Annotated in this window: 52 protein-coding genes (2 of these 52 cut by a window edge); 27 read left to right on the top strand and 25 right to left on the bottom strand. The window is 69.3% G+C overall.

Going from position 1 to position 55546, the window contains the following annotated elements; translation table 11 throughout:
* The 6 genes from V3391_RS00315 to V3391_RS00340 form a co-directional block, all read left to right on the top strand.
* Nucleotides 1-2052: the 3' portion of a S46 family peptidase gene (locus V3391_RS00315; protein ID WP_332077677.1), read on the top strand. The gene continues 36 nt to the left of window position 1, outside the view; 2052 of the gene's 2088 nt are visible here — the last part of the coding sequence; its start codon lies beyond the left edge, outside the window; the stop codon is at nucleotides 2050-2052.
* 138 nt (nucleotides 2053-2190) lie between these two features.
* A complete protein-coding gene (locus tag V3391_RS00320; protein ID WP_332076428.1) occupies nucleotides 2191-2835 on the top strand; it encodes a histidine phosphatase family protein in 645 nt (214 codons plus the stop codon).
* Nucleotides 2832-4106 (top strand): bifunctional tetrahydrofolate synthase/dihydrofolate synthase, encoded by a 1275-nt coding sequence (folC, locus tag V3391_RS00325; RefSeq protein WP_332076429.1) that lies wholly within the window; start codon nucleotides 2832-2834, stop codon nucleotides 4104-4106. The genes V3391_RS00320 and folC overlap by 4 nt, the downstream gene beginning before the upstream one ends.
* 55 nt (nucleotides 4107-4161) lie before the next feature.
* Nucleotides 4162-5196: an SPOR domain-containing protein gene (locus V3391_RS00330; RefSeq protein ID WP_332076430.1), complete on the top strand. Its 1035-nt coding sequence runs from the start codon at nucleotides 4162-4164 to the stop codon at nucleotides 5194-5196.
* Nucleotides 5197-5271: 75 nt separating this feature from the next.
* A complete protein-coding gene (gene purF / locus V3391_RS00335) occupies nucleotides 5272-6738 on the top strand; it encodes an amidophosphoribosyltransferase (protein WP_332076431.1) in 1467 nt (488 codons plus the stop codon).
* The gene (locus tag V3391_RS00340; RefSeq protein WP_332076432.1) at nucleotides 6735-7565 is read left to right on the top strand and encodes a ferritin-like domain-containing protein; all 831 of its coding nucleotides are present in this window, start codon (nucleotides 6735-6737) and stop codon (nucleotides 7563-7565) included. Before purF ends, V3391_RS00340 begins: the two co-directional genes overlap by 4 nt.
* A 93-nt stretch (nucleotides 7566-7658) precedes the next feature.
* On the opposite strand, the gene lpxH is transcribed toward V3391_RS00340, so the two are convergent.
* Nucleotides 7659-8405, bottom strand: coding sequence for a UDP-2,3-diacylglucosamine diphosphatase (lpxH, locus tag V3391_RS00345; protein ID WP_332076433.1), 747 nt, complete (start codon nucleotides 8403-8405; stop codon nucleotides 7659-7661).
* An 80-nt stretch (nucleotides 8406-8485) separates the two neighbouring features.
* On the opposite strand from lpxH, the gene gltX reads away from it, so the two are divergent.
* Complete coding sequence (gltX, locus tag V3391_RS00350) at nucleotides 8486-9898, top strand: glutamate--tRNA ligase (protein ID WP_332076434.1); 1413 nt, start codon at nucleotides 8486-8488, stop codon at nucleotides 9896-9898.
* Nucleotides 9899-10226: 328 nt separating this feature from the next.
* Here gltX and V3391_RS00355 read toward each other — a convergent pair whose 3' ends face one another.
* Nucleotides 10227-10430 carry a hypothetical protein gene (locus V3391_RS00355; RefSeq protein ID WP_332076435.1) on the bottom strand — a complete coding sequence of 68 codons (204 nt, stop codon included), beginning with the start codon at nucleotides 10428-10430 and terminating at the stop codon, nucleotides 10227-10229.
* Between the two features lie 207 nt (nucleotides 10431-10637).
* Between V3391_RS00355 and V3391_RS00360 the strand changes: the two genes are divergently transcribed.
* Entirely contained in the window at nucleotides 10638-11138 is a 501-nt protein-coding gene (locus tag V3391_RS00360) for a transcriptional repressor (protein WP_232134513.1), read from the top strand.
* Between the two features lie 24 nt (nucleotides 11139-11162).
* Here V3391_RS00360 and V3391_RS00365 read toward each other — a convergent pair whose 3' ends face one another.
* The 3 genes from V3391_RS00365 to V3391_RS00375 form a co-directional block, all read right to left on the bottom strand.
* On the bottom strand, nucleotides 11163-12398 hold the full coding sequence (locus V3391_RS00365; RefSeq protein WP_332076436.1) for an MFS transporter: 1236 nt from the start codon (nucleotides 12396-12398) through the stop codon (nucleotides 11163-11165).
* Complete coding sequence (locus tag V3391_RS00370) at nucleotides 12395-12844, bottom strand: MarR family winged helix-turn-helix transcriptional regulator (RefSeq protein ID WP_332076438.1); 450 nt, start codon at nucleotides 12842-12844, stop codon at nucleotides 12395-12397. The genes V3391_RS00365 and V3391_RS00370 overlap by 4 nt, the downstream gene beginning before the upstream one ends.
* Before the next feature lie 162 nt (nucleotides 12845-13006).
* Complete coding sequence (locus tag V3391_RS00375; protein ID WP_332076439.1) at nucleotides 13007-15208, bottom strand: TonB-dependent receptor; 2202 nt, start codon at nucleotides 15206-15208, stop codon at nucleotides 13007-13009.
* A 74-nt stretch (nucleotides 15209-15282) separates the two neighbouring features.
* On the opposite strand from V3391_RS00375, the gene V3391_RS00380 reads away from it, so the two are divergent.
* Nucleotides 15283-15678, top strand: a complete 396-nt coding sequence (locus tag V3391_RS00380; RefSeq protein ID WP_232134517.1) for a MerC domain-containing protein — start codon at nucleotides 15283-15285, stop codon at nucleotides 15676-15678.
* 107 nt (nucleotides 15679-15785) lie between these two features.
* Nucleotides 15786-15968 (top strand): 30S ribosomal protein THX, encoded by a 183-nt coding sequence (locus tag V3391_RS00385; protein ID WP_232134518.1) that lies wholly within the window; start codon nucleotides 15786-15788, stop codon nucleotides 15966-15968.
* 74 nt (nucleotides 15969-16042) lie between these two features.
* Here the strand turns inward: V3391_RS00385 and hutI are convergent, their stop codons facing one another.
* Together hutI and V3391_RS00395 are read right to left on the bottom strand one after the other, a co-directional pair.
* Nucleotides 16043-17263: an imidazolonepropionase gene (gene hutI / locus V3391_RS00390; protein ID WP_332076440.1), complete on the bottom strand. Its 1221-nt coding sequence runs from the start codon at nucleotides 17261-17263 to the stop codon at nucleotides 16043-16045.
* Complete coding sequence (locus V3391_RS00395; RefSeq protein WP_332076441.1) at nucleotides 17253-17471, bottom strand: hypothetical protein; 219 nt, start codon at nucleotides 17469-17471, stop codon at nucleotides 17253-17255. Before V3391_RS00395 ends, hutI begins: the two co-directional genes overlap by 11 nt.
* Nucleotides 17472-17532: 61 nt before the next feature.
* Between V3391_RS00395 and V3391_RS00400 the strand changes: the two genes are divergently transcribed.
* Nucleotides 17533-18780: a formimidoylglutamate deiminase gene (locus tag V3391_RS00400; protein WP_332076442.1), complete on the top strand. Its 1248-nt coding sequence runs from the start codon at nucleotides 17533-17535 to the stop codon at nucleotides 18778-18780.
* A 132-nt stretch (nucleotides 18781-18912) separates the two neighbouring features.
* Here the strand turns inward: V3391_RS00400 and V3391_RS00405 are convergent, their stop codons facing one another.
* The 3 genes from V3391_RS00405 to V3391_RS00415 all read right to left on the bottom strand — a co-directional run bounded on the left by V3391_RS00405 (nucleotide 18913) and on the right by V3391_RS00415 (nucleotide 22598).
* A complete protein-coding gene (locus V3391_RS00405) occupies nucleotides 18913-19455 on the bottom strand; it encodes a methylated-DNA--[protein]-cysteine S-methyltransferase (protein WP_332076443.1) in 543 nt (180 codons plus the stop codon).
* Nucleotides 19452-20993: a DNA-3-methyladenine glycosylase 2 family protein gene (locus tag V3391_RS00410; RefSeq protein ID WP_332076444.1), complete on the bottom strand. Its 1542-nt coding sequence runs from the start codon at nucleotides 20991-20993 to the stop codon at nucleotides 19452-19454. The genes V3391_RS00405 and V3391_RS00410 overlap by 4 nt, the downstream gene beginning before the upstream one ends.
* 327 nt (nucleotides 20994-21320) lie before the next feature.
* Entirely contained in the window at nucleotides 21321-22598 is a 1278-nt protein-coding gene (locus tag V3391_RS00415; protein WP_332076445.1) for an alkaline phosphatase family protein, read from the bottom strand.
* A 161-nt stretch (nucleotides 22599-22759) separates the two neighbouring features.
* Between V3391_RS00415 and V3391_RS00420 the strand changes: the two genes are divergently transcribed.
* The gene (locus V3391_RS00420; protein ID WP_332076446.1) at nucleotides 22760-23080 is read left to right on the top strand and encodes a hypothetical protein; all 321 of its coding nucleotides are present in this window, start codon (nucleotides 22760-22762) and stop codon (nucleotides 23078-23080) included.
* Between the two features lie 60 nt (nucleotides 23081-23140).
* On the opposite strand, the gene V3391_RS00425 is transcribed toward V3391_RS00420, so the two are convergent.
* Entirely contained in the window at nucleotides 23141-23905 is a 765-nt protein-coding gene (locus tag V3391_RS00425) for a ThuA domain-containing protein (RefSeq protein WP_332076447.1), read from the bottom strand.
* A gap of 106 nt (nucleotides 23906-24011) precedes the next feature.
* On the opposite strand from V3391_RS00425, the gene hutU reads away from it, so the two are divergent.
* Together hutU and V3391_RS00435 are read left to right on the top strand one after the other, a co-directional pair.
* Nucleotides 24012-25688, top strand: coding sequence for a urocanate hydratase (gene hutU / locus V3391_RS00430; protein WP_332076448.1), 1677 nt, complete (start codon nucleotides 24012-24014; stop codon nucleotides 25686-25688).
* A complete protein-coding gene (locus tag V3391_RS00435; RefSeq protein ID WP_332076449.1) occupies nucleotides 25685-26368 on the top strand; it encodes a DsbA family oxidoreductase in 684 nt (227 codons plus the stop codon). The genes hutU and V3391_RS00435 overlap by 4 nt, the downstream gene beginning before the upstream one ends.
* Before the next feature lie 145 nt (nucleotides 26369-26513).
* Here V3391_RS00435 and V3391_RS00440 read toward each other — a convergent pair whose 3' ends face one another.
* Together V3391_RS00440 and copM are read right to left on the bottom strand one after the other, a co-directional pair.
* Nucleotides 26514-27455 (bottom strand): alpha/beta hydrolase family protein, encoded by a 942-nt coding sequence (locus V3391_RS00440; RefSeq protein WP_332076450.1) that lies wholly within the window; start codon nucleotides 27453-27455, stop codon nucleotides 26514-26516.
* An 83-nt stretch (nucleotides 27456-27538) separates the two neighbouring features.
* A complete protein-coding gene (copM, locus tag V3391_RS00445) occupies nucleotides 27539-27991 on the bottom strand; it encodes a CopM family metallochaperone (RefSeq protein ID WP_332076451.1) in 453 nt (150 codons plus the stop codon).
* A gap of 281 nt (nucleotides 27992-28272) precedes the next feature.
* Between copM and V3391_RS00450 the strand changes: the two genes are divergently transcribed.
* From V3391_RS00450 to msrB, 3 genes are all read left to right on the top strand, one after another.
* Nucleotides 28273-31086, top strand: a complete 2814-nt coding sequence (locus V3391_RS00450) for a PAS domain-containing hybrid sensor histidine kinase/response regulator (protein WP_332076452.1) — start codon at nucleotides 28273-28275, stop codon at nucleotides 31084-31086.
* Between the two features lie 107 nt (nucleotides 31087-31193).
* A complete protein-coding gene (locus V3391_RS00455; RefSeq protein WP_332076453.1) occupies nucleotides 31194-31772 on the top strand; it encodes a hypothetical protein in 579 nt (192 codons plus the stop codon).
* Between the two features lie 69 nt (nucleotides 31773-31841).
* Nucleotides 31842-32306, top strand: coding sequence for a peptide-methionine (R)-S-oxide reductase MsrB (gene msrB / locus V3391_RS00460; protein ID WP_332076454.1), 465 nt, complete (start codon nucleotides 31842-31844; stop codon nucleotides 32304-32306).
* 75 nt (nucleotides 32307-32381) lie between these two features.
* On the opposite strand, the gene V3391_RS00465 is transcribed toward msrB, so the two are convergent.
* The 3 genes from V3391_RS00465 to V3391_RS00475 all read right to left on the bottom strand — a co-directional run bounded on the left by V3391_RS00465 (nucleotide 32382) and on the right by V3391_RS00475 (nucleotide 35105).
* A complete protein-coding gene (locus V3391_RS00465; protein ID WP_332076455.1) occupies nucleotides 32382-33545 on the bottom strand; it encodes a zinc-dependent alcohol dehydrogenase in 1164 nt (387 codons plus the stop codon).
* A gap of 383 nt (nucleotides 33546-33928) precedes the next feature.
* A complete protein-coding gene (locus V3391_RS00470) occupies nucleotides 33929-34585 on the bottom strand; it encodes a hypothetical protein (RefSeq protein ID WP_332076456.1) in 657 nt (218 codons plus the stop codon).
* A 10-nt stretch (nucleotides 34586-34595) separates the two neighbouring features.
* Nucleotides 34596-35105, bottom strand: coding sequence for an RNA polymerase sigma factor (locus V3391_RS00475; RefSeq protein WP_332076457.1), 510 nt, complete (start codon nucleotides 35103-35105; stop codon nucleotides 34596-34598).
* Nucleotides 35106-35321: 216 nt separating this feature from the next.
* Between V3391_RS00475 and V3391_RS00480 the strand changes: the two genes are divergently transcribed.
* Nucleotides 35322-36695, top strand: coding sequence for an MFS transporter (locus V3391_RS00480; RefSeq protein ID WP_332076458.1), 1374 nt, complete (start codon nucleotides 35322-35324; stop codon nucleotides 36693-36695).
* 94 nt (nucleotides 36696-36789) lie between these two features.
* On the opposite strand, the gene V3391_RS00485 is transcribed toward V3391_RS00480, so the two are convergent.
* Nucleotides 36790-37596, bottom strand: a complete 807-nt coding sequence (locus V3391_RS00485) for a dioxygenase family protein (RefSeq protein ID WP_332076459.1) — start codon at nucleotides 37594-37596, stop codon at nucleotides 36790-36792.
* A gap of 274 nt (nucleotides 37597-37870) precedes the next feature.
* Between V3391_RS00485 and V3391_RS00490 the strand changes: the two genes are divergently transcribed.
* The 4 genes from V3391_RS00490 to V3391_RS00505 all read left to right on the top strand — a co-directional run bounded on the left by V3391_RS00490 (nucleotide 37871) and on the right by V3391_RS00505 (nucleotide 41423).
* Complete coding sequence (locus V3391_RS00490) at nucleotides 37871-38449, top strand: sigma-70 family RNA polymerase sigma factor (RefSeq protein WP_332076460.1); 579 nt, start codon at nucleotides 37871-37873, stop codon at nucleotides 38447-38449.
* Nucleotides 38446-39108 (top strand): ChrR family anti-sigma-E factor, encoded by a 663-nt coding sequence (locus V3391_RS00495; protein WP_332076461.1) that lies wholly within the window; start codon nucleotides 38446-38448, stop codon nucleotides 39106-39108. Before V3391_RS00490 ends, V3391_RS00495 begins: the two co-directional genes overlap by 4 nt.
* An 82-nt stretch (nucleotides 39109-39190) precedes the next feature.
* The gene (locus V3391_RS00500; protein WP_332076462.1) at nucleotides 39191-40228 is read left to right on the top strand and encodes an SMP-30/gluconolactonase/LRE family protein; all 1038 of its coding nucleotides are present in this window, start codon (nucleotides 39191-39193) and stop codon (nucleotides 40226-40228) included.
* A gap of 34 nt (nucleotides 40229-40262) precedes the next feature.
* Entirely contained in the window at nucleotides 40263-41423 is a 1161-nt protein-coding gene (locus tag V3391_RS00505) for an AAA family ATPase (protein WP_332076463.1), read from the top strand.
* Between the two features lie 12 nt (nucleotides 41424-41435).
* On the opposite strand, the gene V3391_RS00510 is transcribed toward V3391_RS00505, so the two are convergent.
* The 4 genes from V3391_RS00510 to V3391_RS00525 form a co-directional block, all read right to left on the bottom strand.
* Nucleotides 41436-43487 carry a M13 family metallopeptidase gene (locus V3391_RS00510; RefSeq protein ID WP_332076464.1) on the bottom strand — a complete coding sequence of 684 codons (2052 nt, stop codon included), beginning with the start codon at nucleotides 43485-43487 and terminating at the stop codon, nucleotides 41436-41438.
* A gap of 170 nt (nucleotides 43488-43657) precedes the next feature.
* Nucleotides 43658-45469, bottom strand: coding sequence for a M56 family metallopeptidase (locus tag V3391_RS00515; RefSeq protein ID WP_332076465.1), 1812 nt, complete (start codon nucleotides 45467-45469; stop codon nucleotides 43658-43660).
* 1 nt (nucleotide 45470) lies between these two features.
* Nucleotides 45471-45860, bottom strand: coding sequence for a BlaI/MecI/CopY family transcriptional regulator (locus V3391_RS00520; RefSeq protein ID WP_232114558.1), 390 nt, complete (start codon nucleotides 45858-45860; stop codon nucleotides 45471-45473).
* Between the two features lie 390 nt (nucleotides 45861-46250).
* A complete protein-coding gene (locus tag V3391_RS00525) occupies nucleotides 46251-46874 on the bottom strand; it encodes a dihydrofolate reductase family protein (protein ID WP_332076466.1) in 624 nt (207 codons plus the stop codon).
* Between the two features lie 204 nt (nucleotides 46875-47078).
* Here V3391_RS00525 and V3391_RS00530 point away from each other — a divergent pair, with 204 nt between their 5' ends.
* Nucleotides 47079-47453, top strand: coding sequence for a hypothetical protein (locus V3391_RS00530; RefSeq protein WP_332076467.1), 375 nt, complete (start codon nucleotides 47079-47081; stop codon nucleotides 47451-47453).
* 107 nt (nucleotides 47454-47560) lie between these two features.
* Nucleotides 47561-47947 (top strand): hypothetical protein, encoded by a 387-nt coding sequence (locus tag V3391_RS00535; protein WP_332076468.1) that lies wholly within the window; start codon nucleotides 47561-47563, stop codon nucleotides 47945-47947.
* Between the two features lie 66 nt (nucleotides 47948-48013).
* Here V3391_RS00535 and V3391_RS00540 read toward each other — a convergent pair whose 3' ends face one another.
* Nucleotides 48014-49126 (bottom strand): alkene reductase, encoded by a 1113-nt coding sequence (locus tag V3391_RS00540; RefSeq protein ID WP_332076469.1) that lies wholly within the window; start codon nucleotides 49124-49126, stop codon nucleotides 48014-48016.
* Between the two features lie 219 nt (nucleotides 49127-49345).
* Here V3391_RS00540 and V3391_RS00545 point away from each other — a divergent pair, with 219 nt between their 5' ends.
* A complete protein-coding gene (locus V3391_RS00545; protein ID WP_332076470.1) occupies nucleotides 49346-49867 on the top strand; it encodes an MgtC/SapB family protein in 522 nt (173 codons plus the stop codon).
* Nucleotides 49868-49986: 119 nt separating this feature from the next.
* Nucleotides 49987-50808 carry a hypothetical protein gene (locus V3391_RS00550; protein WP_332076471.1) on the top strand — a complete coding sequence of 274 codons (822 nt, stop codon included), beginning with the start codon at nucleotides 49987-49989 and terminating at the stop codon, nucleotides 50806-50808.
* A gap of 359 nt (nucleotides 50809-51167) precedes the next feature.
* Here the strand turns inward: V3391_RS00550 and V3391_RS00555 are convergent, their stop codons facing one another.
* Entirely contained in the window at nucleotides 51168-51539 is a 372-nt protein-coding gene (locus V3391_RS00555; protein ID WP_332076472.1) for a DUF1428 domain-containing protein, read from the bottom strand.
* 139 nt (nucleotides 51540-51678) lie between these two features.
* The gene (locus V3391_RS00560; protein WP_332077678.1) at nucleotides 51679-52068 is read right to left on the bottom strand and encodes a MerR family transcriptional regulator; all 390 of its coding nucleotides are present in this window, start codon (nucleotides 52066-52068) and stop codon (nucleotides 51679-51681) included.
* Between the two features lie 88 nt (nucleotides 52069-52156).
* Between V3391_RS00560 and V3391_RS00565 the strand changes: the two genes are divergently transcribed.
* Entirely contained in the window at nucleotides 52157-52936 is a 780-nt protein-coding gene (locus V3391_RS00565; RefSeq protein WP_332076473.1) for a MauE/DoxX family redox-associated membrane protein, read from the top strand.
* A 21-nt stretch (nucleotides 52937-52957) separates the two neighbouring features.
* On the opposite strand, the gene V3391_RS00570 is transcribed toward V3391_RS00565, so the two are convergent.
* Nucleotides 52958-55546: the 3' portion of a VIT domain-containing protein gene (locus V3391_RS00570; protein ID WP_332076474.1), read on the bottom strand. The gene runs 315 nt beyond the window's last position; 2589 of the gene's 2904 nt are visible here — the last part of the coding sequence; the start codon falls outside the window, past its right edge — the gene reads right to left on this strand; the stop codon is at nucleotides 52958-52960.

Consider the following 55546-nt stretch of genomic DNA (forward strand, 5'->3'; position numbering starts at 1 on the left):
GCGCTGCGCAAGGCCGGGTTGAAGCTGGATCCGAACCGGCTGGCCGATCTGACCGGCGACCCGCTGGGCGCCGTGGTCTCGCTGGGTGGCTGTACCGCGAGCTTCGTCTCGCCGCAGGGTCTGGTGCTGACCAACCACCACTGCGCCTATGGCGCGATCCAGCTGAATTCGACCCCCGAGAACAATCTGATGCGCGACGGCTTCAACGCCGCGGCGATCGGCGACGAGATCTCGGCCGGCCCGAATGCGCGCATCTACGCGCTCGACAGCATCCAGGACGTCACCGCCGAGGTCCGCGCCGCGATAGACGCCGCGCCTGATGGCCTCGGGCGCACCACCGCGCTCGACACGATCGAGAAGACCCTCGTCGCGCGTTGCGAGGCCGATGCCGCGTATCGCTGCCGCCTGTACAGCTTCCTCGGCGGCAACAGCTATCGGCTGTTCCGCAACCTCGAAATCCGCGACGTGCGCCTGGTGTACGCGCCGGCGGGCGGCATCGGCAGCTTCGGCGGCGATGTCGACAACTGGATGTGGCCGCGCCACACCGGCGACTTCGCGTTCTACCGCGCCTATGTGGGCCGCGACGGACGCCCGGCCGACTACGCCGAGGACAACATCCCCTACACCCCGCAGCGTTTCCTGCGCCTGGCCGACAAGCCGCTGCGCGAGAACGATTTCGTCATGGTGGCTGGCTATCCGGGGCGCACCAGCCGCTACGCCTTCGCCGACGAATTCTCCGAAACCGTGGCCTGGCGCTACCCGCAGGTTGGCCGCCACTACCGTGCGCTGATCGATCTCGTCGAGGCGCGCGGCAAGGAAGATCCCGAGATCGACGTGCGTTACGCCAGCGCGGTGCGCGGCTGGCAGAACACGCTGAAGAACTACGAAGGCCAGTTGCAGGGCTTCGAGCGCATCGGCGCGCTGGCGCGCAAGCAGTCCGAGGAAACCGCGGTGCTCGAGTGGCTGCGCAGCCGCGGCAGCGATGGCGCGGCCGCGCTCGACGCGCACGCCAAGATCGTCGCCCTCGACGCCCAGGCCAAGGCCACGCGCGAACGCGACCTGGTGCTGTCGCTGCTCGACAACAGCGGCCTGCTGTCGACCGCCAATCGCCTGTACCGCCTGTCGATGGAGAAGGAAAAGCCCGACGCGATGCGCGAGCAGGGCTACCAGCAGCGCGACCTGCCGGCGATCGAGGGCGGCCTGAAGCAGATGGACCGCCGCTTCGTGCCGGCGATGGACCGCGAGCTCACGCGCTACGCGTTGCTGCAGTACATCCAGCTGCCGCCCGAGCAGCGCATCCAGGCGATCGACACCTGGCTGGGCGGCAACGACGCGGCCGCGATCGACCGCGCGCTGGACCGCCTGCAGCGCAGCACGCTGGCCAACAGCGACGAGCGCCTGAAGTGGTTCGCCGCCGATCGCCACGAGTTCCTGCGCAGCCGCGATCCGGCGCTGATGTACGCCGCGGCGGTGACACCGGAACTGCTGCAGATCGAACTCGCGTCCAAGGCCCGTGCCGGCGATCTGCTGCAGCTGCGTCCGACGTATCTGCAGGCCGTGGCCGATTACCGCGCCGGCCGCAAGGAAGCGGTGTATCCGGATGCGAATTCCTCGCTGCGCATCACCTTCGGCAACGTCGTGGGTTACACCAACCTCGCCGGCGCCCAGCAGACGCCGTTCACGCGTCTGGAGGAAATTCCGCCCAAGGCCACCGGTACCGAGCCCTTCGACGCGCCCAAGGCGCAGCTCGATGCGATCGCCGCGCGTCGCGATGGCGGGCTCGCGGATCGCCGCCTGCGTAGCGTGCCGGTCAACTTCCTGTCCGATCTCGACGTCACCGGCGGCAATTCCGGCTCGCCGGTACTCGACGCCGATGGCCGCCTGACCGGCCTGCTGTTCGACATGACCTGGGAAGCGGTGGTGTCGAACTGGGTGTTCGATCCGGCGATGACGCGCACGATTTCGGTCGACCAGCGCTACATCCGCTGGGTCATGCAGGAAGTCGATCCGGCGCCACGCCTGCTGCAGGAAATGGGCACGTCCGCGCGCTGAGTTTTCGTGCGCGCGCCGGGGCCTTATGCCCGGCGCGCGATGCATTCTGCGGCTGGGACCCCGGCCGCTTCGGCGGCGCCCCTCCCGTAAACTGTCGCGCCGGCATCGCCGGACGCCCCCCATTCGAGGAACCGCGCGATGAGAATCCTGCTCGCCCGCCACGGCGAAACGCCATGGAATGCCGAAGGCCGTTACCAGGGACAGGAAGACATCCCGCTGTCGGAAGTCGGTGAACGTCAGGCCACCCTGCTCGGCACGCGGCTGGCGGATGTCCGCATCGATCGCGCGGTCGCCTCGCCGTTGTCGCGCGCGGATCGCACCGCGCGGCTCGCGCTCGGCGCAACCCGTGCGTCGATGCTGTCGACCGATCCGGGCCTCGCGGAAATCGCGCACGGCACCTGGGAAGGCCTGCTGGCCAGCGAGATCCGCGAGCGCGATCCCGAGCGCCTGTCCGCCTGGCGCGACGCGCCCGACACTGTACAGATGCCCGGCGGTGAGTCGCTGCAGCAGGTATTCGACCGCGCCTGGCCCGCGTTCGCGCGCGCCGTCGATGGCCTCGGCCCGGACGACACCGCGCTGATCGTCGCCCACGACGCCGTCAACCGCGTGATCCTGTGCCGCGTGCTCGGCATTCCGCTCTCGCGCCTGTGGACGTTCCGCCAGGCACCGACGACCTTGAATCTGCTCGAAGGCCCCGACGTCGATCATCTCGACGTCGTGCGCCTCAACGACTGCGCGCACCACACCGCGTTCTTCGGCGAGGCGGTCCACCGCGCGCTATGAGTGAATCCCGTTCGCTGGCCGACTGGCTGTCGGCGATCGAAGCGCGCCACCCGACCGAGATCGAAATGGGCCTGGACCGCGTCGGTGCGGTCTACGCACGCATGGACTGTGGCCGTCCCGCGACGCAGGTGATCACGATCGCCGGCACCAACGGCAAGGGCTCGACGGTGGCCTTCGTCGAGTCGATCGCGCGCGCGGCGGGTTGGCGCGTCGGCGCGTACACCTCGCCGCATCTGCTGGCCTACAACGAGCGCGTGCGCATCGATGGCGCGGACGTCGACGACGCCGCGCTGGTCGAGGCGTTCGAGGCGGTCGAGGCCGCGCGTGGCGACACGCCGCTGACCTATTTCGAGACCGGCACGCTGGCCGCGCTGTGGCTGTTCGCGCGTGCCGAGCTGGATCTGGCCGTGCTCGAGGTCGGACTCGGTGGCCGGCTCGATGCGGTCAACATCGTCGAGCCCGATGTCGCGGTGATCACCACGGTCGGCCTCGATCACCAGGACTGGCTCGGCGACGACGTCGAGACGATCGGGCTGGAAAAGGCCGGCATCGCGCGCGCATGGAAGCCGTTGATCGTCGGCGATACCGATCCGCCGGCCAGCGTGTTGCGGCACGCCTACCGCATCGGCGCGGTCGCGGTCCGCGGCGGCAGCGATTTCCTGTACGCGCCGACCGATGCAGGCACCTGGATCTGGCGCGAGGTCGGCTTCGAAGTCGAGCTGCCGATGCCGACGCTGGCCGCGCCGGTGCAGTTGCGCAACGCGGCGGTCGCGATCGCCGCGATCCGTGCGCTGGATCGCGATCTCGACGATGCCGCGCTCGCGACCGGGATCGCCGGCGCCACGGTGGCCGGCCGTCTGCAGCGCTTCGAGCAGGACGGCGTGGAGATCGTCGTCGACGTCGCGCACAACCCGCAGGCGGCGCAGGCGCTGGCCGACTGGCTGATCGCGGGGCCGGCGGCTGGGCGCACGGTCGCGGTGTACGCCGCGCTCGCGGACAAGGACGCAGCCGGCGTGGCCCGGGCGCTGGCGCCGTCGATCGCGCACTGGCATCTGGCCGGATCGACGCTCGCCGGGGCACGCGGACAGGACGCCGCCACGCTGCGCGCGCGCCTGTCCGATGTACTGGGGGACGCGGTCACCACTCACGTCGACGTCGTCGCGGCGCTGGCACCCGCGCTCGACGAAGCCGCGCCCGGCGACCGCATACTGGTGTTCGGCACGTTCCACGCCGCGGCGGCCGCCCTGCAGGTGTTGCAGGGCAGGCGTTAAGAAGCAGGACGGGACGGCGCGTATAATTCGCGCGGCACCCGTGTCCGGATCCCGCATGTCGCCTGCATTGAAACAACGCCTGATCGGCGCCGCCGTGCTGATCGCGCTCGCGGTCATTTTCCTGCCGATGCTGATCAAGGGCCCCGCGCCCGCGAGCGGCCTGCCGGACATGTCGCTGGATGTGCCCGATGCGCCGACCGGCGACTACAAGACCGTCGACCTGCCGCTGATCGCGCCGCCCCCGGCGCGCGAGGGCGGCGCACTTGCCGGCGCGACCCCGGTGGCGGAAACCGCGCCCGCCGCGCCAGCAGCCACGCGCCCCGACGGCAGCGCGCTGCCGACCGTCGACACCTCCGAACAGGACAATCCGCTGCCCGCGACCGTCGCCGGCGGCGGTTACGCGGTGCACTACGCCGCGTTCGCCAGCGAGGCCGATGCCGAGGCGATCCTGCGCCAGCTCGGCGGGTCCGGCCTGCGCGGCTATCGCGAGGGTTTCACCCTCAACGGCAAGCCGGCCCAGCGCGTGCGCCTGGGGCCGTATGCCAACCGCGCCGATGCCGAGATCGTCCGCGTGCGCGCGGCGCAGGTCCGCGACGACGTGACCCCGCGCGTGGTCGCGCTCGATGCGGGCGCCCGCCCGGACGTGCCGCGCCCGGAAACGCCGGCAGCCGCACCGACGCCGGCGCCCGCCGCGTCGCGCCCGACCGCTGCGCAGACGCCTGCCGCGCCGACCACCGAACAGTTGCCCGAGGAGACGCCCGCCGCGCGGACGCCTGCACGCACGCCGCCGGCGCAGACACCGCCCGCCACGCCTGCGACGCCGCCGGCACCGCCCGCCGCGGCGCCGACGTCCGGCACCGGCTTCATCGTGCAGCTGGGCGCCTTCAGCAACGCGGCCGAAGCCAACCGTCTGCGTGATCGTCTGCGCGGTGCCGGCATCACCGCGTTCACCGATTCGGTCGACACCGACAAGGGCCGCCTGACCCGGGTCAAGGCCGGTCCGGTCGCGTCGCGCGGCGAAGCCGACCAGCTCAAGACGCGCGTCCGCAGCGCGGTGGGCGTCGACGGTCTGGTCCGATCGCACCCCTGACCGGCGCCGCAAGACACGTCGTCCGACACTCATACCGGCGCGTCCGCGCGCCTCAAGCAGAACTGGAAATCGAACATGTGCGGGATCGTCGGGATTGTCGGAACCTCTGAAGTCGCAGCCGCGTTGTACGACGGCCTGACGGTGCTGCAGCATCGCGGACAGGACGCGGCCGGCATCGCCGTCGCCAGCGGCACGGTGATGCGCGTGCACAAAGGCAACGGCCTGGTGCGCGACGTGTTCGACACCAAGGCGATGGATCTGCTGCAGGGCCGCGTGGGCATCGCGCATTGCCGCTATCCCACCGCAGGCAGCGAGGGTCACGACGAAGCGCAGCCGTTCTACGTCAACTCGCCCTACGGCATCGCGCTCGCGCACAACGGCAACCTGGTCAACACCGACCAGCTGCGCCAGCAGGTGTTCGAGACCGACCGCCGCAACGTCAACACCGAGTCGGATTCCGAAGTACTCCTCAACGTGTTCGCGCATGAGCTCGACCGCGAGAAGGCACTGACCCCCGAGGCCGCGTTCCGCGCCGTCGAAGGCGTGAACCGCCGCGCCAAGGGCGGCTACGCCGTGGTCGCGACGGTGCTGGGTCTGGGCCTGGTCGCGTTCCGCGATCCGCACGGCATCCGCCCGCTGGTGCTGGGCAAGCGCGAGACCGCCGAAGGCACCGAATACGCAGTGGCATCGGAATCGGTTGCGCTCGACATCCTCGGCTTCGAACACCTGCGCGATGTCGAGCCGGGCGAGGGCATCGTGATCACCCCGCGCGGCGAGCTGCATCACCGCCAGTGCGCGCCGCAGCAGCCGCACGCGCCGTGCATCTTCGAGTACGTGTACTTCGCGCGCCCGGACTCGATGATCGAGAACATCTCGGTGCACAAGGCGCGCATGCGCATGGGCGTGACCTTGGGCGAGAAGATCCTGCGCCTGCGGCCCGACCACGACATCGACACGGTGATCCCGATTCCGGACACCTCGCGCGACGCGGCGCTGGAAATCTCCAACACGCTCGGCGTGAAGTACCGCGAGGGCTTCATCAAGAACCGTTACGTCGGCCGTACCTTCATCATGCCGGGACAGGGCGAGCGCGCGAAGTCGGTCAAGCGCAAGCTCAATCCCATCCCGCTGGAATTCCGCAACCGCGTGGTGCTGCTGGTCGACGATTCGATCGTGCGCGGCACCACGTCCAAGCAGATCGTGCAGATGGCGCGCGACGCCGGCGCCAAGAAGGTGTATCTCGCTTCGGCCGCGCCGCCGGTGCGGCATCCGAACATCTACGGCATCGACATGCCGTCGGTCGACGAGCTGGTCGCGCACAACCGCACCGAGAAGGAGATCGAGGAGTTCCTCGGATGCGACTGGCTGATCTACCAGGATCTGGCCGATCTCGAAACCGCCGTCGCCGGCCCGAAATTTCCCGAGCGCCGCTTCGACAGTTCCTGCTTCAGCGGTGAGTACGTCACCGGCATCGAAGCAGGTTATTTCGAGCGCCTGCAGCAGCTGCGCAGCGACGACGCGAAGAAGAAGCGCCGCGCGTGAACACGGCGGTGGTCGCGGACGCGGCGGATCTGTTCGCGGCCGCGCGCCACTGCCTCGATGCGCGCGATCCCGATGACAAGATCGCGCTGACCGCGGAATATGCGCGCCGGTTCCGCGACGGCGCGCTGCCGCTCGATGCGAACGCGCCTGCGCCCGAGCCGATCGGCATGCCGGGCCGCCCCGAGCGCCCGAAACTCGTGCATCCGCGCGAATTGCCGCGGCGCGGTTTCGGCAGTGACGAAGGCCGTGCGGCCTTTATCCACGCGATCGCGCACATCGAACTCAACGCGATCGATCTCGGCTGGGACGCGGTCTACCGGTTTCGCGATCTGCCAGACGCGTATTACGCCGACTGGGTATCGGTCGCCGCCGACGAAGCGCGGCATTTCGTACTGCTGCGCGATCGTCTGCGCGACCTCGGGTTCGACTACGGCGATTTCGACGCGCACAACGGTCTGTGGGAAATGTGCGAGAAGACCGCGCACGACGGAATGGCGCGCATGGCACTGGTGCCGCGCGTGCTCGAGGCGCGTGGGCTGGACGTCACGCCCGGCATGATCGTGAAGCTGCGCGCGCTCGGCGATCTCGAGACCGTCGCCGTGCTTGAAGTGATCCTGCGCGAGGAAGTGGCGCATGTCGCCGCCGGCAGCCGCTGGTTCCGCTGGTTCTGCGAACGCCGCGGCGTGCAGCCCGAATCGACGTTCCGCGATCTGCTGTCCGATTACGCGCGCGCGGTATTGCACGGCCCGTTCAACATCGACGCGCGTGCCGCTGCAGGATTCAGCGAGGAAGAACTGGCCGCGTTGCAGGCGATCGCCGAACGCTGACCGCATCCCGCTTTTGTGGGAGCGCGCTTGCGCGCGATAGGCCGCACTGGGGCGCCTTCGAGCAAGCGCGTGCCCGCAGTGATGGTGAAGCGATCAGGCCGTGCCGGACAGCGCCGACAACTCCAGCCGCCCATCGGCATACGCACGCAGCACCGATCCCTGTTCGAACCAGTCGCCGAGCACGATGCGGCGGCAGTCGCGGCCGGCGACGTGCAGGTCGTGGATCGCAGGGCGGTGCGTGTGGCCGTGGATCATGGTGTCCACGCCATAGTGCGTGAACCAGTCCTCGACCGTCGCCGGTGCCACATCGGTGACGGTTTCCATCGTACCGTCGCCGCGCAAGCTCGCGGCACGCGCCTGGCTGGCATCGCGTGCGTGCTGGGCGAACGCGAGCCGCGCCGGTAGCGGCTGCGCGAGCATGTGCGCCTGCCACGCCGGATTGCGTACCTGGTTGCGCACCGCCTGGTATTCGACATCGCCGGTGCACAGCAGATCGCCGTGGGTCAGCAGCACCGGGCGGCCGTAGAGCGTGATCACCGCGGGGTCGGGCAGCAATGTCATGCCGGCGCGACGTGCGTATTCGTGGCCGACCAGGAAATCGCGGTTGCCGTGCATGAAGGCGACCGGCACGCCGGCGGACGACAAGGCGAACAGACGCGCCGCGACCTGCGCGCCGGCCTCCGACGGATCGTCATCGCCGACCCACGACTCGAACAGATCGCCGAGCACGTACAGCGCATCGGCGCTGCGCGCCTCGCCGTCGAGAAACGCGAGGAACAGCGCGGTGATCTCCGGACGCGCCGGATCCAGATGCAGGTCGGAGATGAAAAGCGTCGTCATGGCGCCATTGTAATCCGGCCGCCGGGGCCGGCTGGGCGCGCCGGTTAGAATGCGCGCTGTTCCCGCACCGGATTCCGCGCATGTCCTGCCGCACCCGTTTCGCCCCCAGTCCCACCGGCTACCTGCACATCGGCGGCGCGCGCACCGCGCTGTACTGCTGGCTGGAGGCGCGGCGTCGCGGCGGCGAGTTCGTGCTGCGCATCGAGGATACCGACCGCGAGCGCAGCACCCAGGCCGCGATCGACGCGATCCTCGAGGCGATGGAATGGCTGGGCCTGGGCTACGACGAAGGCCCGATCTACCAGACCCACCGCCTGGACCGCTACGCCGAAGTCGCCGAGCAGCTGGTCGCCGACGGCAAGGCCTACTACGCCTACGAGTCGAAGGCCGAGCTCGACGCGATGCGCGAAGCGGCGATGGCCGCGGGCGACAAGCCGCGCTACAACGGCGCCTACCGCGAGCGCAACGAACCGAAGCGCGACGATCCGAACCGCGTGATCCGCCTGAAGAATCCGCTCGAAGGCACGGTCGTCTGGGACGACAAGGTCAAGGGTCGCATCGAGATCGCCAACAGCGAACTCGACGATCTGGTGATCTTCCGCCCCGACGGCTACGCGACCTACAACTTCGCCGTCGTCGTCGACGATCTGGACATGGGCATCACCGATGTCGTGCGCGGCGACGACCACGTCAACAACACCCCGCGGCAGATCAACATCTACCGCGCGCTCGGCGCGGAAGTGCCCGCGTTCTCGCACCTGCCGATGATCCTCGACGAGCAGGGCGCCAAGCTGTCCAAGCGCACTGGTGCCGCCGACGTCATGCAGTACCGCGATGCCGGCTATCTGCCGCACGCGCTGCTGAACTATCTCGTGCGCCTGGGCTGGTCGCACGGCGACCAGGAGATCTTCTCGATCGCCGAGATGCAGCAGCTCTTCGACCTCAAGGACGTCAACGCCAAGGCCGCGCGCCTCGACATGGCCAAGCTCGGCTGGCTCAACCAGCAGTATCTGAAGTCCGACGACCCGGCTGCGGTCGCCGCGCATCTGGAGTGGCATCTGCGCAGCGACGGATACGACCTGTCGGCAGGTCCGGCGCCGGCCGATGTCGTCATCGCGTTGCGCGACCGCGTGCAGACGCTGAAGGAAATGTCCGAGCGCGCGGCGGTCTGGTATCGCCCGATCGCCGCCTACGAAGAGAAGGCGGTCGCCAAGCACCTGAAGGCGGAAGCGCGTGCACCGCTGGCCGATGTCCGCGCGCGTTTTGCCGCCTTGCCGGAGTGGAATGTCGAGGCGATCGACGCGGCGTTCCGCGAGACGGTCGAGACGTTGGGCCTCGGCATGGGCAAGGTCGCGCAGCCGTTGCGTGTCGCGATCACCGGCACGCAGGTGAGTCCGGATATCGGGCATACGGTGTATCTGGCGGGGCGCGAGGAGGCGCTGGCGCGGATCGATGTGGCGATCGGGATGATTCCGGAGGGGGATGCGGGCTGAGGCCGCGTCGCTCTGGATTTTGTTTCGCGCGTTGCTCTGCTTTTCAAGAGATTGAAGTGGCAGCGCTGCTTAGAGACCCGTAGGGCGCCGACCATGGATGGGCGGCGTTTTCCGACCGAGGCAGGATGCCGAGTCGGAAAATCCCAGTGCGCGTGACGCCGCGGGCTGTGGACGTGTCGGGGGGGCGTTTTCTTTGGTTCCGTTCCTTTGACTCGCATCTTCGATGCTCGCCCCTCCGGGGCCGGCTGCGCCGTTCGCGCTGCGCGCGTGGGCGTCAACCAAAAGAAATGAACTCGGCCGCGCCAGCGGACGAAAGCGTTTGACGTCGCTATTCCGCTTCGCGCTCACGGCGAGAAGCAACATCAAACGCTTCCACTCGCCTTGCGGCGAGCGGGTTCATTTCTTTTGCTGGCCCAAAAGAAACGGAACCAAAGAAAAGGGCCAGCCCCGACGAAGCAAATCCGGCCAGTCGTTCGTTCCGGGATTTTTCGACTCGCCATCCTGGCTCGGTCGAAAAACAGCGGGCATCCATGCCCGCTGCCCTACGGGTCCGCAGAGATCCGCTTCGCCGTCATGAAAAACGAGATCAACAGCAGGCGGCTCAGCCACACGTTGCAACGTCGCGATCGAGATGATCTGCCGAAGCGTTCGGCGAGCTGTCGACGATGGGGCGTGAAGCCCACTCAAGAAAAACTCGAGCACGCTTGAGTCAGTGCCCCCTCGCACCCATCATGGACGGATGGCCAAGCACGACCACACCTGCACGGATCCGCACCACCACGTCGATGACGCCGCGAGCTTCATCCGTGCGGTGGAGCACGCCTCCAGCGAACGCGGCCTGAGGCTGACGCCGATCCGCGCCTATGTGCTCGGGTTGATCGCCAAGGCCGGCAAGCCCCTCAAGGCCTACGACCTGCTCGACCAGGTGCGCGAGGGCGATGGCCCGGGTGCCGCGGCGCCGCCGACGGTGTACCGCGCGCTGGATTTCCTGCTGGCCAACGGCTTCATCCACAAGCTGCAGTCGGTCAATGCCTTCGTGGCCTGCCACCACCCCAGCACTGCGCAGCATTCGGTGCCGTTCCTGATCTGCGACCGCTGCCACAGCGCCGTGGAACTGGAAGACGAGGCGGTCGTCGCTTCGCTCGACGAGCGCGCCCGTGCACTCGGGTTCGTGCCGCAGGCGCAGACGCTGGAAGTGCACGGTCTCTGCGCGCAATGCGCGGACGCTGCCGCGGACTGACCGCAGCGGTCGGAATCGGGTCGCTCAGGCCGCGACAGGCGCGCGGGCAGGCAGACGGGCCTCGCGGATCGGCAGATTGGACGCGGCCGCCAGCAGGGCCAGCGCCATGTCGGCGTACCAGACCCACAGATAGGAGCCGGTCTTCGCGACCGCGACACCGCCCAGCCACGCGCCGAAGAACGCGCCGCTCTGGTGCGACAGCAGGGTCAGGCCGAACAGCGTTGCCAGGTAGCGCGGGCCGAACAGCTTGCCGACGAGCCCTGCTGTCGGCGGCACGGTCGCCAGCCAGCTCATGCCCAGGCCGATCGCGAACAGTATGAAGGTGGTCGGCGTCGGCGGCGACAGCACGTAGACGAGGATCATCACCGCGCGGCTGATGTAGATCGCGGTCAGCAGCCACTTCATGCGGTAGCGCTGGCCGAGCCAGCCGGCGCCGATGCTGCCGACGATGTTGAACAGGCCGATCAGCGACAGCGCCATCGCCGACACGCCGGCCGACAGGCCGCACATCGCGATCTCGGTCGGCAGATGCGTGACCAGGAACGCGATGTGGAAGCCGCAGGTGAAGAAGCCGAGGTGCAGCAACCAGTAGCTGCGGTCGCGCAGGGCGATGCGCAGTTGCGCGCGCAGGCCGATGTCGTCGTCCGCGATCGGCAGAACGGCTGCCCCTGGTGCTGCGGGCGGCAGTTTGCGCCGACGCAAAGGCCAAGCCAGCGGCAGCGTCGCCAGCGCGGTGGCCGCCATCGCCCACGCGGCGGCGGCCCAGCCGAACGCGCCGATCACCGTGGTCGCGAATGGCGCGTAGAGAAACTGGCCGAACGAGCCGCCGGCATTGACCACGCCCGAGGCCATCGAGCGCTTCTCCGCCGGAATCACGCGCGCAGTGCTGCCGATCAGGATCGAGAAACTGCCCGCGCCCGCGCCGGCGGCGCTGATCAGGCCGAGCGTCAGCAGCAGGCCCCATTCGGAGGCGAAGAACGGGGCCGCGGCCATGCCGGTGAACAGCAGCATGCCGCCGAAGACCAGCACGCGGCCACTGCCGCGCTGGTCGGCGATCGCGCCGAACACCGGCTGCACCGCGCCCCAGACGAACTGGCCGACCGCCAGCGCGAAACTGATCGCGGCGATGCCGAGCCCCGTATCCGCGGCGATCGGTTGCACGAACAGGCCCAGCGACTGTCGGATGCCCATCGTGATCATCATCATTGCGGTGGCGGCCAGCACCAGCGGCCACCAGCGCGAGGTGACAGGCGCGCTCATGCCGCGAGCTTCCGGGTGACGCGGTCGAGCACCGCGTGCAGGCCGCCGACCTCGTCGACACCCATCAGCGCCTCGACCTGCACCTGCGCCGCACGCCACAGCGGCTCGGCGCGCGCGACCACTGCGGCGCCGGCGGGCAGCACGTCGATCCGCCGCTGGCGCGCGTCATCCGGATCGCGCAACAGGCGCACCCAGCCGGCGGCGACCAGATGCTTGAGGTCGCGGCTGAGTGTGCTGCGCTCCATGCCGAGCGTCGTGGCGAGGACGCCGACGGTGCGCGGCTGGATCTGCGCGCGCCGCAGGATCGCGTACTGGTTGACGTTGAGCCCGGCCGGCGCGAGCGCCTGGTCGTAGCGCTGGGTCATCATCCGGCTCAGCTTGCGCAGGCGATGGCAGCTGCAGCCGAAGGCGGGAGCGTCGCGTGATTCGGGCACGGAGTCGGGCATTACGTGTATCTGCATCGGATTTTGGATGTATATACACCCAATTTGGACCGCGGGTGGGATCGAGTCCGGCGTGCCCATAAAAAAAGCCCCGCACCGGAGACCGGGGCGGGGCGGTGACGCACGCGTCACTGGAGAGAACGGAAACCGGTCAGCGCACGCCGATCAGAAGTAGACGCGGATGCCGCCGGCGATGGTGCGGCCCGGCAGCGGCGCGAAGTCGCGCAGCAGCGAGGTGTGCGGGCGGGCTTCTTCGTCGGTCAGGTTGCGGCCGTCGAGGAACAGCTCCCACTGGGTGCCGTCCGCTTCGCCGACGCGCCAGGCGACGCCCGCATTGACCAGCGTGTAGCCGGGGCTCGGCTCCTCCAGCGCAGCCACGCGGTCCTGCTTCTGGTAGCGCACCGCGCCGACGTTCGCGCGCCAGCCGCCGAGGGTCCAGTTGATGTCGGCGCCGATACGCGACGGTGCGATGCGCGGCAGGTCGCCGCCCAGCGCGATGTCGGTTTCGTAGTTGTGCGCGTGGTCGCCGTGCGGCACCGCGAACTGCACGGTGCGCGTGCCGCTGCCGTCGAGCTCCGCGCGTACCACATCGCCGAACACACGCAGATCGAAATCACCGGCATCGGATTCCAGCAGGTGGAACTTCGCCTCGGCCTCGGCGCCGCGGAAGGTCGCATCGCCCTGCGTCCACAGCCGCACCGGGAAGCCCTGTTCGGCGATGCCGGTATCGGTGAGGTAGGTGAAGCGCTTGAACTGCGTCTGGTAGACGGCGGCCTTGAACTCCACGCGATCGGTGTGTGCGTGCAGGCCGATTTCGAGGCGCTGGCCGCGCTCGGTGTCGAGATCCGCATCGCCGATCTCGATCGAGCGTGTGGCGATGTGCGGGCCGGCCGCGAACAGTTCCTCGTTGGTCGGGGCGCGCTCGGACACGTCGGCGCCGAAGCGCAGATCGAACACGTCCGACAGATGCCAGATCGCTGCGCCCGACAGGCTGCTGGCGCTGAACTTGCGGGATTCGTTCGCGACCGGATCGATCTCGACGCGTTCGTGGCGGCCGCCGAATTCGAGCTTCACCGGGCCGAATTCCTTCTCCTGCACGATGAACAGACCGAGGGTATCGGTCACGCTCGGCGGCACGAACGCCTCTTCGCCGACCGCGCCGAAGTCGACGTGGCCGATCTGCAGGCCGAACGCGCCGTCCCAACCGTTGAACGTTTTCTGCACCGCTTCGATGCGCGCCTCGGTGCCCTTGTTGGTGAAGCGGGTCGCAGGCGTGTCGCCTTCGAGTTCGACGTGCTCGTAATCGTTGTAGGCCGCGCGCACGTTCAAGGCGCTGAGGAACGGCAGCGGGTCGTAAAGGCCGCCCTTCAGGTCGACGCGGTTCTGCACCATGTCGATGCGCACCGAGCCGTGTTCGTCGTGACCCTCTTCTTCATGGTCATGGTCGTGATCGTGATCGTGGTCGTGCCCGCCTTCTTCGGCATGCACGTGCGCGCCATCCGGCAGGCCGTAGTTGGTGCGGTAGGTGCTGACCGCGACGCCGAGATGCCCGCGCTCGCCGAAGTACGTTGCGCCGACGGCGCCGGCGCGCGTGCGGATCGAACTGTTGGGCAGGGTGCCGAACGCGTTCTCTTCGTCCGCGTGTTCGTGGTCGTGATCATGGTCGTGATCGTGGTCTTCGGGCACCTGGGCAAAGCCCGGGATGTCGAAGTCGCCGGTGTTGCGGATCAGGCCATCGACATGCAGCACGAGGTTGTCGCCGCTGACGCCGTCGAGGCGGAACATGCCGCTGCGCTCATCGTTGCCGTTGGCGGCGCGCAGTTCGGCGCGGCCGCTGATCGGACGGTCCGGCACTTCGCGCGCGATGCGACCGTCGACCACGTTGACCGCGCCGCCGATCGCGCCGCTGCCGTAGAGCAGGTTGGCCGGGCCCTTGAGCACTTCGATCTGGTCGGCGAGGAAGGGCTCGATGCTGACCGCGTGGTCGGCGCTGACCGTGGAGGCGTCCATGCTGCCGATGCCGCCGGAGAGCACCTGCACGCGCGGACCTTCCTGGCCGCGGATGATCGGCCGGCCGACGCCGGTGCCGAACGAGCCGCTCTGCACGCCGGGCAGCGAGGACACGGTGTCGCCGAGGGTGCCGGACTTGCGATCCTCCAGCGCGTCGCCATACAGCACCTCCACCGGGTGCGCGAGATCCTCGGCGTCGCCGCCGAGCGGTGTGGCGGTGACCTGCACGCGGTCGAGCGTGGTCGGATGCGCATGGGTCTGGCTGGTGGCCTGGGCGAACGCGGCGGCCGGCAGCAGCAGGGCGACGGCGATGGCGAGGCGGGTCGGGACGGGGGCGGAACGGCGGCTTGTGGTCATTGCGGATGCAGTACACTGGTGGGCGAAGAGGGAATGTTATAATGTTACGCAAATCCCCGCACCCCCCAAAAGACATGCCTGCACACAATTCCACTCTGCAGCGCGCAGACCGCGTCGGCTTCGCCGCTTCGTTTCTGTGCGCCGTGCATTGCGCGCTGCTGCCGGTCGCGCTGGCGCTGCTGCCGGCGTTCGGTCTCAACGTGGGCGGCTGGGTCGACATCGACCAGGCTTTCGTCGTGTTCGCCACGCTGCTGGGCGCGACCACGCTCACCCTGGGCTGGCGCCGCCATCGCGCCTTCCATGCCTGGATGCTGCTGATTCCCGGTCTGGCGCTGGTCTGGGCCGGCTCGTTCACGCACCTGCACGACCACACGATCACCCATGCCGTGGTGATGACCATCGGCGGCCTGCTGCTGGCCGGCGCGCATCTGCTGAACCTGCGTCTGACCCACGCCCGCGCGGGGCGCTGAGCGGCTTCACAGGCCGGGCCGCGTGCTAGAATCCGCGGTCCTGTGCGCCCTGGCGGCGCACATACGCGTCAAACGCATTCAACACGCAGCACTCCAGGAGCACAGTAATGGGCAAGGGCGACCGCAAGACCCTCAAGGGCAAGCGTTACAACTCGAGCTATGGCAACAGCCGCTCGAAGGGCCTGATCAAGGCCACCGGCACCGCGACCGCACCGGTCGTGAAGAAGGCCGCCGGCAGCAAGACCGTCGCCAAGGCACCGGCGAAGAAGGCCGTCGCGAAGAAGGCCTGAGTTCCAGGCCCCCACCGCGCGTCGAAAGCCCCGCATCCGCGGGGCTTTCGCGTTTCAGGGGAGGGCGATCGGCCTCAGGCCAGACGCTTGCCACCGGCGAACGACATCGCCATCAGCGGACCGCCGAGCCAGTAGACGAGTTCGGCCGGCTGCGCGACCTGCCAGCAGGCGAAATCCGCGCGCTGACCCACGGCCAGCGTGCCGCGATCCGACAGGCCGAGCGCGCGCGCTGCATGCACGGTCGCGCCGCGCAGGGCTTCTTCCGGCGTCAGCCGGAAATGCGTGCACGCCAGCTGCATCGCCTGGCGCAGCGACAGCAGCGGCGACGTGCCGGGATTGCAGTCGGTCGCCACCGCCATCGGCACGCCGGCCGCGCGGAACGCATCGAGCGGCGGCAGCGTGGTTTCGCGGAGCACGTGAAATGCGCCCGGCAGCAACACCGCGACGGTGCCGGCCGCGGCCATCGCGGCAACGCCAGCCGGCGAGGTGTGTTCGACGTGGTCGGCCGACAGGCCACCGAACTCGGCCACCAGCGCGGCACCTGCGCCGTCGCTGAGCTGGTCGGCGTGCAGTTTCACCGGCAGGCCGAGCGTGCGCGCGATGTCGAACACGCGGCGCGTCTGATCGACGCTGAAGGCGATGCGTTCGGCGAAGGCGTCCACGGCATCGACCAGATCTTCTTCGTGCAGGCGCTGCAGCCATTCGCAGACCGCGTCGATGTAGGCATCGCCGCGGCCGGCGAACTCCGGCGGCAGAGCGTGCGCGCCGAGAAACGTGGTGCGCACGGTGATGCCGAGCACCTCGCCGATCCGGCGCGCGACGCGCAGCATCTTGCGTTCGTTGTCGAAGTCGAGGCCGTAGCCGGACTTGATTTCCAGCGTCGTCGCGCCGTCGGCGACCAGCGCACGCGCGCGCGGCAACGACTGCGCGAGCAACGCGTCCTCGTCGGCCTCGCGTACTGCGCGCACCGTCGAGACGATGCCACCTCCTGCGCGCGCGATCTCCTCATAGCTCGCGCCCTGCAGGCGTTGCTCGAACTCGGCCGCGCGGTTGCCCGCGAACACCGTATGCGTGTGGCAGTCGATGAGCCCGGGCGTGACCAGGCCGTCGGTTTCGACGACGAGATCGGCGTTGGCCTCCGCGTCCGCGGGCAGTCCGCTGCGCGGACCGGCGTAGACGATCACACCGTCGCGCCAGCCGAGCGCACCGTCGTCGATCAGGCCGTAGCCGCCGTCGTCCGCCAGCGTGGCAAGCGTCGCGCCCAGCAGCAGTCCGTCCCAGGATTCAGTCGCCACCGCCGCCTCCATCGCCGCCGCCGTCCGAGCCGAAATCACCGCCGTCATGGCGTCCGTGTCTCGACCCGCCCTCGACTAGGGCGCCATCGCCGCCGGACGGCGTGTCGGACTGCCGTTTCCGGCTCGAGGACACGCCGGCGAACACCGCCACCAGACCGCCGGCGACGGCGACCAGTGCGCACAGTAGCGCGATCGAAGTTGGACTCATCGGATGTTCCCGGGCGGAAGACCGGCTAGCCTACCGCACACGTTTTCGAGGAGCCGGCCCGATGCACGATGTCCCTGCGATCCACGCCGCGCGCACGTCCGCAGGCTGGCGTCTGCCCGGTATCGCGAATCTGCATTCGCATGCGTTCCAGCGGGCGATGGCCGGCCTCGCCGAAGTGCAGACCGATCCTGCGGACTCGTTCTGGACCTGGCGCGAGACCATGTACCGCATGGCGGGGCGCTTTGATCCCGACACGCTGCGCGCGGTCGCCACGCAACTCTATGTCGAAATGCTGGAAGCCGGCTATACGACGGTGTGCGAGTTCCATTACGTCCATCACGCACTCGACGGCGCGCCCTACGCGCCTGCGAGCGCAATGGCCGATGCGCTGATCGACGCCGCGCGCGCGACCGGCATCCGGCTGACGCTGCTGCCGGTGCTGTACATGACCGGCGGTTTCGACGGGCGGCCACTCGGCGAACGCCAGCGACGCTTCGGCCATGACGTCGACGGCTATCTGCGGATGTTCGCCGATCTGCACGCGCGCCAGGACGACACGCTGCGCGTCGGCTGCGCGCTGCACAGCCTGCGCGCCGTGCCGGCCGATGCGATGCACGCGGTGCTGGCCGCACTGCCGGCGGATGCGCGCATGCACATCCACATCGCCGAACAGGTGCCTGAAGTCGACGAATGCATCGCATTGCGTGGTGCGCGCCCGGTCGCCTGGCTGCTCGACAACGCACCGGTCGATACCCGCTGGACGCTGGTGCACGCAACGCATCTCGATGCTGCGGAAATCGCCGGCATCGTCCGCAGCGGCGCGACCGTCGCGCTGTGTCCGACCACCGAAGCCAATCTCGGCGACGGTCTGTTTCCGCTGCGCGATTACCTCAACGCCGGCGGCGCCTGGGGCATCGGCTCCGATTCGCACATCTCCGTGTCGCCGGTCGAAGAATTGCGCTGGCTCGAATACGGACAGCGCCTGGTGACGCAGCGCCGCAACATCGCGGTCGCAGCCGCCACGCCCAGCGTCGGCGCAACGCTGTTCGCAGGCGTGCAGGCGAGCGCCGCAGCATCGACCGGTTTCGACGCGCATGACGACGCGGTGGTGCTGGACGCGGACGCACCACTGCTCGCGGGCGCGACGAAAGACGATGTGCTCGACCGCTGGCTGTTCGCCGGCAACCGCCCGCTGGTGCGCGAGGTGCACGTGGCCGGTCGGCAGGTCGTTGCGGATGGACGTCATGCATTGCATGCGGACGCCGCGCGCGGTTATGCGGATGCGATGCAGAGACTGCTGGCCGATTGAGCCGCTGGCGCGCGATCGGGTTGTCTTTGCTGCAAATGCGACGATGCAGACGAGGTCGTGGCATGCAGCACCGAACAGATCGCAACGGCGGGCGCATCCGACGCAGGCGCGATCGCGGACTCCGTACCGCGATCAGCCAGCGCGTGCGCCCGTCTTGATCGTGTCGAACAGATCGGCGCGGGGCCATGCGCCCTCGAGCGTCAGCAGGAATTCCTTGGTCGGCAGACCGCCGCCGAAACCCGTGAGTGCGCCGCTGGCGCCGATGACGCGGTGGCAGGGCACGACGATCGACAGGGGATTGCGGCCGTTTGCGGCGCCGACCGCGCGGCTCGCATTCGGCTTGCCGACCATGCGGGCGAGTTCGACGTAGCTCGCGGTGCTGCCGTAGGGAATACGCGTCAGCGCGTCCCAGACCTGTCGTTGGAATGGCGTACCGCGCGCGGCGAACGGCAGGTCGAAGGTCTGGCGCTTGCCGGCGAAGTAGTCGGCGAGCTGCTCCGCGGTCGCATCGAGCACGGGATGCGCACCATCGCGCCAGTCGTCACCGCGCGGCACCGGATGCCGGTGCTCGGCGAACTCGACGGCGTGCAGGCCGGCACCGGATGCGGCGAGAAACAGCAGGCCGACCGGACTGGCGATGGTGCGGGTGAAGACCGTGGCGGTGTCTGGATTCATGGCGATGGACTCCGGGTGGAACGGGCGCGTGGGCGCGTCGGTGTCGCAGTACGCGCGGGCGTGGACGCGGACGCTTCGCGCCACAGATGGAAGACCGCGTAGCCGCGCCACGGGCGCCAGGCTTCCGCACGCGCACGCAGCGCCTTCGCGGTGATACGGCTGCCGTCGGTCGGCAGCATCTTCTGCAGCACGAGATCCTCGGCGGGAAACGCGTCGGGATGACCGAGCGCGCGCAGCGCGATGTAGTGCGCGGTCCACGGCCCGATGCCGGGCAGGGCGACCCAGCGTTCGATGAAGTCGTCGAGCGTGCGGGCGCGATCGAAGTCCACGCGGCCGTCGCGCAGCGCGGCCGCGATGCCGCGGATCGTCGCGATGCGGCTGCCGATCAGGCCGAGACCGTCGAAGTCGGCATCGACGAGCGCGTCCGGCGTCGGGAACAGATGCGCGAAGCCTTGTGCGACGAACGGCTCCGGCAACGGCGTGCCGAAGCGCTGCGACAGCCGTGCGGTCAGCGTGCGCGCGGCGGCGACACTGACCTGCTGCCCGATGACCGCGCGCACCGCGATCTCGAAACCGTCCCAGCCGCTGGGCAGACGCAGGCCGGGGCGTGCGCGCAGCAATGGCGCCAGGCGCGTGTCCTGGGCGAGATGCGCGGCGATCGTGTCCGGATCCGCGTCGAGATCGAACATGCGACGCACGCGCTGCACCGTGTCCTGCAGGCGCGTCGGCGGACACCCGTGCAGCTGCATCCGCAACGCGGCGGGTGCGGGATCGGCGCGCGACGCAGGCCACGCATCGACACGCAGCCAGCCAGGCGTCTCCGCATCCCCGATCACGCGGGTGTACGCAACGTCGTCGACGACCTCGATGCCGGGCAGCGCGCGGCCGCGCAGGAAGTCGAGCATCGCCGGCAGGTCATAGGGCGGGCGGTAACCGAGGCGCAGCGTCAACGCGTCGCCGGTCGCCTCGCGCGGCGCCTTGCGCAGATCGCGTGGCGGCATGCGGTAGGCGTCCTGGAACACGGCATTGAACCGCCGCACGCTGTTGAATCCAGCCGCGAGCGCGACCCCGGTGATCGGCAGCGCGGTTTCGGTCAACAATTGCTTGGCGAACAGCAGGCGCCGCGTGCCATGGACACCGACCGGCGCGGCGCCGAGGCGTTCGACGAACAGGCGCCGCAACTGGCGCTCGCCGATGTGCAGGCGCCCGGCCAGTTCCGAAAGCGGCGCGTCGTTCAAGGCGCCTTGTTCGATCAGGGCCAAGGCCCGCGCGACGATATCGTCGCCGCGATGCCAGTGGCCATCCGACGGCGCGAGTTCCGGCCGGCAGCGCAGGCAGGGACGGAATCCTGCAGCTTCGGCTGCGGCGGCGTTGGGGTAGTAGACGACGTTCGCGGCCTTCGGCGCGGGCGCCGGGCAGACCGGCCGGCAGTAGATGCCGGTCGTGCGCACTGCGGTAAAAAACAGGCCGTCGAAGCGCGCGTCCCGGCTCAGGCGCGCCTGTTCGCAGATGTCGGTGGCGGGCAGGGGCGGGGACATGCGACGCAGGCTAGCACCGGAGGCGGGTGATGACTGGCCGGATTCGGACATGGATGTTGTGGGGTGTGTCGCGAGGGTCTGCCCTCACCCCAACCCCTCTCCCGGAGGGAGAGGGGGCTCAAGGGCGTCGTGATCGGACGGTCTCCTGCGGAAAACTTCAGACACATGACGCGGCAACGATGCAAAGCCCCTCTCCCCTTGGGAGAGGGGTGGGGTGAGGGCAGACGCTCGCACCCAACTCGACCCCGAACCCGGAACTCCAAATTTCTACTCTCCGAAACGCAGTGGCACTCTCTGCGGATCCAACGCCGCGCAATCAGCCCCGCCTCAGCGCACCCCATCCCGCAACGCCGGCACCAGCGTCTGCGCATTCCCGTCGTTCTTCGCCGGCATCACCCCGATCAACCGCGCCAGCATCGGATACAGATCGACGTTGTCGAACCCGTCCAGCGTCACGCCGGTGCGGAACGCCGGTCCATTCGCGATGAACACCGCGCGCATCTCCGGCAGGGCGGGGTCGTAGCCATGCGAGCCGCGGGTGTGCGTCGGGCGTCGCGCGAATGCATCGCGCGGGATCGCGTCCCAGCCCTTGTGCATCTGGCAGACGATCGGCGGCACGCGCGGGTGTGTGCCGAACTGCCAGCGTGCCGGCATCTCGCCCTTGCGCCAGCAGTCGTACTGTGCGTGCGCACCGAGCAGCTTGCGGGCCACCTGCGCCTCGAAGCCGGCGTTGGGCACGATGCCGATGACCTGGCCGGTCGAGGTCACGCGCGCCTCTTCCATCGTCACCATGTCCTCGACCGCGATCACCTGGCCCGGCGGCACTTCGGCCATGCCGTGATCGGACACCACGACCAGATTCACGCGGTCCTGCAGGCCGCGCGTGCGCAGGCCGTGGACCAGCCGCCCCAGCGCCGCGTCAACCGCCTGCAGCGCGGCGTGCAGCTGCGGCGAATCCGGGCCGTAGTCGTGGCCGGCCGAGTCGGTGTGTTCGAAATACAGCGTCGCGAACGCCGGGCGCGTCGCGGTGGGCTCGGACAGCCAGTCGAGCACCATGTCGACGCGCGACTCGAGCGGGCGCGTGTCGTCGAAGGGATACCAGCGCGTCGGACGCACGCCGTGCACCGGCGCCTCGCTGCCCGGCCACGACAGTGTCGCGGTGCGCAGGCCGGCGTTCTCCGCCGTCACCCAGAGCGGCTCGCCGTCGCCGTACCAGGCGCCATTGCCGACCGCCTCGCGGTCCGACAGGCGGAAATCACCGAGCGTCGAGTCGACCATCGAGTTGTGGATCAGGCCGTGGTGGTCGGGCCGCAGGCCGGTGACCAGCGTGTAGTGGTTCGGAAAGGTCAGCGACGGATACGACGGCCTCATCCAGGCCTGCACGCCGCCGCGCGCCAGCGCATCGAGATGCGGGGTTTCGCCGCGTCCGAGGTAATCGGGGCGCAGGCCGTCCAGCGAGACCAGCAGCAGCGTCGGGCGTGCATCTGCCGCGGGCGTCGAGGCGGATGCGGCGGTGGATTCGGACAGCGGCGCGACCGTGGCACAGGCGGTCAGCAGCAACAGCGGGAGCAGCGCAGACGCGCGCAGACAGGTCGATCGAGACATCCGTACAGGATACCGGCGGGACATGACGGCTCGCAGTCAGCCGCATGAAGCCATGCACAACGCAGTCGACACGCGGGCTGAACATTCATCGTCCGCAGACCACGCCGCGGCGCAGCGCGCGTATCGTGTCGCCACCGATGGACTGCACCGGGAGGTGCCCAATGAAGCATGCATGGTGGACGGCGGCGATCTTCGCCGGCCTCGCGTTCGGTGCGGTCTCACAGGTCGCCCACGCGCAGCAGCAGCAGGAAGAGGAAGAGGAATCCGCACGCGATCGTGGCCAGCGCGCCAGTCCGTCGGATCGTTTCTGCATCCGCGAAACCGGTTCGCGCGTCACCGCGGCCCGCAATGCGCGTTCCAAGCGTGCCGAGCAGGAATGCACCACGGGTGGCGGCCGCGTCTACACGCGCGAGGACATCGACCGCACCGGTTCGGCCGACATCAAGGACGCGTTGCGCAGGCTCGACCCCTCGATCTTCTGACCGGCATCGATCGCCGCACACAGAACGCCCGGCTCGCGCCGGGCGTTTTCGTTGCGGGCGTCAGCAGGCGTCGCTGCGACCGGTGGTCCACCGCAGGCCGCGCAGCAGCTGCGCGCGGAATACGGGGTCGGCATACAGCGCCGGATCATGGCCGAGGCCGGTGTACCAGGCGCGGCCTCCGGCGTTCGTATGGCACCAGGCGATGGGATGGTCGTCGCCCATGCGGCCGTCGGGATGCGAGGCCGGATCGATCGAGGCGGTCACCTGCACGAACAACCGTGGATTGCGCCGGTAGTCGTAGATCTCGTCGGTGACGCGCCAGTCGCGCAGGCCGTCCGGCCCGGCGTCGTGTTCAAACACCACACGCACCGACTGCAGGCCTTCGGGATGCCGCGCGAACCATGCGCCGACCAGATCGCCGTACCAGGGCCAGGTGTAGCCACTGTCGGCTGCCGCATGCACGCCCATGAAGCCGCCGCCTGCGGCGACGTAACGTTCGAACGCGGCCTGCTGCGTGGGGTCGAGGACTTCCCGTGTCGTGCTGACGAAGACGACGGCCTTGTAATGCGCGAGTCCGGCGTCGGTGAACCGCGTGGCGTCTTCGGTCGCATCGACCGTGAATCCGGATTGCGCGCCGAGGGCCTGCAGGGTGTCGAGGGCGACCGGGATCGAGTCGTGGCGGAAGCCCGCAGTGCGCGAGAACAGCAATACGCGCGTCGGCGCGGCATCGACCGCCTGCGTCGCGTGTGGTGTCGATCCGGCGTGCGTGGCGCAGCCGGCGAGGGCCATCGCGCAAGTGGCGGCGAATACGGAGCGAGGATTCATGGTGCGAGGATAGGGCGGCGGCGCATCTGCGCTCACGCCGCAGCGCACCAGTCGGCATGGCGATGCGATGCGATAATCGCGCCATCGACTTCAACGGAACGCCGCAATGACCGACGCCTCGCGCCACGACCCGTCCCGCACGATCCGCGCGCCGCGCGGCAGCGAGCTGACCTGCCGGTCGTGGCTCACCGAAGCGCCGTTCCGCATGCTGCAGAACAATCTCGATCCCGATGTCGCCGAGCGGCCCGAGGACCTCGTCGTCTACGGCGGCATCGGCCGCGCCGCGCGCGACTGGGCTTGCTACGACGCGATCCTCGAATCGCTCAAAACCCTCGGCGACGACGAAACGCTGCTGGTGCAGTCCGGCAAGCCGGTCGGCGTGTTCCGTACCCACAGCGATGCACCGCGCGTGCTGATCGCCAACTCGAACCTGGTGCCGCACTGGGCGACGTGGGAGCACTTCCACGAACTCGACCGCAAGGGTCTGGCGATGTACGGCCAGATGACCGCCGGTTCGTGGATCTACATCGGCAGCCAGGGCATCGTGCAGGGCACCTACGAAACCTTCGTCGAGATGGGGCGCCAGCATTACGGCGGCGATCTGAGCGGCAAGTGGATCCTCACTGCCGGCCTCGGCGGTATGGGCGGCGCCCAGCCGCTGGCCGCGAGTCTCGCCGGTGCGTGTTCGCTGACCATCGAATGCCAGCAGAGCCGCATCGATTTCCGCATCAAGACCCGCTACGTCGACGAGCAGGCCACCGATCTCGACGACGCACTCGCGCGCATCGAGAAGTACGCACAGGCCGGCGAAGCAAAATCCATCGCGCTTCTGGGCAACGCGGCCGAAGTGCTGCCGGAACTGGTGAGGCGCGGCGTGCGCCCGGACTGCGTCACCGACCAGACCAGCGCGCACGATCCCGTGCACGGTTACCTGCCGATCGGCTGGAGCGTCGAGCGCTGGATCGCCGAGCAGGCCGCGAATCCCGAGGCCGTGCGCGATGCCGCCAAGGCCTCGATGCGCGTGCACGTCGAGGCGATGCTCGCCTTCTACGCCGCCGGCATTCCGACCGTCGACTACGGCAACAACATCCGCCAGATGGCCCAGGACGAAGGCTGCACCAACGCCTTCGATTTCCCCGGCTTCGTGCCGGCGTACGTGCGCCCGCTGTTCTGCCGCGGCATCGGCCCGTTCCGCTGGGTCGCACTGAGCGGCGATCCCGAGGACATCGCCAAGACCGATGCCAAGGTCAAGGCGCTGATCCCCGACGATGCGCATCTGCACCGCTGGCTCGACATGGCCGCCGAGCGCATCGCCTACCAGGGCCTGCCCGCGCGCATCTGCTGGGTGGGTCTGGGCGTGCGCGACAAGCTCGGCCTCGCGTTCAACGAGATGGTGCGCAACGGCGAGCTCAAGGCCCCGATCGTCATCGGCCGCGACCATCTCGATTCGGGTTCGGTCGCCTCGCCGAACCGCGAGACCGAAGCCATGCAGGACGGTTCCGATGCCGTCAGCGACTGGCCGCTGCTCAACGCGATGCTCAACGTCGCCGGTGGCGCGACCTGGGTGAGCCTGCACCACGGCGGCGGCGTCGGCATGGGCTACTCGCAGCACTCGGGCGTGGTCATCGTCTGCGACGGCACGGAAGAAGCGGACAAGCGCATCGCCCGCGTGCTGTGGAACGACCCCGGCACCGGCGTCATGCGCCATGCCGATGCCGGTTACGACATCGCGAAGGACTGCGCCCGCGAACAGGGCCTCAAGCTGCCGATGGTGCAGGCATGAGCGCCGCCACCGACCGCGTGCCGCTGCGCATCGATTTCGTCTCCGATGTCGTCTGCCCCTGGTGCGCCATCGGCCTGGCCGCACTCGAACAGGCGCTCGCGCGCCTGCCGGCGAACGTCGACGTCGACTTCCACGTGCGCCCCTTCGAACTCAACCCGCAGATGGCGCCCGAAGGCGAGGACATCGCCGAGCACTTGGCCCGCAAGTACGGCATGTCGCCCGAGCAATTGACCGCCGCCCGCGCCAACATCGAAAGCCGCGGTGCCGATGTCGGGTTTGCGTTCGGCGACCGCCTGCGCACCTGGAATACCTTCGACGCCCATCGCCTGCTGCACTGGGCCGGCATCGCAGGCCGGCAACGCGACCTCAAGCGCGCGCTGCTGCAGGCGTATCACGGCGACGGCGAGAACGTCAGCGACCACGCCACGCTGGTACGCATTGCCGCGAGCGTGGGACTGGATGCCGGGCGCGCCGCCGCAATTCTTGCGTCGGACGAATATGCCGACGCCGTGCGCACCGACGAACAGGTCTTCATCCGCAGCGGCATCAACAGCGTGCCGGCGGTGATCATCGACCAGCAGCACCTGATTTCGGGTGGGCAGCCGGTGGACGTGTTCGAGCGGGCGTTGAGGGAGATTCTGGCGGGGAAAGCAGGCGGGGCAGGGACTGGCGCCGAATAGACGCACCGGCATCGAGGGTTCGGGCGCTCGGCGAGATCCGTTCGCTCTACGAGGCATCCGATTTTGTCTGGCGGACTGCGTGGCGTCGCGCGGGGTGCCGAGTGGCGGACTTGGCACCGCTCGTGGGGTATTCGGGCCTCAGGCGTCAGCGCTGCGCCGCGGCGGGTGACGCCGCGATGCGGTGATCCCAGTCGCTCGTCGCGTGCTCCGCGAGCCAATCGACGATCGCATCGAACCGCGCCTGGTCGAGCGCATGCCCACGCTCGACGCGGAGTTCGGTGATGAAGTCGCCGGCGACTTTGGCGACGACCTGATCCGCGTCGCGCGAATATTTGTCCTCGGAGCCCGACACCACCAGCGTCGGACGCGGGCTGATGGCCGACAGCACATCGTGCGTGTCGATCAGCTGCGCCAAGCCCGGTACGGCTTCGAACAGGGTGATGCCGGTCTCTTCGCGGCGGCGGGTGTCGAAGCTGCAGACCGCGCCGCTGATGCAGGCGAATCGGCAGCGCGGGTCGACAGCGGCGTGGTACAGCGCGGTGTAGCCGCCGTAGGAATGACCGGCGATGCCGACGCGGCGTGCGTCGAGTCCGGCCGCGTCGATCAGCACGCTCAACGCGCGCTGGGCGTCGTCGAGTCCCTTGCGCATCAGCGTGTCGCCGTCGAGCAGGCGGTAGCTCATGGCGCTGTAGTGCTGCAGCCAGTCGTAATCGTGCGGCTCGACGCCGTGGACTTGGCCGCGGCGATCCTCGAACGTGAGGGCGTCCGGCGCCAGCACGGCGAGGCCGCGACGCGCGAGCGCCGGGCCGAAGGCTTGGAACGGGCTGCCGACATCGCCGGCGACCTCGCTCTTGCCGAAGTGGAACTCGCCGTTGTGCTGGTGGAAGACCACCACGCCGCCTCGCGCGCGCTGCGCCGCGGGCATGAAGAGAAACGCGGGAATGATGTCGCCTTCGAGACCGCGGTATTCGATGCGCTGCCGGGTGTAGCCGTCGAACGCGGTCATGTCGCCGCGTTCGAACGCGACGGGCACAGGCGGCGCAAGCTGGAGGCGCTCTCGAAGCATTGCACCGATGTCGTTGGTCATGCGGAGTCCGGGAGAAGGTGTGCCGATGCCTGATGTTCGAGTCGCGTTCCCGAGGTCCGCGCATGTATCGAGCGCGGGCGCGCTCAGTGATGCGTATGCGCGTCGTCATCCGACGCAGTTGCGTCGGCAGGAACGCCGCGGTCCTGAAGCCAGCGCTGCATCTGCGCGATCTCGGTTTCCTGTGCGGCGATGACCTGCTGCGCGAGGGCGCGCACTTCCGGGTCGGTGCCGTGTTCGAGCACGACGCGGGCCATGTCGATGGCGCCCTGGTGATGCGGAATCATGCCGCGCATGAAGTCCACATCGGCGTCGCCGGTGAAGCCGGCGCCCATACCGGCGTGCATGGTCTCGTTGATGCGCTGGTAGGCCAACGTGGACGCGCTCGCGGTGTCGCTTTCGGCTGCTGCGGCCGCGTGCACGGATTCGACTGCTGCAGGCGATGCCGCGCCGGCGTCGCGCATGGGTGCGGTGTCGGCGGCATCACGCGCACAGGCCGCGAGCAGGGCGGTCATCGCCATCAACGGGATCAGGCGCATGCAGAAGGACCTCGGATATGCGTGGAGCGCGACACCTTGCCCGGTCGACGCAGCGCTTGTCCAATACGCGGCCCTACATGCAACGTGCTGTGGCGGTGGGCGCGTTGGAGCAGCGGGCAGACGACCCGAATGCGCTGCCGTCCGAGCGCGTGTCGCGGCGAACAGGGGCCCCGCAGGTCAGTGGATTTGCGCAGGAATCGGTGCGTCCGGGTCCGGAGTCGCCGAACCGCCCGGCAGCTGGGAGAATGGTCGGGCCTGCCCCGTCCCTGCCCGAGACCACCTTGACCCCTTCGGATCCGAACGATTTCCATGGCGCGCGCGATGCCGAGCGCGTCGAGCTCGCGCTCGCTGCCGGTGCGATCGTCGGCACGTGGTTCTGGGACGTTCTGCGCGACAACGTGACGATCGACGACGCGCTCGCCGAAGCCTTCGGGCTGGACCCGGATGTCGCACGCGGCGATCTGCGGCTGGAGGAGATCGTTGAGTATGTGCATCCCGAAGACCGCGCCGGCCTGAAGGCGGCGATCGAAGGAGCCGTGCGTCGCGGCGGACGCTACGCGCACGCCTACCGGACGCTGGGCAAGGACCGCGAGTACCGGTGGATCGAGGCGATCGGCCGCGTCGATCTGGACGCCGACGGCAAGGCGGTCGGGTTTCCGGGCGTGCTGATTGATATCGAGGAGCGACGGCGCGTCGAGGCCGAGCGCGACCAGGCGCAGACGCTGCTGCGTTCGTTCGTCGAGAGCGCGCCGGGCGTGATGTACGCCAAGGATCGGCGGGGGCGCATCGTGATCGGCAATCGCGGCACGACCGAGCTGATCGGCCGACCGCCCGAGGCCTACATCGGACGGACCGACGCCGAACTGCTCGGCGATCCTGCGCAGGCCGCCGCGGTGATGGCGACCGACGAGCGCATCATGTCGAGCGGGCGCGCGGAGCAGATCGAGGAGGAGGTAAGTTTCCCCGATGGTCGGCGCGCGTGGTGGCTGTCGACCAAGGCGCCGCTGCGCGACGCGGATGGCACCGTCACCGGTCTGGTCGGCACCTCGCTCGACATCACCGATCGCAAGGCCGCCGAAGCGCGGCATCACGAGATCGAGGAGCGCTACCGGCTCGCGGCCCGCGCCACCAACGATGCGATCTGGGACTGGCGCATGGACGACGGCCACGTGATCTGGAACGAGGCGCTGACCACGTTGTTCGGCCATCCCGAGACCGAGACGGATGCGAACTGGTGGATCGACCACATCCATCCCGACGACCGCGCGCGGATCGACACGCAGATCCATGCGGTCATCGAAGGCGAGGGTTCGGTGTGGACCGGCGAGTACCGCTTCGAGCGTGCCGACGGCAGCTACGCATCGGTGCTCGACCGGGGCACCGTGCTGCGCAATGCGGCGGGCGAGCCGGTGCGCATGATCGGCGCGATGCTGGACCTGTCGGCGAGCAAGGCCGCCGAGGCCGCGCTGACGCAGAGCGAGGAGCGTCTGCGTCTGGCGACCGACGCCGGCGACATGGGCTTCTGGGATGTCGACATGGTGCACGACCTGCTGATCTGGCCGCCGCGCACCAAGGCCATGTTCGGCATCTCGGCCGATGCGGACGTCTCGCTCAGCGATTTCTATGACGGCCTGCATCCGCAGGACCGGGACGCCACCAGCGCCGCATTCGATGCCGCGGCCGATCCGCAGCGACGCGCGTTCTACGACGTGGAATACCGCACCGTCGGCAAGGAGGACGGCATCGTGCGCTGGGTCGCGGCCAAGGGGCGCGGCCTGTTCGAGGGCGACCGCTGCCTGCGCGTGCTCGGCGTCGCCATCGACGTGACCCAGCGCAAGCGCGCCGATGCGCGGCTGCAGGAGTTGAACGAAGAACTGGAAAGCCGCGTACGCGCAGAGGTCGCCGAACGCACGCGCATCGAGGATGCGTTGCGGCAGAGCCAGAAGATGGAAGCCGTTGGCCAGCTGACCGGCGGCATCGCGCACGATTTCAACAACATGCTCGCCGCCGTCATCGGTCCGCTGGACCTGCTGGCCTCGCGCCTGAAGGACCATCCCGACCCGCGCACCAGGCGTTACATCGACATGGCGATCGACGGTGCCAGCCGCGCCGCGCAGCTCACCCAGCGCCTGCTCGCGTTCTCGCGCCAGCAGCCGCTGCAACCGGTGCCGCTGGATGCGAACCGGCTGGTCGCGGGCATGTCGGATCTGCTGGCGCATTCGCTGGGCAGCAGCGTGCGGCTGCAGACCGATCTCGCTGCGGACCTGTGGCCCACGCACGTGGATGCGAACCAGCTCGAGAACGTGATCCTCAATCTCGCGGTCAATGCACGCGACGCCATGCCCGGCGGCGGACGATTGACGATCGCCACCGCCAACAGCGTGATCGAGCCGGCCTACTTCACCGGGCTGCAGGACGTGCCTCCCGGGCAGTACGTGCGCATCACCGTGTCCGACGATGGCGCCGGCATGCCGCCCGAGGTGATGGCCAAGGCCTTCGATCCGTTCTACACGACCAAGAAGGTCGGCAAGGGCACGGGTCTGGGGCTGTCGCAGGTCTACGGCTTCGTCAAACAGTCGGCCGGCCACGTGCGGATGGCGTCGGAAGTGGGGCAGGGCACGGTCGTGCAGATCTGGTTGCCGCGGCTCGAAGGCGGCGCCGGAATCGCGGCGCCGGCCGGTGCGGAAGCTGCGGAGCTGCCGCATGGGCACCAGGAACTGGTGCTGGTCGTCGACGACGAGCCGGCCGTGCGGCAGTTCTCCACCGATGCCTTGACCGAACTCGGTTATCGCGTCGTCGCGGCCGACGGCGCGGCGCGTGCGCTGCAGCTGCTCGACCTGCATCCCGACATCGCACTTCTGTTCACCGACGTGGTGATGCCCGAGGTCAACGGCCGCCAGCTGGCCGACGAAGCGCTGAAGCGGCGTCCGGATCTCAAGGTGCTGTTCACCACGGGCAACAGCCGCAACACCCTCGTCCAGGATGGCGTGCTGGCGCCCGGCGTGCAGCTGATCGGCAAGCCGTTCACGGTCGACGCACTGGCGGCGCGCGTGGGCGCGGCGCTCGCTGCGACAGGCGAGACGCCGACGGGCTGAGTGCAGCCGGCGGGCGATGTCCGTCGCCGGAAGTCACGATGGCGAACGCCACGGGTGGATCTCGGCGATGCGGCTTACAGTCGATTGCAGATCGAAGGGGAACGCCGATGCATGCACGAACGGACCGAAGCGCGCAGCCGGGATCGCACGCCTGGCGGGTGTGGCTGGTCGTGACGGTGCTGCTGGCCGAGCTGGCGCATCTGGCCTGGGAGCACGCGCACGGCGGCATCGTCAGCCACCATCTGCTCGCGCGTCCGGACCTGCCTGCGGTGTGGAACGGCTGGGGTCTGGTGCTGCTACCCGCATTGGCGTGGTTCGTCACCGGGCGTGTCGCGCGGCGCATCGCACGTCACATCGACAGGCGTCGCGGGGTCCGTGTCGCGTGGCTCGGCTTCTGCGTCGCTGCGGCGGCGGGGGCCGCACTCTCGGTCGCCTTTGTCAGCGGCGTGGAAGACGCGGCGTTCGCGGTGCTGGTGTCGGCGCTGGTGCTGGGGCTGCTGTTGCCTGCGTACCGCGCCGAATGCCTGCTGGGCTTCGTCCTCGCGATGACCTTCACCTTCGGCGCGGTGCTGCCGCTGCTGATCGGCGGCATCGTGGCGACCGTCTCGGCCATCGCGCATCTGGTCCTGTATGCGCTGGCGCGGCATGTGTGGCGCCGGACGCGCGGGCGCGCAGCGGTCGCCTGACACGCAACGGCTTGTGCAGCGGCCCGTGCGTCGCCATCTTGTGGGGACCCGCGAACTGCCGGAATCCCCATGAGCCGTTTCGATCTCACCCCGCCTTCCGCCGAGCAGCGCGCCGCGCTGGAAGCCGACCTGTCCGCCGACGAGCGCCGAGTGCTCTTGCAGCACGGCACCGAAGCGCCGTTCTGCGGCGTGTTCCTCGACAACAAGCGCGAGGGCGTCTACTGCTGCCGCCTGTGCGCGCTGCCGCTGTTCCGCTCCAGCGCGAAGTTCGATTCGGGCACCGGCTGGCCGAGTTTCTTCGCGCCCTACGATCCCGCGCACATCACCCTGATCCGCGACACCAGCCACGGCATGATCCGCGTCGAGGAAGTCTGCGCGCGCTGCGGCAGCCATCTGGGCCATGTGTTCCCGGACGGCCCGCCGCCGACGCACGAGCGGCACTGCCTGAATTCCGTGGCGCTGACCTTCGTCGGCGAAGGCGAGCCGCTCGCCGATCCGCTGCAGCGGGGCGGCGCCGAGGCCGGCGCCGCCTGAGGCGACACTCCGTTCCGCACATGCAAACGGCGCCCCTCGAGGCGCCGTTTGTTTTGAAGCGAGAGTGCAGATCAATCAGGGCGTCAGCACGACCTTGCGACAGGCGTCTTCCTTGCCGTCGAAGATCTCGTAGCCCTTCGCTGCATCGGCCAGTGCCATGCGGTGCGAAATGATCACGTCCGGCTGCAGGCGGCCTTCGCCGATGTGTTCCAGCAGTTCGGGCATATATTTCTGCACATTGGTCTGGCCCATCTCGAACCGCAGGCCCTTGTCGAAGGCGTCGCCGAACATGAAGGCATGGATGAAGCCGGCGTACACACCCGGCACGCTGACGGTGCCGGCGCGACGCGTCGCGGCGATGCACTGGCGCAATGCGGCGCCGCTGCTGCCCTCGATCTTGAGCTGGGCGGCGATGGTATCGACCTTGCTGCCCTTGGCCTCGAACCCCACCGCGTCGATCGTCGCGTCCACGCCGCGGCCGTTGGTCTGCGAGATGATCTCTTCGGCCGGGTCGTCGGTGTCTTCGAAATTGATCGGAATCACGCCGTAGGTCGCGACCGCGAAGTCGAGGCGGTACTGGTAGCGGTCGATCATGAAGATGCGCTCGGCGCCGAGCATCTTCGCGCATGCCGCAGCCATCAGGCCGACCGGGCCGGCGCCGAAGATCGCGACCGTCGACCCCTTGGTGACGCGCGCATTGAGCACGGCCTGGTAGCCGGTCGGCAGGATGTCGGACAGGAACAGCACCTGCTCATCCGGCAATGCGTCGGGCACGACGATCGGCCCGACATTGCCCTTGGGCACGCGCACGTATTCGGCCTGGCCGCCGGGCACGCCGCCGTAGAGATGGCTGAAGCCGAACAGCGCCGCGGGTGGGCGCATGCCCTTGGAATTGAGCGCGGCGCCGGTGCCCGTATTGGTGGTTTCGCACGCGGAGAACTCCGCGAGACGGCAGTGGAAGCAGTCGCCGCAGGCAATAACAAACGGAATCACCACGCGGTCGCCCTTGCGCACGTTGGTCACGTCCTTGCCGATGTCCTCGACGATGCCCATGAACTCGTGGCCGAGGATGTCGCCCTTGTGGAGCTCGGGAATCTTGCCGCGGAACAGATGCAGGTCGGAGCCGCAGATCGCGGTGGCGGTGACGCGCAACAGGATGTCGTCGGCGTCCTGCAGCACCGGATCGGGCACGGTGTCGACCCGGACATCCTTGCTGCCGTGGTAGGTGAGCGCTTTCATGGGGTGAGCCTGTGCAGTGGGGTCGCCATGAGGCACAGATCCGATGGCAGGTGCGCGTGACGCGGAGATCGCGCTGGCGTGATGTGAGTGAAGGCGGCCGATGACTGAACGCGCACGGGATCGCGGTGCACGGGGGATGGCGGGGTGGGCGCGGCGGTCCGACATTCGCCGGAGCGCGCGTGGATGCGAGTCCGATGAATACGCGCAAGGTGGTCGGTGGGCCAGATCGATGCGCGAATCGCGACGCGTGATGCCACTCGCATCGTGTGGATGGCTGCAAGCTGCAGCTTGACCTGACGCGCGTCGCGCGTCGGCCATCGATCGAGTCCGGTGCAGTCCGCTCTCCGAAAAGAAGAGATGCGGAGGCACCGAGCGGCCGGCACTCAACCCGCCTCGAACGCTGCGATCTCGTCGAGAAGGCGCTGGCTGCGGCGGATGCCGTCTGCGCCGTCGGCGCAGTTGATCGGGCCATCCGTCCTGGCGAGCAGGCGTGCTCGGTTGCGCCAGGCGTAGAGCCAGGTCGCCGCCAGACCGACGCCGCCGATGACCAGGCTCCAGACGATCCACGCGGGTGTGGCAGCTGCCGCCGGCGCATCGCCGAGACCGGCGAATGCGACCACGACCGGCAGCCACATGATCCACCACGGTGCGCCGCACAGCCCCGCATTCAATGCGTAGACGCGCAGCAACGCCGCCAGTTGACGCTGGATCTGCAGCACCGGCGCGGCGTAATCGACGCGGCCGGCGAGTACCAGCGTTGCGGTGGCGCCGAGGATCGTCAGCACGCCGAAGGCATGCACCGCGATGCCGGCGACCAGCAGTCCGGCGACGTCTGTGTTGCGGGTCCAGCAGGCGACGCCGAGCACGATCAGCGCAATGCCCAGCGCGGCCTGCACCCAGTGGCCGATCTTCAGCGGGCGCAGCTGTCCCTTCGCCCGCAGCAGCCGGGTTTCGCGCAGCAGGGCGCGCTGCACGGCATCGCTGCGGGCCATGCGCGTTTCCAGCGATTGCCAAGCGGCTTTCAGGTCATCGGGTTCCATGGCGGGTCCTCTAGAGTTCGGTGCGGATGCGCTGGCGCAGCCGGCTGATCTTGGTGGCGACGTTGGTCTCGGACAGACCGAGGATGTCGGCGATGTCGCGGTGGCTGCGGTCGTCGAGATAGAGCAGCAGCAGGGCGCGATCGAGCGGCGCCTGTGCGTGGATGAAGCGGTGCAGGGCGCGGACCTGCTGTTCGGCCTGCGGATCGTGCGGCGCGGGATCGGCGAGGTCGTGCAGGGTCTCGTCGAACGGCACCGCGTGGCGATGGCGCACGGTCGCACTGCGCACCGCGCTGATCGCGACGTTCAGCGCGATCCGGTACATCCAGGTGCTGAAGGTCTTGGCCGGGTCGTATTTCGGCCACGCGCGCCACAGGTGCACGGCGATGTCCTGGGCCAGGTCGGCGCGGTCGTCCGGATCCCGGCAATAGCTGGCCGCCACGGTCGCGACGATGCCGTGGTGGTCCTGCAGCAGCCGGGTGAATGCGGCGCGGTCGTGCGCAGGCGGCATCGTGGTGTCCATGGGAGTCCGTGTCGAACCTGTCATGAGGTGGTTCGCACGGGCGCGGCGGATATCACACGCCCACGCCGCCGCGCGCGCAAACCGCCCGTCGGCGCCGGCCCGGCGCGGCGGGCCCGGGCAGGGCCTGCATCTAATACCTCTTCGCTATTGACGCCGATCCCACCCGCTCCGGTGCCTATACTCGCCATCCCTTGCCCCCACGCAGGCCCATCCAAGATGACTGCTTCAAGCTCCGTGGCGTCACCCGCCGCCCCCAACGCGGCCCGGCCGGCCAGCCTGCGCCGGTCCGTGTCGAACACCCTGAAGGGTTCGGCCGGCAATCTCGTCGAGTGGTTCGACGTCTATGTGTATTCGGTCTTCGCGGTCTACTTCGAGTCGCAGTTCTTCTCCCCCGATGACAAGAACTCCACCCTGTACGTCTGGGCGATCTTCGCCGCGACCTTCCTGATGCGCCCGATCGGCGCGTGGTACTTCGGCCGCTTCGCCGACCGCTACGGCCGGCGCCTGGCGCTCACCGTCTCGGTGTCGGTGATGGCCGGGTGCTCGTTCCTCATCGCGATCAGTCCGACCGCCGAACAGATCGGCATCTGGGCCGCGGTACTGCTGCTGATCGCACGTCTGGTGCAGGGCTTCGCGACCGGCGGCGAGTACGGCGCCAGTGCGACCTACATGTCCGAGGCCGCGATTCCCGGCCGTCGCGGCTTCCTGTCCTCGTTCCATTACGTGACCCTGGTCGGCGGCCACGTGCTGGCACAGGCGACGCTGCTGGCGATGCTGCTGATGCTCGACACCTCGCAGATCTCCGAATGGGGCTGGCGCGTCGCGTTCGGCATCGGTGGTCTCGCTGCGATCGTGGTGTTCTGGCTGCGCCGCACGATGGACGAATCGCTGGAGTCGGATTCCATCAAGGAAGCCAAGACCGGCGGCGCGCAGGCCTCGGGCTCGATCCGCGAGCTGTTCGTGAACCAGTGGCGTCCGCTGCTGCTGTGCTTCCTGATCACCGCGGGCGGCACGGTCGCGTTCTACACCTACTCGGTCAACGGGCCGAAGATGATCCAGACCGCGTTCGCCGGCGACGACGTCATCGTGGGCACGCTGATCAACCTGGGTCTGCTTACGTTCCTGATGCTGCTGCAGCCGATCGGCGGCTGGCTGTCGGACAGCGTGGGCCGCAAGAGCCTGCTGGTGTTCTTCGGCATCGGCGGCGTGCTCTACACCTGGTACCTGGTGACGGCGCTGCCGCAGCAGACCAGCGCGCTGTCGGCCTTCGTCATCCTGGGCATCGGTTTCATCATCCTGACCGGTTACACGTCGATCAACGCGGTGGTGAAGGCGGAACTGTTCCCGACGCACATCCGCGCGCTGGGCGTGGGCCTCGGCTACGCGCTGGCCAACTCGGCCTTCGGCGGCACCGCGCCGCTGCTGTACCAGGCGGCGCTGAAGTCGGACCAGGTGATCACGTTCGCCGTGTATGCCACCGCCATCATCGCGGTCTCGCTGGTGGTCTACGTGTTCTTCCTGAAGAACAAGGACCAGAACTGGCTCGACGACGAAGCGCACATGCGCGACCGGATCAGCAAGCGCGGCTGATCCTCGCGTGACCTCTGAAGCCACCTGCCCCGTGCACCGGAGCGGGTGGCTTTTTTTTTGGCGACGTGACCGCGCGCCCGTCCACCGGCACCACTTACTCGTGCGTCAGCGCGCCCGGTGCTCCATCGAACCGGTAGATGTCCATCGCCAGAAAGCCCATGTCGATGCCGGCATCGATGCGCTGCGCGTGCATCGGCGTGCCGGCGGCGCCCATCGCGACGTACAGCGGCAGCAGGTGTTCGTCGGTGGGATGCGCGCGTTCGGCGAACGGGGCCTGTCGGCGGTAGTCGAGCAGCGCGTCCACGTCCTCGGCCGCGAGCCGCTGTTCCACCCAGTCGATGAAGGGCTGCACGTACGGCGCCTGTCGCGCTTCGTCATAGCTGCGCCAGTCGTGCAGGTTGTGGGTGATGCTGCCCGAGCCGATCACCAGCACGCCCTCGTCGCGCAACGGCGCGAGGGCGCGGCCGAGCTGGAACTGGTGCGCGGGGCCGAGGCCGGGCTGGATCGACACCGGCACCACCGGAATGTCGGCATCGGGATACAGCAGCCGCAGCGGCACCCACACGCCGTGATCGAGGCCACGTTGCGGGTCGAGCTGCGGCGGCAGTCCGGCCGCCTGCAGCAGGTCGGCCACCCGCGCGCCGAGCGCGGTGTCGCCGGGCGCGGGGTAGCGGATGTCGAACAGCGCCTGCGGAAAGCCGCCGAAGTCGTGGATGGTCTCCGGCATCGCCGCGCCACCGACCAGAGGCGCACGCGCCAGCCAGTGCGCGGATGCGATGACGATCGCCCGCGGCCTGGGCAGCGTGCGTGCGAGTTCGGCCAGGCGTTCGCCGACCTGGCCCGGCGTCAGCGCGGTCATCGGCGAGCCATGCGAGATGTAGAGGGTGGGCAGGCGGGTCATCGGTGTACTCCGGCGCGCGCGGCGCCGGGCGCCGTCACGATGCGGACAGGCTATGCCTCGCGCCGCAGGCGTTAAACGGCCCCGCCAGCGAAGAACTGTTGCGGAGCGGGGACAATCCCGCCGCGTCGCGTCGAAGCGCGCCGGGGAGGCATCCAATCGCGCCTTTGCGGCGTATGACCCCATGTCTCCGCCTGCACGTTCCCCACACGGCGCCATGCCCAAGCTGCCTGCCACCGCCGTCTCGAAGGTCACGCCCCTGCACGGGGCGGTTCGCATGTCCAAACTGCTCGCCGATCCGGCTCCCGATGCGGTGTTCTGGTCCGACCAGATGACCCGCGTGGCGGCGAACGCCGACGTGGACTGCTTCATGCGCATCTACGACCACTTCGCGCCCCGGCTCAACCGGTATCTGCTGGGCCAGGGTATTCAATCCGCGCAGGCCGAGGATCTGGTGCAGGAAGCGATGCTGCGGCTGTGGCGCCGCGCGCGGTCCTTCGATGCCACACGCGCCAGTCTCGGCACGTGGCTGTTCCGCATCGCGCGCAACCTGCACATCGATTCGCTGCGTCGCGGCGCCTCGGCGACCGCGTGGCCCGACGATGTCGACCTGCTGCACGACGACGATGGCGAGGTCGGCGCGAGCGGGCCGGAAGCCTTCACCGATCACGTCGGTCTGGGGCGTGCGATCGATGCACTGCCGGTCGGGCAGGCGCGTCTGATCCGCATGTCGTATCTCGAATCCAAGAGCCACTCGGAAATCTCCAACGAACTCGGCATGCCGCTGGGCTCGGTGAAATCCACACTGCGGCGCGCGTTCGCGAAGCTGCGACGCGGGCTGGGAGGCGAGGCGTGAACGTGCCGGTCCGGCATCTCGATCACGCCACGCTGGTCGGCTATTCGGCCGGTGCGCTGCCGGTCGCGTTCGCGGCCGTCGTCGCCAGCCACCTGGAACTGTGCGCGAGCTGTCGTGAACAGCTGCGTGCGGCCGATGCGATCGGCGCGCGGTTGATCGAGCAGCAGGACGGCGCGCCGTTGTCGGCATCGGCGCGCGATGCGTTCCGTGCACGGCTCGAAGGCGCCGCGCCTGCGCCGCCGGTGGTCGTCGCCGAGCCGGCGCCGGTCGATCCCGACCTGCTGCCCACGCCGCTGCGGCCCTGGTTCGGCGAACGTTACTCCACGCTGCGCTGGCGCGCGGTCGGCCCGGGCATCCATCTGCTGCGCGCGCAGGACGCCGCGCTCGGCGCGCAGTTGCTGATGCTGCGCACAGCGTCCGGCAAGCGGATGCCGATGCACAGCCATGGCAACAACGAACTGACCCTGATCCTGCGCGGCGCCTACGACGACGTGCTCGGCCATTTCGGTCCGGGCGACGTCGCCGATCTCGATCACGAGACCGAACACCAGCCGGTCACCAGCCACGGCGTGCCGTGCATCTGCGTCGCCGCGTCCGATGCGCCGATGCGGTTCAGCGGCTGGATCGCGCGCGCGATGCAATCCGTCCTGCGGCTCTGACGCGCGCCCGGAGGGGCGTCCGGCGCACCGTTCGCGTGCGTCGTGGCAGGCTGTGCGGCCCGATCCCATGCGAGGCAGGCCGATGCAGCCCTTCCGTCCCTTTTCCGGCCTGGTGTGCGCCGCATTGCTCGGCGGTTGCGCGGGCGGTGCCGCGATGTCTACAAGCGAGCGTACCGCGATCGGCGGATTGACCGCGTACGCGCCGGGCTTCGATGCCGTCGTCGCGCCCGACACGACGATCGAGCGTCTGGCCGACGGTTTCACGTGGGCCGAAGGCCCGGCGTGGATCGAGGACGGCGGCTATCTGCTCTTCACCGACGTGCCGGAGAACCGCATCCATCGTTGGTCGGAAGCGGAGGGCCTGTCGGTGTTCCTGGAACCGTCCGGCTACGACGGCCCGCCGACCGGTGTGCTGCGCGAAGCCGGCGCAAACGGCCTGTTCGCGGAACCGTCGGGCACGGTGCTGCTGGCGGATTCCGGCAGCCGCACGCTCGCGCGGCTCGATCCGCGGACCGGACAGAAGACTGTGCTCGCGCGCACATTCGACGGCCGGCGCTTCAACAGTCCCAACGATGTCGTGCGCCGTAGCGACGGCGCGATCTTCTTCACCGATCCGCCGTACGGCCTGAAGGATCTCGATGAGTCGCCGGTCAAGGAATTGCCGTTCAACGGTGTCTACCGGCTCGATACCGACGGCCGCGTGCATCTGCTCGACGACGGCCTGATGCGCCCCAACGGCATCGCGCTGTCGCCGGACGGACGCACGCTGTACGTCGCCAATTCCGATTCCGAACGCGCGATCTGGATGGCGTATGTACTCGACGCCGAAGGTGCCGTCACCTCGCGACGCGTGTTCGCCGATGCCGGTGATCTGGTCGGCGACGCGGCGCCCGGTCTGCCGGACGGCATGACCGTCGCTGCCAACGGCACCGTGTTCGCGACCGGCCCAGGCGGCGTGCTGGTGTTCGCGCCGGATGGCATGCGGCTGGGCCGGATCGAAACCGGCAGCGCGGTCGCCAATGCCACCTTCGGCGACGACGGTCGCACGCTGTATCTGGCGTCGGACAGCATCCTCGCGCGCGTGCGTCTGAAGATCGCAGGGCCTGCGACGTCGCGCTGATACACCGCACGCCGCGCCCGGATCGCTCATCTGCATGCTCACCACGCTCGCCATCGCCCACTACCGTTCGCTGCACACGCTGGTCGTGCCGATGGGGCGGTTGAATCTCGTCACCGGTGCCAACGGCAGCGGCAAGTCCAGCCTGTATCGCGCGCTGCGCCTGCTCGCCGAAACCGCGCAGGGCGGCGTGGTGTCGGCGCTCGCGCGCGAAGGGGGCCTGCAGTCCACGCTGTGGGCCGGGCCGGAAACGCTCAGCGCGCGCATGCGCCGCGGTGAGGTGCCGGTCCAGGGCGGGCCGCGACAGCAGCCGGTGTCGCTGAAGCTCGGCTTCGCCGGCGCAGAGTTCGGCTACGCGATCGATCTCGGTCTGCCGGTGCCCTCGCAGTCGCTGTTCGCGCAGGACCCGGAGATCAAGCGCGAGGTGATCTGGGGCGGACCGTTCCTGCGGCAGGGCAACACGCTGGTCGATCGCCGCGGTGCGCTGGTGCGCGTGCGAGACGGGCGCCAGTGGCGGGTCGCCGGCGAACATCTGAATCCGTTCGAAAGCCTGTTCGGCCAGATCGCCGATCCGCGCAATGCGCCCGAAGTGCTGCAGCTGCGCGAGACGATCCGCGGCTGGCGTTTCTACGATCATTTCCGCGCCGATGCCGACGCCCCGGCGCGCCTGCCCCAGCTCGGCACGCGCACGCCGGTGCTGAGTCACGACGGCCACGACCTCGCCGCGGCCTGGGCCACGATCCGCGAGATCGGCGATGTCGAAGCGCTGGACGCCGCCGTCGCCGATGCGTTTCCCGGCGCGCGCGTCGAGGTGCTGGTGGAGGGCGGACGCTTCTCGCTGCAGTTCCGCCAGCACGGCTTGCTGCGGCCGCTGTCGGCCGCCGAACTGTCGGACGGCACGCTGCGCTATCTGCTGTGGATCGCCGCGCTGCACACGCCGCGTCCGCCGCCGCTGATGGTGCTCAACGAACCCGAAACCAGTCTGCATCCCGATCTGCTGCCGGCACTGGCGCGGCTGATCGCCGGTGCATCGCGACGCACCCAGGTCTGGGTGGTCTCCCATGCGACGCGGCTGATCGCCGCGCTCGAGCAGAGCCCCGACTGCAATCCGGTCCAGCTGGTCAAACGCGACAGCCAGACGACGATCGAAGGGCAGGGGATGCTGGACGCGCCGGCGTGGTACTGGCCGGAGCGCTGAGCCGGCAACGGTTCACCAGATCGACGCGCGGGCTGATGGCGCGACGAACAGGGCGTTGCCCTCACGCACGTCGAACGCGTCGTACCAGGCCTGCAGATTCCGCACGACGCCGTTGACCCGGTAGCGCGCGGGCGAGTGATAGGCCTGCTCGATGTCAGACTTCAGCGAGGCCTCGCTGTCGAGACAGCGCCACAGCTGCGCCCAGCCGAGGAAGAACCGCTGTTCGCCGGTGAAGCCGTCGCGCGTTGCGCGGGTGTCGATGCCGTGCGCAGCGGCGTAGAGACGGTAGGCATCGAGCGCGATGGTCACGCCGACCAGATCCGACAGGTTCTCACCGAGACTGCGGCGCCCGTCGAGATGCGCGCCGGGCAGCGGCTCGTACGCATCGAACTGCGCGACGAGCACCTCGGTGCGTGCGTCGAACGCAGCCCGGGTTGCGGGGGTCCACCAGTCGCGCAGATTGCCCTGGTCGTCGAAGCGCGAGCCCTGATCGTCGAACCCATGCGCCATCTCGTGGCCGAGCACGGCGCCGATCGCACCGAAGTTCACCGCAGCGTCGGCTGTCGCATCGAACGCGGGCGCCTGCAGCAGGCCGGCGGGAAACGTCACCACGTTGAGCTGCGGACTGAAGCTGCCATCCACCGACTGCGGCGGTAGATGCCAACGGTACGGCAGCGTGTGATCCATGAGATGACGCGATTCGAGCGCCACCTGCGCGGCAAGCAGGCGGTGGATGTTGCCGATGGGATCGGTCGGTGAGATCTCGACGTCGGCGTAGTCGCGCAGATCATCCGGATAGCCGAGCCGGAGACCCATCGCGTCGATCTTCGCCAGCGCGGTCGCGCGCGTGTCGGCGTCCAGCCAGTCCGCGGCCTCGATGCGCGTGCGGAAGGCCTGTTTCATGAAGGGCGCCATCGCGTCGATCGCGTCGCGCCGGTCCGGCGGGAAGACCTGCGCGATGTAATGCGCACCCACCAGCTCCGGAAGATTCTGGCTGACGAACTGGAGGCCGCGGTCCGCGCGCGACCGCCGGGTGGTCTGGCCGCCCAGCGTGGTGCCGTAGAACTGGAAGCTGGCGTCCTGGTAGGGCGTCGGCAGCAGGTGCGCGTGGTTGTGGATCCAGTGGAACGCGAGATACGCGCGCCACGTGTCCAGCGGCGTCTCGGCGAAGATCGCCGCGCAATCGCGGATTGCGGTGTCCGTGTTGAGCACGATGGTGTCGACCGGCGGATGACCGGTCGCTGCGAGATACGCGGCCCACGGGAAGCCGGGCGCATAGGCACCGAGTGCCGACACCGGCATGAGGTGATAGTTGCGCCTGCGATCGCGCAGCCATTCGGCGCTCCACTGCACTGCGGAGAGGCGCGTTTCCAGCGCGAGCACGGCAGCGCCGCGCGCGGCACCGTCTTCGATGCCGGCACGCGTCAGCGTCTGCGCGATGTAGTCGACGTAGGCCGCGCGTTGCGCGGCGCTGGTGGCGTCGGTCAGTGCGTACTGGCTCGCCCGCGGCAGGCCCACGACGCGGCCGCCGGCGATCTGCTGGTCGAGATGCAGCAGGCTGCGGCGCGTGTCGCCCGCATCGAGGAACACGTAGGCGCCGACGATGGTGTGCGACATCGGATGCGCCATCCGTGCGGCCACGCCGTCGGCGCTGTCGATCGCCATGATCGCGTCCAGGTCCGCCTGGATCGGCTGCAGGCCCGCGCGGTCGATCGCCGCGACGTCGGTGTAGCTGGTGTAGAGATCGGCGAGCCTGCTGCTGCCCGGCGGCTGCGCCACCGCGTCTTCGAGGAGTGCGCGGATGCGCGCCTGTGTGCGCAGGAACATCGCGTTCAACTCGTTGTACTGCGCATAGCCGGCGGGACGGACGGCGCTGTCGAGCCAGCCCTTGTTGACGTAGGTATAGAAATCGTCGCCCGGCGCGAGACCGGTTTGCATGGAGGCGAGATCGATGCCCCAGCCACCCGCCGTCTGCGCGTCCGGCGCTGCGAAGGCGCGCTGCGTCGCGATGGCCAGCGGCAGCAGTGCGAGACCTGTACACAGCCGGCGACGTGCGCGATTCAAGTCTGGAGATGCAGAGGATCCGGACATCTCGACTCCATCAAGTCGGCGGAGACTGCGCGGCCGGCCAGCGGTTGTGCGCGTGGTTACCACCGGCGCTGGTGTCAGGCCGGTGGTGCAGGACATGACAGTTCGCCGCGCAGCGACCGGCTGCGCTGCGCAGGCCGCTGGAGTCAGAGACGCTCGGTCAGACCGTTGCGGATCGCCGCATCCATCAGCGCACGGGCTTCGCGTTCGGCACGCGCGCTGGCGGTCTGCTGGCGCGTGGCGAGTGCGGTCTGCTCGCGCGCCAGTCCCAGCTGTTGCGTGGCCAGACGCTGCATCTCCGCCTGCATGCCGGCCTGCTCGCGCTGCAGCGCGGCGCTCACGCTCGCATCCACCTGGGCCCGGACGTTGACGTCGGCCAGCGCGCGTGTCGCAGCCTGCACGGCGATCTCCGCCTGGCGTGCGCCCAGCGTGCCCTGCTGGCCACCGAGCTCGCCCTGCAGCGCGCCGAGTTCGCCCTGCGCTTCTCCAAGCGCAGTCACTTCGGCGTAGGCGTCGCGGATCGCCTCGATCGTGGCGCGGTCGCGCACCACGTAGCGCGCATCGCCGCGGCGCATCCACAGCAGCGGTGCATCGCCGCGGCGTGCGGCCTGCGCCTCGCGGAGCTCGTCGGTCGCGCTGACCGCGATGCTGTGATCGTCATCGAGCAGCACGAACGCATTTTCGCCGCGCTGCGTGCCGAGGGTGAAGGTGCCGCGCAGGGCGCCGGTCGGCGGGGTCGGCGGTGCGGGCGGTGCGACCGGGGCAGCCGGGGCGACGGGCGCAGGCGGCGCCGGCGGTGCAGGCGGATCCGGCATGTCGGCCGGGTCGACCGGCACGCCGTTGCGGGTGGCGGTCCGCGCCGTCGTCGTCGACGTGCGCGAGGTCGCGGTTGCCGGTTTCGGGGCAGGCGCGGGACGCGCGGCAGGTGCCGGCGTTTCCGGTGCGACGGCCGGCGTCGCGGCGGTCAGGCGATAGGGCATGACACCGACGACGCCGATCGCGACGGTCATCAGCACCGCGACGACGCGCGGCAGGGACGAAGTGGTCTGGAGCATGGTAAGTCTCCGCTTGAGGAGGGTGAAGTCGGGCGAGGCACTGGCCAGCCCGGCGCAGGGACGCGGCGCGACGCCGAGACGCAGCAGCAGCTGGCCGTATTCGCGTGCGCAGTGACGGTTGCCTTCGAGCACGGCGGCATCGCAGGCGGCTTCGCGGCTCAGGCCGTATTCGCGTGCGGCCAGATGGGCGAGGGGATGGAAGAAGAACAGGTGCTGCGCGAGTGCGGGCACCAGGCCGAGCCACAGATCCCGGCGCTGCAGATGCACCAGTTCGTGGGTCAGCGCCATGTCGAGTTCGTCGGGCTGCATCGAGTCCGCGTGGTGCGCGGGCAATAGCAGGACCGGACGCCACGGGCCGACGAGCTGCGGCGAATCGATTGCATCCGACAGGCGCAGACGCGGCGGCGCACGTAGGCCGTGCGCCTCGGCGGCGAGCGCGAGTGCGTGCAGGAGGCTGCGGTCGCGACAGGGCGCCGACGCGCGCAGCAGGCGCCGCGTCGCCAGGCAGCCGCGCAGGCTGCGCGTGACCATTATGCTGAGGCCCAGCAGCCATGCCACGGCGAGCGCCAGCGGCCACGACCACGTGGGCGACGCCGCAGCCGACTGCGTCGGTGCGAAGACGATCGAGGCCTCGTCCAGCGTGATCGCCGGTGCGACCTGCGCGACCTGCAGCGCGGGCTGCACGGTCTCGGCCGGCAGCAGCGGAAGGGCCATCGGGCTCGACCACGCCAGGCCGACCAGCAGCTGCAGCGCGACCAGCCACCACAGCCAGCAACGGGTCGCGGCCGACAGGCGCGGCACCAGGCGGCACAGCGCCCAGACCACCGCGACGAGGATCGTGGACTGCACGCTCGCGGCCAGCAGGCGCGGCAGCAGGATGTCGCTGATCAGTTCGAGGGCCATCTCAACGCTCCTTGCGCTTGGACTGCAGGTTGGCGACCAGCGCCTCGAGTTCGGCGAGTTCGTCGGCGCTGATGTCCTTGCGCTCCGACATCCACGCGACGAACGGCGACACCGAACCCTGCAGCGTCTTCTCGACGAAACTGCCCACCGCGTTGCGCACCACGTCGTCCTGGCGCGCGGTGGCCGAGTAGCGGTACACGCCGCCGTCGCCCTGCTTGCGCTTGAGGTAGGACTTCGCGCGCAGGCGCTCCATCATCGTCAGCACCGTGGAGCGGGCCAGCCCGCGCGGCTCGCCGAAGGTGGCGGCGACCTCGCCGACGGAGGCGGCCTCGTGTTCGGCGATGTGCTGCAGCAGGGCCAGTTCCTGGTCCCCGACGGTCTTGTTGCGCATGGCACGTTCCTTGGTGACTACAACTGTAGGCAGATTGCGCCTGACTACAGATGTAGTCAATAGGCGGGAAGTCATTCCGTCGTCTGGTGGCGGCAGCGCTCGGATCCACGCGCGATGCCGGCTGCCCGTTGGCAGTCCGTGGGTGTCCTGTCGTCAGCCGCGCGCGTTTCCGTCGACATCCGCCTGGCAGGCATGAGGCCGCAGCTGAAGACGTGCGCGCGTGCTCACCGATCGGGATACGGCGAGCAACGAACGACGCCGGCCTGCCGACCCGTGAATGCTCGTCAGCGATGGCGGCGCCCGCACACGCGCCGGACACATATCCCCGCGCTCGCTCGCGGCATCGTGCACTGCAGGCGTCGCACGCACAGTGCCGTCGCCGCAACGCGCTCAGTCGAGTCCGAACGATCCGGTCTCGACCTCGCCGGCACGCTGGTAGCGCGACACGACGATGCCGGTCGGCGAGACGACGGAGGTCTCCAGCGAGAAGGTCACCGCCTGCGCATCGTCGCCGAACAGCCGCTTGCCCGCGCCGAGCAGCACCGGGAATGTCATCAGCTGCAGGGTGTCGACGAGATCCGTCGCCAGCAGTTGCTGCACGAGCGCGCCGCTGCCCTGGGTCAGCAGGTCGGGGCCGTCCTGCGCTTTCAGCGTGCGCAGTGCGCCGATGACGTCGTCGCCGAGCGCGCGGCTGTTCTGCCAGTCCAGCGAGTCCGGTCGATGCGTGGCGACGTGCTTGGTCACCCCGTTGAACAGCGTCGCGAGGCCGGCATCGCCGTTGTCGGCCGGCACGCGCGGCCAGTGCGCGGCGAAGATGTCGTAGGTGCGACGGCCGAGCAGCAGGTCGAAGGGCCGTGCGAACAGCGCGTCGATGGACGCGCCGAAGACCGGATCGGCGAAGGGCACGGTCCAGCCGCCGTGGGCGAATCCGCCGCTGGTGTCTTCCTGCGGGCCGCCGGGGCCCTGCAGGACGCCGTCGAGGCTGACGAAGGCGGCAACGATGAGCTTGCGCATGGTGTGTCTCCGGTTGCGTGGTGGCCGCCGGGCGGCGGTCTCATCATGACGACGCCTGCAGGTGTGCGAAATCGACATCCGATGCGTGCGATCCCGCAACGCATGACGCAGCCACGTGGGGTCGTGCAGGCTGATGCAGGCGTGCGCACGGGTTCACATCGGCGTGGCTAGACTCGCCGCCACTCCTCCAGCGGACATCCCGTCATGATCAAGCGCCTCGCTTCCGTCGCACTCGTCGCCCTGCTGGCCGCCTGCAGCGCGCCCGCCGAACGCAGCACCGATGCGGTCACGCCGGTCGGCGGCCCGGACAAGGCAACCGTCACCAACGAAGCCGACTGCCAGCGTGTGGGTGGGCAGTGGACCCAGCTCGGCCGCGCGCCCGTCAAGCAGTGCCTGCGCCAGACGACAGACGCCGGCAAGGCGTGTACCGATTCGGAGCAGTGCGAAGGCCAGTGCCTCGCGCCCGAAGGCAGCGTCGACGGCACCCAGGTCGGCGGCAGCTGCAGCGTCGACACCAACCCCTTCGGTTGCCAGCAGCGTCTGCGTGACGGCGTGGCGTCGACGATCTGCGTCGACTGAACGGCGCGCATTGCCCGGCGTGATGCCGGGCGATGACCGCGGCAACTTCATGGGGCCTGCATAAGCCGGGGCATAGGGTCGAGGCTCACCCGCGCCCCGGAGGCGTCATGACCCGTCCCATCTTCAAAGTTGGTGTGCCGATGCTGCTCGCGCTCGCATCGGCGCCCGTGTTCGCCCAGCAACTCCAGCAGCCCACGACGCCGGCACGTCCGGCCATGCAGCCCGCAGCCGCACCGGTGACGCCTGCCGTGCCGGCGACGCCTTCGCAGCGCGGTCAGCCGCCGGGCACGATCCCGTCCACCGGTCCGGCGCCGCAGATGCGTCCGCAGCCGGCACCCCCGGTCAACCAGCCGATCGCGCCACGTGCGATGCCGACGCAGATGCGCGATGCGCAGGGCCGGATCGTGCCCGGCGCGCAGGAAGTCGCACCCGGTCGTGCACGTGATCCGGTAACCGGTCAGGAATTCCAGACCACGCCGCCCCCGCGTCCGTGAGCGGTTGCTGACAGCACATCTCTGAAAGAAGCGCGCCGCCGATGACCGGCGGCGCGCATGCGACGCTCAGTCGAGGGTCGGATAGTCCGTGTAACCGGCGTCGCCGCCGCCGTAGAACGTCGCCTGATCCGGCGTGTTGAGCGGCGCATCCTCGCGCAGACGTCGCACCAGATCCGGGTTCGCGATGAAGGGCCGTCCAAACGCCACCGCATCGGCATGACCGGATGCCACTGCGGCTTCCGCATCGGCCTTGTCGTAATCGTTGTTGACGATCCACGCACCGGTGCCACCGGCCTTGGCATACGTCGCCTTCAACGCCGCGTAGTCGAAGGGCGCATCGCCCTGCGTGTAATCGCGCTTGCCGCCGGTCGCACCTTCGATGACGTGCACGAAGGCGAGATCCAGCGGCGCCAGCACCTCGACCACATGCGCGAACAGCGGCTGCGGATCCGGATCGTGCGCATCGTTCGCCGGCGTGACCGGCGAGATCCGGATGCCGGTGCGGTCGCCGCCGATCTCCTCGACCACGGCGCGCATGACTTCGCCGAGGAACCGCGCGCGATTCTCGGTGCTGCCGCCGTAGGCATCCGTGCGCGCATTGCTGCCGCTGCGCAGGAACTGGTCGATCAGATAGCCGTTGGCCGCGTGGACTTCGACACCGTCGAAACCGGCGTCGATCGCGGCGCGCGCAGCGCGGCGGTAGTCCTCGACGATACCGGGCAACTCGTCGAGCGCCAGCGCACGCGGCGTGGACGTGTCGACGAAGGCGCCGTTGCCGTCGGCGTCGTGGATGAAGGTCTTGCTCTTGGCCGCGATCGCCGATGGCGCGACCGGCGCTTGGCCATCGGGCTGCAACGAGGTGTGCGAGATGCGACCCACATGCCAGAGCTGCACGACGATGCGGCCGCCTTCGGCATGCACGGCATCGGTGACGCGGCGCCAACCCGCGAGCTGCTCGGGCGCGTACAGCCCCGGCACATCGGCGTAGCCCTGTCCCTGATGGGTGATCGCGGTGGCTTCTGTGACCAGCAGGCCCGCGGTCGCGCGCTGCGCGTAGTAGAGCGCGGTGCGCGGTGGCGGAATCGCGTTCGGCGAACGGTTGCGGGTCAGCGGCGCCATCACGACGCGGTTGGCGAGCGACAGCGCGCCGGCGGTCAGGGGATCGAACAGAGTGGGCATCGGGCGGTTCCTGGCAGTGAACGCCCGAACTGCTGGGTCGAGCCGCGCTTTTCAAGCGTGGCGCGGGCACGCGTGGCGGGATGCTCCGTTGCGATGGTGCACGCGGCCGTCATCGAACCGTCATCACCGCAGGCCAACCGGACAGACGCTAGCGTCCATTCACCTGATGCCGAGTCCATCCCCGATGCCGCACGCGAACCGTCGTCATCCACCCAACGCATGCACGGCGACGCGGCGGTGAGCGTGCTCGACCAGATCGGCGCCGCGGTCGCACGCGAGCTGGCGCTGCCCGACGTGGACACCTCGACGACGATCGTCGTGCGCGTGCTCGTCGCCGCGGTCCTCGGCGGCATGGTGGGCTGGGAGCGCGAGCACAAGGGCCGCGCGGCGGGACTCAAGACCCACATCCTGGTGTCGATCGGCTCGGCGCTGTTCGTGCTCGCGCCGCTGCTGAGCGGTATCGAAGGCGGCGACGTGACGCGCGTGATGCAGGGCATCGTGTCCGGCATCGGGTTCCTCGGTGCCGGTGCGATCCTCAAGCTCGACAAGGGCGAACGCATCGAGGGCCTGACCACCGCGGCCGGCGTGTGGATGACCGCAGCGATCGGCATGGCCGCGGGCATGGGCCAAGAGATGGTCGCGCTCGCGACGACGGTGATGGCGCTACTCGTCGTCAGTGCGCTGCCGAAGCTGCAGCGACCGAATCCGGAATCGCCGGACCGCATGCACCCGGACGATTGATCCGTCGCGCCGTTTGGGACTGAACGGTTCCCCTGCGCATTCGGGATTTCGCGACGGCGGTTTCATCTGCGGCCCCGCACGGTGGGTGTTCGAACCCAACGCAAGCGGAGATTCCCCAGATGAGCCACAAAGACGAAATCAAGGACGGCGGCCGCGATCTCAACCGCGACCCGATCACCAAGGCGCCGGGCGCGCATCCGATCGGTGTGGGCGTGGGCGGTGCCGCCGGCGGCGCTGCAGCTGGTGCTGTGGCCGGTACGGTGTTCGGACCCGTCGGCACCCTGATCGGTGCGGCGATCGGCGTCGTCGCCGGCGCCGCCGTCGGCAAGGGGGTCGCCGAGCGCATCGATCCGACCGGCGAAACCGAGTACTGGCGTGACGCGCACCGCGAACGCGACTACGTCAAGGCCGATCACGACTACGACCGCGACTATGCACCCGCCTACGGCCTCGGTCTGCAGGCCCGCGAAGCGGAGCGCACCCGTGACTGGGGCGAGTCGGAAGCGACGCTGCAGAAGGAGTGGGAATCGGCCCGCGGCGAATCGCGTCTGGGCTGGGAGGATGCGCGTCCCGCCGTCCGCGATGCATGGGATCGCACCGACCGCACCTACGATCTGTACGAGCGCAGCGATGCCTACTACGCCGACGCGTTCGAGCGCGCGCCGTATCGCGATGCCGATGCCGACTACAGCCACTACCAGCCGGCCTATCGCTACGGCGCCTATGCGCGCACCCGTCATGCGGATCGCGCCTGGGACGACCGTCTGGCAGCCGAGCTCGAAAGCGACTGGACCAACCGTCGTGGCAATTCGCCGCTGGACTGGGATCGCGCGAAGGCCGCGGTGCAGGACGCGTACGTCTCGCACGACCATTACGCCGGTGGCAGCTATCTCCGTGACAACAGCGGCCGTGACGACACCGACCGGTTCCGCGTCGGCTGAGATTCCCGTCGTTCCAGTTCAAAAAAAGAGGGCGCGCCAGCGGCGCGCCCTTTCCTGTTCTGGCGGAGCTGGCGCTTGTGACCTGTGGGTGCGTTGTGCGCTTTGACTGCACAGCGCGAATGGGCCCCAGCGGGCGCTGGGATGACGGCCGTGAGGGGTCGTGCGACGGGGGTGCGGACTTGGCGGAGTGCTCTGTAACCGCCGCGTGCATTGAATACTCCGTCCGTCATCCCAGCGCACGCTGGGATCCATCTTGATCTTCGCGTCCTCCTACACGGAAGCTGGCCGGCCGGCACGCGCATGATGCAATGCACGCCCGCGTCGTCCTCGATCGCTGCGACGACAGAACGACATCAACCTCAGCCGTTCCCGCCCAATGCCACCACCGGCTTGAACCCGCCATAGATCATCCGCTTGCCATCGAAGGGCATCGGGTTCTTCTCGGGATCCATGCGCGGATCGCTGCCGTCCATCATCTTGACGAACGCGGCATCGCGCGTGGTCTTGTCGGGCCACTCGACCCACGAGAACACCACGGTCTCGTCGTCCTTGGCCTGCACCGCCTTGCGGAAGTCGGTGAGCGTGCCGTCGGGCACGTCGTCGGCCCAGCATTCGAGGATGCGCGTGGCGCCCAGTTCCATGAAGAACGCATCGCCGCTGGTGGCGTGGTCGATGAACTTCTGCTTGTTGGCGGTGGGGACGGCGAGGACGAAACCATCGATGTAGGACATGGCGGAACTCCTGTCGGTGCGCGGGTCGCGCGGGTGTACTGCGGCAGTCTGCTGCAGGCTTCATCGGGACGACGCGGTAGCGCCCCGGATTTCGACATCCTGCCGCCGCGCATTCAGCGAAGGCCGGGTCCGGATGCGCTCAGGGCGTGGATGGCGGGTCGAACGCGCCGAGGATCGGGCACGGGCCACGACCGCCCCGGCCGCAGCGGTGCGCCAGCGCGGCCAGCGCGTCGCGGGCCTGCTGCAGTTCGGCGATGCGGGCATCGAGGGCGGCGATGCGTTCGGTGGCCAGAGCGCGCACCCGGCTGCGATCGCGGGTCGCATCGAGCGCCAGCAGTTCGGCGATCCCGTCGAGGGTGAAACCGGCGGCCTGCGCGCTGCGGATGAAACGCAGCCGGCGCAGGTCCGTCTCGCCGTAGCGGCGGATGCCTGCGCCGCGCGACGGCGTATCCAGCAGGCCGCGGCGCTGGTAGAAGCGGATCGTCTCGACCCCCACGCCGCCTGCGTCCGCCAACGCGGAAATCGTCATCGCGTCCACGCTTGACTCCGTACCCTGGTACGGACGGTATACAGGGCGGTATCCGGCGCCGGCAAGGCGTCGAGCCGAGGAGTTTCCGATGACGACGTCCGCCTCCCGCCCGCGCGCGGTGCTCCATCGCATGGTCATGCCCGGCCATGTCTGTCCGTTCGGCCTGAAGGCGCGGCATCTGCTGCGCAGCCACGGCTACGACGTCGAAGACCACTGGCTGGAAACGCGCGAGGCCACCGATGCGTTCAAGGCCGCGCACGGCGTCAAGACCACGCCGCAGATCTTCATCGACGGCGTGCGCATCGGCGGCCACGACGACCTGCGTCGCTTCCTGGGCCTGAAGGTGCGCGATCCGAAGGCGACGACCTATCGACCGGTCGCCGCGCTGTTCGCGATGACGGCGTTGATGGCGCTCGCGCTGTCCTATGCGGTCTACGGCGACGTGCTGACGGTACGCGCGGCCGAATGGTTCGTGGGCTTGAGCATGTGCGTGCTGGCGCTGCTGAAACTGCAGGACGTGCAGACCTTCTCCAGCATGTTCCTCAACTACGACCTGCTGGCGAAGCGCTGGGTGCCATACGCGACGCTGTACCCCTTCGCCGAAGGACTCGCCGGCGTATTGATGGTGGCCGGCGCGCTGACCTGGTTCTCCGCGCCGCTGGCGCTGGTGATCGGCGGCATCGGTGCGGTCTCGGTGTTCGAGGCGGTCTACATCGAGAAGCGCACGCTCAAATGCGCCTGCGTCGGGGGCGGCAGCAACGTGCCGCTGGGCTTCGTGTCGCTGACCGAGAACCTGATGATGGTCGCGATGGCGGTCTGGATGCTGATCGCGCCACTGCTGTGGCCGGGCCTGCACGCGGCGATGTGAGGCGCGCGCAGGCGCGTCGCATCACTTCACTTCGAACTCGCCGACGAACACCGTCTCGCGCGCGTCCGACAACCGCAGCGTGATGCGCTGGTCCGCCTGCGTCGCGGTGCCGAAGCCGGTGCTCAGCCACAGCTGCAGCGTGGTCGCGCCGGTGACCAGTTGCTGGCGCTGGCCGAAGAAGTTCGCTTCCACACGGTAGGTGCCCGGCTTGGCATCGCGCAGCGCGAATTCCTCGGGGCCGTAGCCGCGGGTGAAATCCGGTGACATGCGCGCGCCCTGACGGGTCAGGCGATTGCCGTAGTAGGCCTTCTCGCCGTCGGGATCGGTGACCCACAGATCCATGTCGCTGTCGTCACTGTCCCAGCTCAGCACCGCGCGCAGGTCCAGCGGCAGGTTGCGCAGCAGGCGCGGATCGATGGCCGAGGTGTCGAGCGGCGCAGGCGCGGTCGCGACCAGCGCATTGAGTTCGGCCAGCGCGGTCAGTTCGATCTCGGCGAAGCGGCCGCTCCAGTCGCCGTCGACGACCTCGGCCAGCAGATCGATCGCGCGCTGGCGGTTTCCGGTTGCCGCCTGTGCGAGTGCGAGATCGCGCAGGCTCTGTGGCTCTTCCGGCCGCATCGCCAGCACGCGTTCGAGCACCGGCACGGCGAGGTCGTCGCGCTTCATGTCGCGCAGTCGGTAGGCCAGCACGCGCAGCACATGCGGGTTGTCGAGATCCAGTTCCGCGAGGTTGGACAGCACGCGCAGGGCGAGGGCGGTCTCGCCGCGACGCTGCAGCACGTCCGCCGCGTCCAGATAGAACGCGGTGCCCTGGACCTCGGCGTCGCGTGCATCGAGATAGCGCGCGTAGACCTCGCCATCGGGCGCCTCGCGCAGACGGCGGGCAAGCGGCGCGTCGGACTGCCAGGGGTTGAGGCGGATCGTCGCGGTCGACGGCGACGCAGCGACGGACGCATCCGCCGGCGCACGCGCACCGAGTGCGAGCGGCGCCGGCGCGGATCGCATCGCCATCGGCGCCGCGGCGGCTTCGGCCATCATCATCATCGGCGCGGCGGCAGGGGCGGGTGCGGGCGGTGGCGGTGGCGGTGGCATCGGCAGCACGCGGCTGGACGCCTGCACATCCTGCGCTGCGGCGATCTGCGGCGGCGCATCCTTCGGAAAGACGCGTTCCCACCACGCGATCCGCTCGGCCCAGCCGCGCGCGACGGCATCGCGTCGTGTCTGCCGGTCGCGCGCCTGCGTGGCCGCGGTCTGCAGGCGTGCAGCGGCCACCGCTTCGCCGATGGCCGCCGGCGCCGCGATGTCGAAGCGCACGTAATCCTCGATGCGTTCGAGCACCAGCAGGGACGTGCCCGGCGTCACCAGTCCGAAGCGCTGCCCGAGTGCGGCGATGCGCTGGCGGTTGCGTTCGGGTTCTGCCTGCAGTGCTGCGAGCTGGAAACGCGCCCACTGCAATGCCGCGAGTTCGCCCTGGGGCGTGCGCGCGGCATCGATCGACAGCGGGATGCGCTGCGTGCGGCCGCCGTTGCGCACCTCCAGGGTCAGATCGGCGCGCGATGCATCGAGGCGCCCCGCGATGCGCACGACGCCGGGCATCGCCACGTTCGATTCGGCGACGAGCTCACGCGCGCCGATGCCGTCGATGGCGACGAGCGCCGGCGCGTCGTGCAGCAGTGCGCGCGTCGCCGCGGGCAGTGCGCCGGCATCGCGCAGATCGATCGCGCGCCCGTGGCGCGCCTGTGCCAGCGCCGCCAGCCGTGCGGCGTCGCCGTTCGCGGATTGCACGGTGTACAGACGCTGGCCTTCGGCGAACGCGGGAAACGCATCGGCACCGTGGTTGAACAGGCCGTCGCCGAACAGCAGGAACTCGGGCGTGTCCGCATCAGGGGTCCAGCCGCCGGCTGCGGTGGCGCCGTCGTACACCGTCGACTCCAGTTCCCGGCGCAGCGCCCGCCAGTCGCCATCGCGCACCTGGAACCGCTGCGGCGCGTGCGCGACATCGCGCAGGCGCAACAGCTCGACCTCGATGTCGCCGGCCGCGCGGAAGTACGCATCCAGCAGCGCGAACTCCAGTGCGTGCGCACGCGTGCGGCCCGACATCGAACTGTCCCACAGCAGCGCGACGCGACGCGGCAGGGCGCGCGGTGCATCGGGCGCGTCCACCGGCACCTCGGCCACGAACCACGTCGCGCCGTCGCGGCGCTGCAGCTGCACGGCAGGTCGGCGTTCGTAGGGCACCCGCAGCGTCGCGATCCCGGCGTCCGGGATGTCCGCTGCGCGCAGCGTGGCGCGATATTCCGCGCCGGCCCGCGTCAGTGTGGCTGCGTCGACGAGGCCGGACAGCGCCGGTCGACCGGACGTCGCCAGCGTCAGCTCGATGTGGTCGATCTGGCGCGCGAATGCGAGCGGCAGCGTCACCGCGTCCACGCGCCCGTCGCGCTGCAGCGGTGCCAGCAGCACCAGCCGCACCTGGCGGGTGCCGCCGGGGGCGAACGGATAGACGCGCAGCCGGAACGCGTCACCCGCGGTCTGTTCGAGCAGGCCCGGATCGACCCCCTCGCGGACGATGGTCTCGAAGACCTCGCGGCCGCGATCCTTCGGGACCGGCAC

The sequence above is a fragment of the Luteimonas flava genome (assembly GCF_036584485.1).
In the GTDB taxonomy this organism is placed as follows: Bacteria; Pseudomonadota; Gammaproteobacteria; order Xanthomonadales; family Xanthomonadaceae; genus Luteimonas; species Luteimonas flava.

Excerpts from the sequence above, each read along its gene's own strand:
- V3391_RS00320 (WP_332076428.1), top strand. The coding sequence starts at position 2,191 with ATGAGAATCCTGCTCGCCCGCCACGGCGAAACGCCATGGAATGCCGAA.
- folC (WP_332076429.1), top strand. The coding sequence starts at position 2,832 with ATGAGTGAATCCCGTTCGCTGGCCGACTGGCTGTCGGCGATCGAAGCG.
- V3391_RS00330 (WP_332076430.1), top strand. The coding sequence starts at position 4,162 with ATGTCGCCTGCATTGAAACAACGCCTGATCGGCGCCGCCGTGCTGATC.
- purF (WP_332076431.1), top strand. The coding sequence starts at position 5,272 with ATGTGCGGGATCGTCGGGATTGTCGGAACCTCTGAAGTCGCAGCCGCG.
- lpxH (WP_332076433.1), bottom strand. The coding sequence starts at position 8,405 with ATGACGACGCTTTTCATCTCCGACCTGCATCTGGATCCGGCGCGTCCG.
- gltX (WP_332076434.1), top strand. The coding sequence starts at position 8,486 with ATGTCCTGCCGCACCCGTTTCGCCCCCAGTCCCACCGGCTACCTGCAC.
- V3391_RS00355 (WP_332076435.1), bottom strand. The coding sequence starts at position 10,430 with ATGGATGCCCGCTGTTTTTCGACCGAGCCAGGATGGCGAGTCGAAAAA.
- V3391_RS00360 (WP_232134513.1), top strand. The coding sequence starts at position 10,638 with ATGGCCAAGCACGACCACACCTGCACGGATCCGCACCACCACGTCGAT.
- V3391_RS00365 (WP_332076436.1), bottom strand. The coding sequence starts at position 12,398 with ATGAGCGCGCCTGTCACCTCGCGCTGGTGGCCGCTGGTGCTGGCCGCC.
- V3391_RS00370 (WP_332076438.1), bottom strand. The coding sequence starts at position 12,844 with ATGCCCGACTCCGTGCCCGAATCACGCGACGCTCCCGCCTTCGGCTGC.
- V3391_RS00375 (WP_332076439.1), bottom strand. The coding sequence starts at position 15,208 with ATGACCACAAGCCGCCGTTCCGCCCCCGTCCCGACCCGCCTCGCCATC.
- V3391_RS00380 (WP_232134517.1), top strand. The coding sequence starts at position 15,283 with ATGCCTGCACACAATTCCACTCTGCAGCGCGCAGACCGCGTCGGCTTC.
- V3391_RS00385 (WP_232134518.1), top strand. The coding sequence starts at position 15,786 with ATGGGCAAGGGCGACCGCAAGACCCTCAAGGGCAAGCGTTACAACTCG.
- V3391_RS00395 (WP_332076441.1), bottom strand. The coding sequence starts at position 17,471 with ATGAGTCCAACTTCGATCGCGCTACTGTGCGCACTGGTCGCCGTCGCC.
- V3391_RS00400 (WP_332076442.1), top strand. The coding sequence starts at position 17,533 with ATGCACGATGTCCCTGCGATCCACGCCGCGCGCACGTCCGCAGGCTGG.
- V3391_RS00405 (WP_332076443.1), bottom strand. The coding sequence starts at position 19,455 with ATGAATCCAGACACCGCCACGGTCTTCACCCGCACCATCGCCAGTCCG.
- V3391_RS00410 (WP_332076444.1), bottom strand. The coding sequence starts at position 20,993 with ATGTCCCCGCCCCTGCCCGCCACCGACATCTGCGAACAGGCGCGCCTG.
- V3391_RS00415 (WP_332076445.1), bottom strand. The coding sequence starts at position 22,598 with ATGTCTCGATCGACCTGTCTGCGCGCGTCTGCGCTGCTCCCGCTGTTG.
- V3391_RS00420 (WP_332076446.1), top strand. The coding sequence starts at position 22,760 with ATGAAGCATGCATGGTGGACGGCGGCGATCTTCGCCGGCCTCGCGTTC.
- V3391_RS00425 (WP_332076447.1), bottom strand. The coding sequence starts at position 23,905 with ATGAATCCTCGCTCCGTATTCGCCGCCACTTGCGCGATGGCCCTCGCC.
- hutU (WP_332076448.1), top strand. The coding sequence starts at position 24,012 with ATGACCGACGCCTCGCGCCACGACCCGTCCCGCACGATCCGCGCGCCG.
- V3391_RS00435 (WP_332076449.1), top strand. The coding sequence starts at position 25,685 with ATGAGCGCCGCCACCGACCGCGTGCCGCTGCGCATCGATTTCGTCTCC.
- V3391_RS00440 (WP_332076450.1), bottom strand. The coding sequence starts at position 27,455 with ATGACCAACGACATCGGTGCAATGCTTCGAGAGCGCCTCCAGCTTGCG.
- copM (WP_332076451.1), bottom strand. The coding sequence starts at position 27,991 with ATGCGCCTGATCCCGTTGATGGCGATGACCGCCCTGCTCGCGGCCTGT.
- V3391_RS00455 (WP_332076453.1), top strand. The coding sequence starts at position 31,194 with ATGCATGCACGAACGGACCGAAGCGCGCAGCCGGGATCGCACGCCTGG.
- msrB (WP_332076454.1), top strand. The coding sequence starts at position 31,842 with ATGAGCCGTTTCGATCTCACCCCGCCTTCCGCCGAGCAGCGCGCCGCG.
- V3391_RS00465 (WP_332076455.1), bottom strand. The coding sequence starts at position 33,545 with ATGAAAGCGCTCACCTACCACGGCAGCAAGGATGTCCGGGTCGACACC.
- V3391_RS00470 (WP_332076456.1), bottom strand. The coding sequence starts at position 34,585 with ATGGAACCCGATGACCTGAAAGCCGCTTGGCAATCGCTGGAAACGCGC.
- V3391_RS00475 (WP_332076457.1), bottom strand. The coding sequence starts at position 35,105 with ATGGACACCACGATGCCGCCTGCGCACGACCGCGCCGCATTCACCCGG.
- V3391_RS00480 (WP_332076458.1), top strand. The coding sequence starts at position 35,322 with ATGACTGCTTCAAGCTCCGTGGCGTCACCCGCCGCCCCCAACGCGGCC.
- V3391_RS00485 (WP_332076459.1), bottom strand. The coding sequence starts at position 37,596 with ATGACCCGCCTGCCCACCCTCTACATCTCGCATGGCTCGCCGATGACC.
- V3391_RS00490 (WP_332076460.1), top strand. The coding sequence starts at position 37,871 with ATGTCCAAACTGCTCGCCGATCCGGCTCCCGATGCGGTGTTCTGGTCC.
- V3391_RS00500 (WP_332076462.1), top strand. The coding sequence starts at position 39,191 with ATGCAGCCCTTCCGTCCCTTTTCCGGCCTGGTGTGCGCCGCATTGCTC.
- V3391_RS00505 (WP_332076463.1), top strand. The coding sequence starts at position 40,263 with ATGCTCACCACGCTCGCCATCGCCCACTACCGTTCGCTGCACACGCTG.
- V3391_RS00515 (WP_332076465.1), bottom strand. The coding sequence starts at position 45,469 with ATGGCCCTCGAACTGATCAGCGACATCCTGCTGCCGCGCCTGCTGGCC.
- V3391_RS00520 (WP_232114558.1), bottom strand. The coding sequence starts at position 45,860 with ATGCGCAACAAGACCGTCGGGGACCAGGAACTGGCCCTGCTGCAGCAC.
- V3391_RS00525 (WP_332076466.1), bottom strand. The coding sequence starts at position 46,874 with ATGCGCAAGCTCATCGTTGCCGCCTTCGTCAGCCTCGACGGCGTCCTG.
- V3391_RS00530 (WP_332076467.1), top strand. The coding sequence starts at position 47,079 with ATGATCAAGCGCCTCGCTTCCGTCGCACTCGTCGCCCTGCTGGCCGCC.
- V3391_RS00535 (WP_332076468.1), top strand. The coding sequence starts at position 47,561 with ATGACCCGTCCCATCTTCAAAGTTGGTGTGCCGATGCTGCTCGCGCTC.
- V3391_RS00540 (WP_332076469.1), bottom strand. The coding sequence starts at position 49,126 with ATGCCCACTCTGTTCGATCCCCTGACCGCCGGCGCGCTGTCGCTCGCC.
- V3391_RS00545 (WP_332076470.1), top strand. The coding sequence starts at position 49,346 with ATGCACGGCGACGCGGCGGTGAGCGTGCTCGACCAGATCGGCGCCGCG.
- V3391_RS00550 (WP_332076471.1), top strand. The coding sequence starts at position 49,987 with ATGAGCCACAAAGACGAAATCAAGGACGGCGGCCGCGATCTCAACCGC.
- V3391_RS00555 (WP_332076472.1), bottom strand. The coding sequence starts at position 51,539 with ATGTCCTACATCGATGGTTTCGTCCTCGCCGTCCCCACCGCCAACAAG.
- V3391_RS00560 (WP_332077678.1), bottom strand. The coding sequence starts at position 52,068 with ATGACGATTTCCGCGTTGGCGGACGCAGGCGGCGTGGGGGTCGAGACG.
- V3391_RS00565 (WP_332076473.1), top strand. The coding sequence starts at position 52,157 with ATGACGACGTCCGCCTCCCGCCCGCGCGCGGTGCTCCATCGCATGGTC.